Genomic DNA, 57671 nt, shown 5'->3' with positions numbered 1-57671 from the left:
AAACAGCGATACCAATGATTAGTGGCAGAGCGATTTGGAAACCAGGGATGTCGCTGTCCATTAGGAAGATGGAGCCGAGAACAAATGCAACGACGCCACCTAAGCCGAGTATGCCAAAGCTCGGGTTAAAGGCTTCAGTAATCATCAGAGCAATACCGAGCAGCAGTAACCCTAAACCAACGTAATTCACTGGCATCATTTGTAGAGCATACATAGCGAGTAATAGGCATATTCCACCGAGCACACCAGGCAAGCCAATGCCGGGGTTGTAAAACTCTAGAAGCAAGCCATAAATACCAATTAGCATCAGGATATAAGCCACGTTGGGGTTGGTGATCACCGCCAACATTTCTGCACGCCAGTCCGGGACGCGCTCCACCCAAGTTGGGTTATCTAACGCCAGCTTAAACGGTTTGCCGTTGAGTTTGACTTCGGTGCCATCAATCGTTGAAACCAAGTCTTCCGGTGAGTTGGCTATGAAGTCGATGACGTTGAGTTCTAATGCTTCGGTGGCATCCAAACTAGCCGCCATGCTGACCGCTTTTTCTGCCCACTCGGCATTTCTATCGTGCAATCGCGCTAAGCCTTTGATGTACGCTTTGGCATCATTAATGACTTTCTTTTCCATTGCGGTTTTGGCAGGGACTTCGTCCGAGGCTTTTTCTGTGGATTCCGGTTGTGAATCTGTTGAATCTTTACCTTCGTCTGAAGACGGCTGTTGTGGTGCGCCACCCAAGGCAACGGGAGTCGCGGCTCCTAAGTTAGTGGCTTCTGCCATCGCAGCGACATGACTGGCGAGCAGAATGTACGTGCCTGCGCTGGCTGCCCGAGAGCCTGACGGACCAACCCAAGTTGCAATGGGGACGGAAGAGGTGGTGATGGCGTGAATGATGTCCCTCATTGAGCTATCAAGTCCGCCCGGTGTGTCCATTTTTAGGATGACGAGGTCAACGCCGTTTTGTTGAGCTTCTTCAATCTCTCGCGACAGATAATCGCTCAGGGCAGGACCAATCGCACCTTTTACAGGCAATACCCAAACGGTGTTCGCTAGCGCTTGGCTGGCAAACAAGAGTAGGGGAAGAAGCCACAATCGTATCTGTTTCATACAGCCCTCCTTGTGTTACCACTGGGACTTATTGAAAACACCATTTAAAGTATAGATACGAGTGGATGAGAGGATGGATTTATCCTTTGCACCCAAATGTATAAGCAAATGTACAAAGGTGGGACGTTCGCTGTGTTACACACTTTCTCACGTAATCTGGGTTTCCATGCGTTGTGGTTCGTAATAAAACCAGTAAACTGCGAAGAATCAACGACACTCAGACAAGAAGATAAGTTGGAAATTATGATGTTAATTGCGATTCGATTGGTGAAGCTTGCCGTTATCTGTGCAGTGTTCTTCACTATCTACGATTTGATTGCGTTCGGTGAGGTGACTTGGATTAACCGTTTCTTCAATCTGTAATCCGAAATGAAAGGGGCATCGCGCCCCTTTTTGCTGTCTAATTTGTCAGTTCTGTCTGTGAAGGTGGTGTGTTCACCACGGACATCTGCTGACATCGATCTTGAGCTAGGAAAAGAAACTTGTCGTAACCGCTTCTTTCTAGTTCTTCGCTAGAGACAAGTTGTTTAACGATGTTATCGCACTTCTTGATTAGGATCTCGACTTGCAGTGCGTTCTTATTGGTTGGCCATGCACGAGTCAGCACCTTGATGATGTTGATACACACAGTACGCAGTAAAGGGCAGTGTGCTTGTAACTCAATCAAGGCATCAATGAGAGATTGATAATCTTGTTCTGCCGCGCGGATCTTTTTGTATTGTTCCTGCATCCACGCCTGTCGCTCAACATTGTCCGTTTCCAATGAGCGGCCAAGCGTAATTTTACTCGACAAAATGGTATCACTAGAATCGGTTTGTAAGTTCTCAAAACACCATGTGATTGCATGAGTAAACTCGGATTCAAAGTTCATTTCATGTAATAGCCACGCGAGATGAAACTGTGCGTAAAAATGCGCGAATGGTTTGCGGTGATATAAATCACTGAGCACTTTAAACGCTGCTACATATTGGTTCTCTTCAATCGCGATATGTGCCGCAATCAAATCCAATTCATTTTTTAATGCTTTATTTTTCGGCCCAGACATGACGGATTTGAACAAGTTCTTTGCTTGAGCCAATAAGTCTTCTCTTCCCTCGAGTTTGCGTGCGCAATAAAGAAGGATTCGAATCAGGTTTAACTTTGCGTAGGTATTGTTTCTGTAAGTATCTTTGTTGATTTCCATGTATACATGGTAATGCATTAGAGCAGAATGATAGTCATGCTCAGCTAAGCATAAATTTACGATGACAAGTTCGCGTTCCGAGTTTCCCTCAACCAAACTGCTTGCAAGCTCCAAATGTTTGATCGCAGTTGGCACCTCACGGTTAAGCATTGTGTAGTTTGCTGCACATTCGCGGACTTCAACGTTGTTCGGAGACTCCTCTAACAAAGCGAGTACTATTCTTTTTGCCTCGTCTGCTTCACCCAGCGCAACCATGGTATTTGCCAAACCAATCTTTGCCCAATTCACGTCTTTACGCTCAATCACTCGTTCGTAAACGTGTTTGGCTTCTTGGTGTAGTTTGAGGCGTGTTAGAAAGTCAGCACGAAACTTCTCAATAATGAAGAAATATTCGGGATTAAATGGTGTTAACTCATCGCAGGCCTCTAACCCTGAGCGAGCATCGTTTTTGAGTTCAGCCTCATAGAGTGCGCGCAAAGTGACTTTACGCTTTATTGCGGCTGAAATACGTTCTCTAAGCGTTATGGAATTAAAAGGTTTGAGCAGGTATTCGTCGGGTTTAAGCTCAATGATGGCACGCACGATAGTGGCAGAGCTCTCACCAGTAACAAGGATAAACACCGTGTCATGGTTCAGCAATTTGAGGTGTTTTAGCTCTTCGAAAAGCTGCTTGCCATTCATACCCCGACCGAAGTTGTAATCACAAATAATGAGATCGATGTGCTCTTTGTGCGCAATCGAAATTGCCCCTCTTGCTACGCGTGCTGTAAAGATACGTTTATCCGAAAAGCCAAGTTTAGTCAGCATGTTACGAAGAGTAAGGACGACAATAGGCGCATCGTCAACGATCAGGATATTGTATTCAGAGAAAGATTTACTGCTCATTTCTTTATGTAATCGTCTAATGGTTTAAACAAAGCTGCTGGTTCGTCAGCAGCAATGAACAAAGGCGTTATACAAGCTTCTTTAAGGCTTCAAGTGGTATCGCTTTAGAAGCGACAAATCCCTGATACAAGTCCACTCCTAATTGATTCAAGTAGTGCAAGGTATCTTCGTCTTCGACCCCTTCTGCAACCGATTTTAAGCCCAATGACTTCGCCAGTTGCAGGCTTGAAATGGTTAATTGTTGGCTCTTGAAATTGGACAAAGAATTGCTGATAAATTGTCGATCAATTTTGAGCTCGGTGTACGGTAAGACCGCCAACTGACTTAATGATGAATAACCCGTCCCAAAATCATCAATAGCTAAACCAACGCCACGTAAACGTAAATTAGCGAGGTTGGCCAACGAGATCACACCTGAGTCGTAAACTTCATCTTCCGTCAGTTCCAAGGTGATGCGTTCAGGGGCAACGCCATAGTCAGTACATAAAGCAAAAAAGCGTTCACTCATAGGTTCCCTGAGTGATTTCTGGTTCATGTTGACCGATAAATGAATCGCTTTACCCAAATGTGCGATATCACGTAGTGCTTCTTGAAGCACGAGCCAAAATAGACGATCGAGTTCGTTGCGTTGGTTTATTTGATCCAAAAATGCAACAGGGGCAAGCAAGCCATGCACCGGATGATGGCAGCGAACCAAGGCTTCTACACCAACCAGCGTGTTGTCGTCTGTGGTGTATTGAGGTTGGTAATAGTTTTCAAACCAACCGTTATTAAAAGCCTGCTCAATCTCTTCATTATTGAGTTGAATCTGAGGTCGCTTTACTTCCGATTGCTGCATCTGTTTTTGAAATGCAGTTACAATCTCGTGTAACTGTTCAAAAGAGATGGGTTTGGTCATGGCACGCACAAATACGTAATTGGCGGATAAACACATGTTGTAAGTGATCTCGACAATGTCTTTGCTCATCGCACTTAATATCACCACACCCTTTGGTTTGATTTCCTCAGACAATGTTGAGAGTAAGTTGATACCATTTAAGTCGGGCAGGTCAATATCGCAAATCATTAGGTCAATGTTTCCGCCAGCACACACTTCTGACACTTTTGAACCGCTATGGACTAGGCTCACTTGTCCGTCAACTAAGCGGTTTGCCAAAATCTTTAAATTTGTTGCTTGTAAAATGTCGTCTTCAACAATCAACACGTTCATTTATTGCTCTCACAAAGCGTTAGCCATTGTTTAGTGATGGCTACAATCGAATTCATTTCTTGCAGAAGGGCATGTTTCGCCTGTACCTCCTGCGGTGTGCCAATTAACGTTTCACACTGTTTGGCCAAGTTTTGTAGCGGGTTGAGATTTAATGCTGCCGCCGAGCCTTTAATACGATGCGCTACTGATTTTAAGCTTTCTTTGCCTGATTCAATCAGCTCGATGTCGCTAGATAGTGCATCACAAACCACTTGAGCCATTTCGATACTCTCTTCTTGGTTATAAGCACTTAGCCACGCGCTTCTTGCTTCTTCTGTGATTTCCAATGCCAAATATTGTTCACACAAGTCACGTAGGTCATCCAAGCTATAAGGTTTGAATAATACTTCTTCTATACCAAACTCTCTTGCTCGTTCCACGACATTCCTTGAGTTTTCCGCGGTACAAGCGATGACAGGGATATGTTTCAGCGAGTTGTTTTGTTTGAGTGTTTGAGTTAACTGATAGCCGTCCATTTCTGGCATATGGCAATCAGTGATGATCAAACTGACTGGCGTTTGTTGTGTATCATCGTGAATGGCACAAAGCTGTCGTAACGCTTCTGTACCGCTTTTCGCTACATCACAGGCAATCCCAAGTCGTTCAAACTGTCTTTTGAAAAGTAATCGGTTGATCACATCATCATCAACGACAAAAACTCGTCCCTTCCAGTCTTGTCCTGGCCGCTCTTCAAGGGCGTCGTAAACCATCGAACTCGTGTCCAGCTTTTGGTGAATCAAGTCGGGGTAGATGCTGCTGTAGTTTGAATCAGCTTTGATCTCGTGATGTCGCATTTCAAATTCATCCAAGGTGACTTGCCAACACTCTAGCCATTTCTGAATGTACGCATTTTCAGTGTAAACAGGGCCAAGTCCGGTTAATTCAAGTGCCTCGCTTTTCAGTGGTAGTTGGATATATACCGTTGTTCCAATTTCGGGTTGGCTCTCTACTTCGATATGTCCGGCCATTATCTTGACTAAGCTGTATACGATAGACATACCAAGCCCTGTTCCACCGAAGCGACGACTGACACTTTTGTCTCCTTGAACAAAAGGTTGGAAAAGAGAAGCCAACTGACTGTCATTCATTCCGCAGCCACTGTCGGAAACCGACAACTTCAACGCGTCTTGTTCAATATTTAAACTGACCGTGATGTGGCCCTGTTCAGTGAATTTGACTGCATTGCTTAGCAAGTTGTTCATAATTTGATTGACGCGCAACCAATCAAGCTCAACAAAAGCATACGGGCTTGGCGTCCATTTCACATGGAATGCTAGGTCTTTTTGTTCTACGACTTTTTCAAAGCTGCGCAACATTGGCCCAAGTTCTTGGTAACTGTTTCCGACTTGAATGTCTAACTGCAACTGGTCTGCATCGATTTTTGAAAAGTCCAAAATATCGTTCACATGCAACTTTAAACGCTCAGCCGATAGCATGGCGTTCCTAAGCAATTCTTTGCTTTCTCGTCGTTTTAACTCGGGTTCTAGGAGCTCCATTAAGCCCAACATTGCTGCAATTGGCGTTCTTAGCTCATGGCTTACGACGGCGAGGAAATGATCTCGTGCTTCAATCGCTTGCATTGCTTTGATGTTTGATTCTTTAAGCGCGCACTGTTTTTGTTTTAACTCAGTAATATCGTCAAATACCGTCATTTGATATTGCACCCCATCATACGGATGAATTAGGTGTTGGCGACGAACCCTGAAGTGCTGTTTCCCCAATTGAAAAACAGGCGTGCCTGACGCATCTGACAATGGGTATTCCTTGTCTTTTAACTGCTTCAAAAAGTAAGCGCGTTCAGGCTCCGCAATGCTGATGTCTGAATTACAACGATTAAGCATATTAAGGAACGGCTTATTCGCCAGTACCTGTTTATGGTCGTCGTCAGAAATCAAAATCATATTTGGGATATGGTCCAGAACCGAAGACAGCCATTGGTTTTGACGTTGTCGGATTTGGGTCTCATATTCCTTGCGGCGAATCTTTCGCGTGAGTTCGCCAGTTCTGACGATGTAAATGATCGCGGCAAGCAGCAAAACACATGTGCCAACCAGCGCCCAAATCGCTACGATTTCTTTGTCAAAACCGTAATTCACTGTCACCTTGTTATGGCGATCTTTCAATTGCTCCAACTCTGCGTCTGTGGTGATCTTTAAGACGGTATTTAAGACTCGACGCAGAAATTCTGAGTCTTTTCGTAACTCCATGCCTAGTTTTATCTTTAGTTGAATATCGATGGGCGGCGTTGCAGCTTTGAACTTGACCCCTTGTCCTTCATAAAAATGATTGTCGATTAAGTTTTGATTGACGAAGGCGTGCGAAACCTCACCATTTTCGAAGGCTTCCATTAGGTAATCGAAATCACGATACACAGATGAATACTCATAAGAGGAGTAATCTAAAAAGTGCGGATAAAAATTACCTGAGCGGTCCAAAATCGCAACAGCATCACGTGCGTACGAATTGAGTGACTCAATATAGCCGTATTGTAGAAAGCCCAAGGATCTTGTTGTGATAAAGCGCTTCTTGTCGGTTAACGCAATATTACGAGCAGGGAGTAAATCGACGATACGTTCCTCCAACATCAAATCCACATCACGACCGTTAGGTGGAACATACTCAAATTTAATCATGCTCTTTTGCTCCATTAACTTTAGCAAATCATGAACATAGCCTTTAATTTGACCTGTTTCCGGATCTAGATAAGAAAGGGGATAGACATTATCTTGGATCGTGTAACGAACCGTCTGATGACCTTGCTGCTGTTCTAGAATATCGAGCATTAATTCGTTGTGTAGAATATTGATATTGGCTTCGATATGAACCCGGCTGTGTTTAGACTCTTTGGAGTGTGAAATATACTTGGAAACGATCGACATCAACTGTTTAGACTGTTTCGCCGTAAAGATCGTAACTTGTCCGGGCGCCAAAGCGCTATCGTAAACCACTTTTCCGATCAGTTCGCCTTTAGGGTTTTTAAATCCATAAGAGTTTAAGGTCGATAAACCAACCACTGCAGCATCGGCTGCGCCAGTATTCAAAGATGTAGTCATCATCATGGTATTACGAACCGTATGAACGTGTTCGAATCCCAAAGCTTCGATTTGGTCGCAAGCGCTGGAGTCTTTTACACATACCCACTTTAATTCGTGTAGAGGTTTACTCTCTAGTTCGATGTCTCTGAGCCAAACCAAGCGAAGGGTTTGGAAAATCGGGGCAGAATACAAAAAGCGCTCGGCACGTTTTTTAGTTGCGACAAAGCCAACAGTGAGATCGATATCTCCTGCTTCTAGCGCATCGAACAAAGCATTAAGGGTTCGGTAGGGAACGTACTCGGCTTCCACATTCAAATCATGCGTCATGGTTTCTGCATATTCGATGTTGATGCCTTCTTTTGAATCAAGATCGCCCCAATAAGGCAGCCAATCGCCTTCTAAAACGCCGACTTTTATTCGTTGTTGAGTTTCGAGAAACTTCCTGTCTTCCAGAGTAAGGAAATCACTGCCTAATGCACTGAACGATAGGGTAAAAAGTAACATTGCAATCGATGCGATTTTTTTCACTATTTTTGTGTGTCCGATCACGAAATTCAAACCGAAAGGGGAACGGATAGTATAGGTTTTCACCAAATCCATCCAATCAAGGTTGTTTATCTTGTCGACAACGCACGCTTGATACTGCCTAACAGGTAAGTAAAGGTATTGGGGGTACAAACAATCAATGGGTTATGAGGGCAGGCTCAATATCCCTATCTCTAGTAATGGAAAAAAACGGAAAAGCAACTAAGTTCATATTAAGGGGCTGGGTAAGGATACTCTTAATATGTATAAAAGGCTTACCACTAAAGGGGTGTGTGGATGTTTATTAGCATTAATCAGCGCTTCATTTTATGCGGGCGGGACGTTAGCTAAACAAGACTTACAATTGGTGAAGCCGATTGAGGGAGAGCCGAGTATCGATATGGATTTTGCTCGTGTTGGTTGGCAGCTTTTTCGTGATCCAAAGCTCTCTTCTAATGGTCAAATCAGTTGTGAAACTTGTCATGATTTACAAACGAATGGCGCGGAACCTAGTGCGGTTTCAACTGGTGTAAACGGTTTAGGTATTCGCAATTCTATTACTGTATTTAATGCGTCTCTTAATTATCGCTTTTTATGGGACGGTACCGCTAATTCACTCATGGCGCAAATCGATGGGCCGGTATTAAACCCGCTAGAAATGGACTCGAATTGGAAGGACATTGAGCAATACGTGAAAAGTGATTCAACCTACAACGCATTGTTTAAACGGGCGGATGGGCGAGAGATTACCATACGAAACATCAAAGGAGCGATTGTTGAGTTCCTGAAAGCTTTACAAACTCCTAGCTCGCCTTTTGATTCTTATCTACTAGGTTATTCCCATGCCCTTGATGAGCAGGAGATTCGAGGATGGCAAACTTTCCAAGAAGTAGGATGTGTGCAATGCCACCAAGGTAAAAACGTCGGTGGTGCGATGATTCAACGGTTTACTTACTTCCAAACGCCAGATGTTGATTTAGACACAGGACGTCGTTTAAGGACGACAGATGGAGAAGACAAGTTCTATTTCCGTGTTGCGAGCTTGCGAAACGTCGGCCAAACCAGCCCTTATTTCCACAATGGCAAAGTCGACAAACTCTCCGATGCTATTCAGATTATGTCTCAAACTCAGTTAGGCGTGACCATGAGTGATGAAAAGGTGGCAGACATCGAAGCGTTTCTCATTGCATTAACCGCCCCAAGGCCTTCGATTTTGGAGGTGTTTGAAAATGAGTAAGTTCAGAATACTTAACGTACTACTTTTTGTGATCATTGCCGTCATGATGGTATTAGCGTACATGACTCATGTGAACTCCAAAAATACTCAAGTTCTACATGCTTCTTTGTCTGAGATTGGTCATCACTTAATTGAAGAGCGGGACACGGTCGTTAATCGTTACCAGACCAGCTCAAGGAAGGACTACGAGATTACGCAAAATCTCGTCGAGTTGGAACTTGCCGCGGAGCAATTGGGTGAAGATTTTGAACAATCTATTTGGTTTAATTTCACCTCAACAAAGAACAGAGTCAAAAATATCCTTGTTCAGTTTGATGGAAAAGTGCGTGAGGCCACCCAGACACTGGATATGTTGATAGGGGTTCAGGTCGCCAATCAATATGAACTGCTGGCGCTACACAACATTTATAAGGATCAATTCGGGGCGGATACTCAGGACGTTTGGCTTGAAGAACACTACTTTGACTTTCTTACTAATGCTGCGTTGCAAGGGGACAACCCAGAAAGTCAGAACATATCGTTATTTTTGAATCGTCTACGTCAAAGTGAACGTAAGATTGAGTTGCTGACCAACAAAATATTAGAAGGTCACTATTTTGAATTTGTTGAGTATTCCGAGCATCAACTGTTGGAATTTGTTCAGCGTGAAGCACGTTTGACGTGGTTTCTTGTCTTGCTCTCTATCGTCTTACTCGTGGCGGTGTTTGTGCTGCAAACTCAACACCGTGTGAATAAGCTCAAACATCTCAATGATGATTTAACGGAAGCGACAGATAAAGCGGAACGTGCAGCAAAAGCTAAATCACAATTCTTGGCAACCATGAGTCATGAGTTGAGAACGCCGATGAATGGTGTTTTAGGAATATCTCAGATCATCGCGAGCGAGACTCAAGAGCCTAAGACCAAAGAGCACGTTCAGGTCATTCTTGACTCTGGCCAGCACTTAATGACCATTCTGAATGATATTTTGGACTTTTCCAAAGTAGAAGAGAATAAGCTGGATTTGGAAGAGGCTCCTTTTAATCTGTCGCAAGTTTTAACACCAGTATGCAGTGCAATCCAGCCTCTAATTGAAGAAAAGAACATACAGCTGTTTATTGAAAATGAAGTGCCCGATCAGGTCGAATTTCAAGGTGACTGTGCCCGTATTCGCCAAATCTTATTTAATTTGGCGGGTAATGCGGTGAAGTTTACTCATGACGGACACGTATTGATTCGTTCAGAGCTGGATCAAGAAAGAAGGCGTCTGGTGCTCTCTGTGAACGATACGGGCATAGGTATTCCCGCAGACAAGCAAGATCGCATCTTCAACTCCTTCGAGCAAGCCGATACGTCTACCACTCGTAAGTTTGGTGGTACAGGCCTTGGTTTAGCGATTGTGAAAAAAATCACCGAACTTATGGGCGGTGAAGTCAAAATCAAGAGCGTTGAGGGAATAGGCACCCAATTCCTTGTTGATATTCCCATTCCCTGGGAAGAAAAGTCGGAATTCCAACCAGAGCAAGCGAAGGAGGAGTCGAAGGGAGAGAGCAAAAGCAACCTTCGTATATTGTTGGCGGAAGACAATCGGGTTAATGCGATTGTCGCAAAAGGCTTTTGTGAGAAGTTAGGGCATACGGTAGAAATCGCTGAAAACGGTTTAATAGCCACGAAGAAAGCACAAGAAAACCAGTATGACCTGATCTTGATGGACAATCATATGCCAGAAATGAATGGTATCGAAGCCACGCGTTTCATCCGAGAAAATCTAGGGGTGAGGACTTTACTGTTTGCTTACACCGCCGATGTATTTAGAGAGGCTCATGATAACTTTATTGAAGCCGGTGCTGACCATGTATTAACCAAGCCGTTGCAACGTGAGAGCTTTACGGATGCGTTGAAGCAGTTTTCTTCACGTTTACCTGTTCAAACAATTGGGGAGGCTGAACAATCCGAGAATGTCGTTCAACTGCATCGCGAGCCAATCGAAAAGCTGCGCTTAACAGAGGAAGAGCTTACCCACTCAGATACGATTGAGATCTTGAGAGAGGAGCCTGAAGCGCTGATGGATTTGTTGAAAAGCATCGTTTGCGATTTTGAAGCCGCCGTTGATGAGCTAATTGAGTTCTTTATGGTCGAAGATTTAGATTCACTTCATAGTACCTTACATACAACGAAAGGCATGGCATTGAACCTAGGGCTTGATACCTTGGCAAATCAAGCATTAGAAATTGAAACGCAGGTAAAGAATCGACAAACCCCTGAGATTGAACAGTTGCAAAAACTGATTAACCGGCTGCAGGTCAATGTTCATCAAGGTCAACGTTTGATTGAAAAATCGAGATCGCAAATCAATGATTCCAACCAGGTGATATGAATACTTTATGCACCCCTCATTTAGGTTGTGACTGAATCTATGAGTATGTTTTACTGAGGACTCTTGATTACAAGGAGCCGTTATGAGCCAGCACACCGCACGAATTAAATGGCAGCGCAATGTTGATGAAATCTTCAGTGACAACCAGTACAGCCGTGCCCATATATGGGAGTTTGATGGAGGATTACAAGTACCCGCGTCTCCCTCTCCTCATGTTGTCCCTTTACCGTTTTCGGTAGAAGAGAATGTTGATCCAGAAGAAGCTTTCATTGCCGCACTTTCGAGTTGCCACATGCTGGTCTTTCTTTCTGTAGCGGCAAAGCGTCGTTATGTGGTGGATGCTTATATCGATGAAGCGATGGGTGAGCTTGCTGTTGGCGAAAATGGCAAGGAATGGGTTTCCAAAGTGGTGCTTAAACCAAAAGTCGTATTTTTAGGTGAGAAACAACCAACACGCGAGCAGCTAGAAAAAATGCATCATATGGCACACGAGCATTGTTTTATTGCGAACTCGGTGAAAACGGAAGTGACGACTGAAATCATTTAAAACACTCAATGCCGCGATACTCTCTCGTCATTTCAGTTCAAAATGAAAGAGTGCCGAAATAGCTTTGCTTTTCGTCGCTTTTGATTTAGCTGAAAGCTCTAATAAACGGTATTTTATGCTCGATATGAGTGACTGGTTTCACATTTTAGCTCATTTGAAGCCGAGAACTGAACCAATGTTGTGCAGTGGCGCAAACTGTTTATTGTTAAATTAATGTTAATATTGAATGGTGTGTCATTGATTAATAGCGAGCATGGATGTGCAAACGCCTTTGAATCCCTTTATTCAAGCGAATGGATTACCTCAATTTGGTCATTTAGCATCGATTCCCGAATCACTTCAGTTGGGTTCGTTTCAATATCTTAATGAGATGGACCAGCCTGCATCGAATTGGCGAAAGCGATTCGACTATAAACAGTTCCAGTTCGTCTCGATCGTGACAGAGAAATACATCATTGGTGTGGCGATTGCCGATATTCGCTATTTGGCATCTGGCTTTTGCTATGTGTTTAACGCAGAAACCCATGAACTGGTGGAGCAGCAGTGGCTAAAGCCGCTCAACATGGGCTATCAAACACAGCCTTCAAGTTGGAACAGTCAAGCCTATCTCGCTAATGATGCCATTCAATTCAAGATTGAAAATGGACTCTGGCACATACAGCTTTCAACAGACCTTATTCAAGCTGACTTGAGGTTAAAACCTGAGTCAGAAAGCTTGCCTTTGATGCTCTGCACACCAACCGCGTATTCAGGTTGGACCTACACCCAAAAACACAACGTGCTCGCTGTCCAAGGTGAAATGAGTGTGAAAGGGCAACCACAAGATCTAACCAACGCAGTCGCTGGGTATGACTTCTCTGCTGGGTATATGCGGCGGGAAACCAGTTGGCGATGGGCGAGCATTAATCATCACAGTGAAGACAAACGGATAGGGCTGAACTTTGCTGCTGGAGTTAACGAAACCGGGTATTGTGAAAACGTGATTTGGATTGATGGTGAACGGCATTTGATGCCACCTGTACAATTCGATTTTTTTCGCATGCATCAAGAAGCGTCATGGCGAATTACGTCACAAGACCAGCGCGTCGACTTGATCTTCAAACCTAAAAATCAGCGCTCAGAGAAAAAGAATTTCTGGTTTTTGAAGAGTAACTTTCGTCAGTTTGTCGGCTACTTTTCTGGCTATTTGATTGATGGCAATGGCATTAAACACGAACTTGATGAGGTGATGGGACTCACCGAAGATCACTACGCGAAGTGGTAGGAAGAGACGATGGAATGGTCACGAATTACTGAACACCCTGATTTATTATTGATGCTGCTCGCACCGATCTTTCTCCTTTGCATTGCCGCAGAGTATTGGATTGGGCAGCGAGGGGGTAAGTTACATGAAAGCGCACGCTACTATTTGCCTGAAGTTGTATGTAACTTTGTCCTTGCAAGTCTGCACCAAGCTACTGATATTCTGACTGGGTTGCTGATCGCTAAGCTCTATCTTTGGTGGTTTGGTTGGCGGTTATTTGATATCGAAATGACGGTATCGACGTTTTTACTTTTAATGGTCTTGCAAGACTTTTTCTATTACTGGTTCCACCGAGCAAGTCATCGTATCCGTTGGATGTGGGCGGCACACGTGGTGCACCACAGTTCAGAGCGCATGAACTTCAGTACCGCATTTCGTCAAAGCCTGATGTACCCATTGGCCGGCATGTGGTTGTTTTGGGTGCCACTGGTCATTATTGGTTTTGATCCTAAGTGGGTAGTGTTTGTTGTTCTGCTTAATCTCGGTCTGCAATTCTTTGTTCATACCCAGTCGATTCGTTCTCTTGGTCCTTTAGAATGGGTCTTCAATACGCCATCTCATCACCGTGTTCATCATGGTGTGAATCGTCAATATATCGATAAAAATTACGCTGGCGTGCTGATCATCTGGGATCGCATGTTTGGTACATTCGAGCCAGAAGTTGAAACGGTTCGTTATGGCATCTCAAAACCTGTTAACAGCTTTAATCCTATTACCGTGACGTTTGCGGAATGGAAAGACATGTTCAAAGAAGTGACTCGTCCTAATTTATCTTGGCGTCAGCGTTGGCGGTGTTTGTTTGCGCCTCCGTCTGACACCCTGGAATAGCCGTTTCTTATGATTAACTAAACGCCATACTATTTATTCTTGACAGTGTTCGGTAATGTTGTTTTAATGCGTACGGTGTTTTGTAAGTTTTAAGGAACGGACGGTGACATTTAATCGAGTTTTCTCAATTGTAACGATGACCGCCGCTATGCTCGGCTCTGGGTACACATACGCAGCAACTGCTTTTAGTGCCGAACAGCTGTGTAAAGCAGGGTTAGCACTGGCGATAGATAAGCAGCCCCGCGGGATTAAAACGGCGGGAACGTCAGGTCATCGTATTTTGCTGGCTTTGAAAAATGGTAAAAATGATTGGGATTACCGCTGCACGGTAAATCGTCAAAATCGTACGTTAAAGATTGACGCTAAAGACTTGAAGCGAAATGACGAATACCTCGCTCAAGCAATACGTTATCGCGTCAATGAAGGGAAGCGATCGGTCGAAGTCACCATGAAGAAACGCGCTGGTGGCGGGCTGAAAAACGACACGTTCACGACACTTCAGTTGGATTAACCCCAAAGATATGGGGAACATTATAACGAAGACACGCCCCTGTATTTTGCAGGGGCTTTTTTATGCCTGCAGTTTTAGGTAGCAAATACAAGAGATCGATTACAGCCGCAGCATGATAGCAGTGAAGTACGAATTTAAAGGATAGTTTTGGAAATTTGAGAAAAAGACTAGCTTAAGGGAAAGCTTGGAGCGGGCAGCGGGAATCGAACCCGCATCATCAGCTTGGAAGGCTGAGGTAATAGCCATTATACGATGCCCGCGCATCGATAGGACAGTTCCAATATGCCACATTAACGACAAAAGAAAAGTCTTTTTTGATCAATTGGTTGCTCAATGCGTAAATAACTCTCAAATTGCCTATAAAGCGTTCGATTTGTTGCTTTTACAGTCGTGGCGGAGCGCTCTTCTTAAACTCAATCGGGCAGAATTTTCGTCTGTTCTCGCTTTCTATTGTTTCTCGAATTTGAACACTTGGCAATCATGGTCAAGACTAAATGTTGAAATGATTCAATTTTTTCCCAGTTGCAATAAATGAAGGCCGATAAATACGGCAAAATAGAGAGGAGAATGAGTATGTGGAAAGGTTTATTGGCGGCGTCTTTCGTGTTTATGATAACGGCCTGTACAACCGTGACGACCGACGTCGATAAACAAGCGGATTTTTCATCCTACAAAACGTTTGATTTTGGAGAACAATCAGAGGCTCCAACAAGCCTAGATGCTCGTCGTATTGAGCAAGGTCTTGCTTCTCAATTGGAAGCGAAAGGGCTATCACAAGTAAAAAATGGTGGTGACCTTTATGTGCACCACGACATCATCAAAGAATCGGAGCTCGTTTCTTCTGGTTCCTCTTTCAGTGTGGGTTACGGCTGGAACAGTTTTGGCGTTGTAACCTCAAGTCCTGAGCGTTACAAAGAAAAGAAGTATGGCAAGTTAGTGGTGGAGTTAGTCGATACCAAAGCGAATCAAGTGGTATGGAAAGGGGTATCAAGCCGTAAACTTACGGAGTCGATGAGCACTGAAAAACGTGAAGAATTGATTTCGGAAGAAGTGACAAAAATGTTTGAAAATTACCCGTATGGTAAAGATTAAGCGACTATTAAATAAAGGTTAAATGGACATCAAATTGCCCTAGCAAAGGTTTGCAAAACTCTCTTTTTATTATCGATTGAGAATTTAGATTGCAAATTGGCACGCATGGAGTTAAAACAGCGTATCGTTGTGGTTTAGGTGAATTCTGTGCGTGCTTATCTAGTCTGTGTGTTAGGGCTTTTTGTTGCGCTGATGGCTTTTGAATTGAGTCAGGAACAACCGTCACCAAAACTTTCCCATGCGATTGCTTTTACTTCTTCTCTTACCAAAGGCGAAGCCCATCTTGAGGAAGTCCCTTTCTCTCCAAGGCGCAAAGTCACGGCAAGTTTACTCAGCCGCAATGCATTGCGAGTTAATCATTCTAATTCGACCACAGATAATGATGAGCTCGATGTATTGCCCGCGCGTTGGTTAACGGTATCGACAGAGTCTACGAATCGTTTTCTTTCGGCCTTTGTTTCCCCAATCCTACGAACTATTTATCCTCGTTCAAAGTATCGAATTGGAGGTCGGCAAGAATCGAACCTGATTTACCGCTTCATGCATGCGAGGTAGTGCCTAATCGTCTGTTTTCGCAAATTCGTTATGATGTTTAGGAGTATTTATGTTTGATTCAATTGTTCAGGTGTTACTTGCGCTTTGGCACCAAGATTTCACGGCTTTAATGGCCCCAGGCAGTGCAGGGCTGATTTACTTTGTTGTTGCAGCACTTATTTTCTTAGAAAGTGGCTTTATTCCAGCCGCTCCATTTCCATGTGATAGCGTGGTGGTTTTGTCCGGCACGTTAGCTGCGGTAGGTGTGTTAGATCCTGTCGTCATTATGCTAGTGATTGTTGTGAGTGCGGCAATGGGCAGTTGGGCGGCCTACCTGCAAGGAAAGTGGTTAAATCGCTTGCCGAAAGTACAGGGGTGGGTGAATGCTGTGCCAGCGAAACGTTTGGAACAAGTTGACGTGCTCTTAGGCAAACACGGATTGATTGCACTGTTTTGTGCACGTTTTATTCCTGTAGTTCGCTCTTTACTTCCATTGATGATGGGGCTTCGCGTGAATCGCGTGAGTAAATTCCATTACTTTGCATGGCTGAGTGCCATCTTGTGGACGTTGTTACTATGTGGTTTGGGGTTGCTGTTGCCATTACTACCAGAAAAGCTCAACAAGATTGTGACGATGGGATTAATGGCTGCTCCTGTGATTACATTGACCATCGCTATCATGAGTTTTGTGTTGGTAAAAGTTCGCAAGGCTTGGAGCAAATCAAAAACAACTCCACAACTGCCATAATTGTTCTGGTAAGAAATTTGAAAAGCAAAAAAGGCGCTGTGATAGCGCCTTTTTCTGTATATACATTGCTTGCAACGAGCGCGAATCAGTAACCGATATTGTAAAGGTATTCGCCTGCTTCCTTACACTCGGTTTTGTAGAACTGTTCCATCTTCGTTTCATCCATGCCTTGTGCTTTGAACTCAGTCTCCGCAGAAGAAAGTTGGCTGAATGTATAGCCGCGCTCAGCCATGAGATAGTGTCTAAACATCGCTCTATGCTCTGGCACGGCATTACGAGCATTCGAAGCGTTCGCACATTCTAGAAGCGCTTCATTAGTCATTTGTTCTGGTTTTGATGTCTCACTTGCTGATGTTGTGAATGAAGCAAGTGCTAAAGCCATAGCGGCGGTGATTGCGAATCTTTTCATTGTAAGGATCTCGAGTTAATTCAATGGATAGATGAGATCATCCTTGGCTAACACTGACGCATTCCTTCTTTAAGTCAGTGAAGTCAAACGGCGAGCATAGATTCGCGGCCGTGTTTGAAAACGTACAACAAGTTTGCTTGTTTCCACCCTGATAGGTGAAAAGGAAGTTTGCCGTCTAAAGCATTGTCATCTGGGAGAGGCGTTGCTTTTAATGCGATAGCCAACAACGGCGGAGACAAAAACGCGACGAGTAAGTGGTAGTCAGGTTTGATGTTTAATGGCAACTCACCGTCATCGCCCGAATTTCTTCGACAAGGCAATAGCCCAAGAAAGTCACGTTTTAAAAAGCGAAAGTAACCGTCTTTCCCCCAGGAACTATCGCTATGCTTTTCAAGAAAAGGAGCTTTTAGCGATGCGTAATCTTGCTGACTGAGTTTAGCGAGTTTTTGTGATGTATTGAAATTCTGAGTCGAAACATCATGTGCGTGTGCGGCAACCATTTGCCCTGAGAATAGAGCAAGTGACAATAACAGCATAAGACGAAATAGATGACGCAAAACGAACCCTACAACCTCACCAAAACGAAACCTAATGGACCTAGTGCTACTGGTAAAGAGGACCGCACGAGGTCAATGATTGCGTATACTAACCAGATGCTGAGAAGATGAACAGTTTTTTATGACCAATAAAAAAGGGAGCGAATCCGCTCCCTTTCTTGAAGATAGATAAACAACGACTAAGCACTTGCGTAAATGACGCTGCCGCCTTTAATGGTATCGATGATTTTGCGTGAGAGTTTCTGTGGTAGGGCTGGACATCCCCAACTGCGGCCAAGGTACCCATTCTTTTGGATAAAAGAAGGGTTCGCATAGTCTGCGCCATGAACCACAATGTAGCGCTCACGTGCTTTATCGTTCACGCCTGATGTCAATCCGTCAAGACGAAGTGAGTAACCGTTAGAGCCATAATAAGTCGTGTCAGTTAAGAATGTACCCAAAGACGTCTTACGAGAGTTTACGACGTTCGAAAACTTGGTTGCTGTTTTCTTACCGCTGTTCACTCCATGAGAGACATAGGTGTTGAAGATCAGCTTCATTTTATCTAAGTCGACCACATAAAAGCGCTTTTCAGTAGATGGTTTACTGTAGTCGATAATAGTAAGAAGCGATTTCTTACGATCTGGGGTTTTCTTGTAAGCCAAAAATGCATCATTGAATAATTTGTAATCAATGACTCCGCTTAGATTGGCCTGCTTATAGGCTTTTTCAACCAGTTGTTGAGTGGCTTTGGTTTCTGTTTTTGTGCCAGAGTGATGAGCAAAGGCAAATGGCGAAACAGAGAGCGATGTCCATATCAATAATAAAAATAGCTTTTTCATTTGTACTAAATAAAACTCTTGGTGTAGCAAATTCAGCGATTGCGTCTTGCAATCGTTAATACAGCATGCACATCAATTTAATTCTATTCTCAACGTTTCCTATTATGCGTAGTGACACGTATTACCGAACCATTTTTGGTATTTGGTAGAGTTCCGCCAACTAACTCGCTGATATTAATCAACATTGAGAGGTTAATCGATGACTTTAAAAATCTTCAAGACAAATACTAGCCGATTTAGGTAATTAATAAAACTGTGTTTACCGTGATTTACTAAGCAGTGGTGCTAATAAAACGTCGTTTAATTATAAATGAAATAAAAATACCGTTTGAATTCAATGTATTTATTTCATACTTAGCATTGTGCAAAAATTTTTTAGACTGTGATCCTAGTCGTAACAAATCATTACCCAACTACAGACAATTGATAGATTAAGCGAATACTTAACTCCGCATATTCAACTATACGTGCAGCTAGGTTGTTGTATGTGGTCAATTTATTGAGTATTGCTGTTCACATCATCGGAATGATTTATGTTAGTTTGCTAAAAAACGGTTATCAAAGGACGATGAAGATGGAAGTTCATGAGTGTGTCTCATTTATCTTAGTTAAGGGCAAACAAGTGTTGCTGGAAACTAGAGCAAAGGATAAGGAATCTGACCCTGGGGCAATAGCGATACCCGGTGGCCATATGGAGTTAAACGAAACCCAACAACAAACATTGTTTAGAGAATTGCAAGAAGAACTCAACATCAAGCCACTTCAATTTGGTTATTTATGTTCTTTATATCACCCAACTACAGAACTGCAATTGATTCACTATTATGTGGTGACCAATTGGCAAGGTGATATTCAGAGCTTAGAAGCGGAATCTGTTAACTGGTATCCAATAATAAATGCACCAGTCTCGACGGAAGTCGATCGCGTCGCATTAAGTGAATATCTTCGATTAAATACAGAGCTAAGAACTGTGTTTAATAAATGAAGTTCCATAAATAATATTTGTGACGAGTAATAATGTTTTTGATTGAATTGTAAATATCGAAAATATTCGAATTATCTTGTGAACAAAATATAGTGGATAAATATTTTGCGAAAAATTGGTCAAAAATAAACTTTGCTTTCAGTTGGTTATGCTACCTTCTGCAAAGGTAAGTTGAAAAAGGGAAGTGTATGTCGAAGTGGTTAGATTGGGCAAAGCAGCTCCAGGCGATTGCTCAAGCAGGGGAAGCATACAGTAAAGATGCTTACGATCTAGAACGATTCAAAATGGTCGAAGACATCGCTCATCAGATGTTTGCTGACATCAGCGATAAGTCCGTTGCCGATATTCAAAACTTATTTATCCCTGAAGCGGGCTATCCAACACCCAAAGTCGACCTACGTGCTGGGGTGATAAAAGATGGCAAGATACTTCTCGTAAAAGAGCGCGAAGACGGAGGGTGGACATTACCTGGTGGTTGGGCTGATGTTTGTGAAACTCCAAGTAGTGGGGTGGTGCGCGAAGTGTTGGAGGAGTCTGGTTTTGTGGTTGCGAACCCGAAACTGATTGCGATTCGAGACAGAGCGATGCATGACTATCAGCCGCCTTATCCATTCCACATCTATAAGATGTTCTTTTTGTGTGAATACGTTTCTGGTGAACCTAAAGAGAACATTGAAGTTTCGGAAATCGATTTCTTCGCGCAGCATAAGATTCCACCACTTTCACAAAGCCGAGTTTTACCAAGAGATATTGAAATGGTCTTTGATGCTTTTTACAGTGAAGATTTTCAAGTACACGTCGATTGAGGAAGAAAATGAAAACGATAGGCCTAATTGGTGGTATGTCATGGGAGTCTACCGCGAACTATTACCAAATCATTAACCGTGAAGTGAAAGCGTGTCTAGGTGGGTTACATTCAGGAAAAGTCTGTTTGTACAGTGTCGATTTCGCCGAAATTGAGACACTTCAACATCAAGGTCGATGGGACGACACGGCTACGATTCTCTCGCAAGCAGCAAAATCGGTGGAAGCAGGCGGTGCGGACTTCATTCTGATTTGTACTAATACCATGCATAAAGTCGCGGACCAAATTCAGCAAGCTGTCAATGTACCGCTTGTTCATATTGCAGATGCGACCGCTGAGAATCTGGTGGCGGATGGCATTAAGAAGGTTGGTTTGCTTGGTACGCGTTTTACCATGGAGCAAGACTTTTATAAGCAGCGACTCATCGATAAATTTGGTGTTGATGTTGTCGTTCCAAGTTCAGATGACCAAACGATTGTTCATGAGGTTATCTATAACGAGCTGTGCAAAGGAGAAGTGCGTGAGGATTCTCGTCAACAGTATCTCACTATTATAGATAAGTTAGTTGAAGAGGGCGCTGAAGCGGTCATTCTTGGTTGTACTGAGATTGCGATGTTAGTTGAACCTCAACACACAGACGTTAAGCTTTACGATACAACAGAGATTCACGCTAAGGCCGCGGTAGAAGCTGCGCTGAATGAAGCGTAATTTTCTACAGAATTGATCGACAGGATTAAATTGCTCAGGGAAGAGTTATGAATTATCGATGCGGACAATGTCGCCAGTTTACGAGACAGAAGAACAGTGCTGATATTTGCGGTGCTTGGGGTCATCCAACGGATGCGAACTGTGCAGCTTGCGATTATTTTATGCCGACGATTCGGGTTAAAGATCGAGTTGTTTCTCCTTTAAAAAGTAAAAATGGCTAAGTCGTTCTCATTAATTGAGAATTTCTTAATCAATCAGTATTAGTTGATTGATGCAAACGATTGCCACCTTGGGAATGTATTGTATAATTTGCGTCGCGTCACATTTTGGTGGCGCGTATTACATTTCAGGATTCCCATGTTGAAGAAATCTCTTGCTCTAATGCTTGCTGCGTACTCACTTCCTTCCGTTGCAGGTTCGACCATCGGTATTGTCGGTGCGATGGATGTCGAAGTTGAAGCGCTATTGCCAAAAATCCAAAACCAACAAGTAAAGAAAATTGGTAGCCATCGCTTTTACACGGGAGAGTTAGAGGGCAAAACCGTTGTTGTGACGAAATCTGGCGTAGGTAAGGTCAATGCAGCAATGACTACCACACTTCTGATTGAGTCTTTCGGCGTTGACCAACTGATCTTCACGGGCATTGCTGGTGCTAGCGACCCTAAATTGGACCCGTTAGATGTCGTGGTCTCTACGCGTTTGGTTCAGCATGATGTCGATCTAACCGCATTCAATATGCCGAAAGGTCTACTGCCTGATTACGAAGAGCGTTACTTTTACGCAGATAAAACACTGCAAAAATACGCATTTGATGCAGCCGTTGATACGCTTGGCAAAGAGAGTGTTTACCGTGGCGTTATCGCATCTGGTGACCAGTTCATTGCAAGCAAAGTGAAAGTGACGGGTATCTACCAAGAATACAACGCCATGGCTGTGGAAATGGAAGGAGCAGCGTTAGGCCAAGTAGCAGATGCGTTCAAAGTACCTTACGTCGTTATCCGTACGATTTCAGACAAAGCGGATGGTTCGGCAGATGTTGTCTACTCGGATCTTAAAAAGGCAACTGCGGATAATTCTGCCAACATTACGCTAAACATGCTTAAGCGAATGTAGTGTTCTACTTCTTATCTAAAAACTAAAAAAGCAGCACTTGATGTGCTGCTTTTTTGTTGAGTTTTGCACGTCGTCATGTTGGCTTATGGAGTACTCATTCGACTAAGCGATATCTGATTGAGAAAATGGCTGGTCATTGGCGGATTTCCACCAGAGATTTAACTGCTCTTTATCCATTGGTTTACCGAACAGGTAGCCTTGCATAAAGTCGCACCGATAAGATGAAAGCCATTCGTGCATGACGTTGTGTTCGATGCCTTCTGCGGTGACTTTTTTATTCTGTGCATGGCAGAGCTCAATGATTGGCTTGATGACATGTCCATTATCGGTGTTCATTAATGTTAAAAGAAACTCTCGGTCAAACTTGATCTTTTGCACTGGGTATTGCACCAATTGTGTCAGTGATGTGTAGCCCGAACCGAAGTCGTCGATCGCGAGTTTGTATCCCAGTTGTGCCAACTCGTCGAGTAGGGCAGTACCTTGTTGGTCCGCAGCGAAGGTTTCGGTAATTTCCAACTCAATGCAATGTGCTGGCACGCCATTTAGTTTCGCTTTATCGTGAATAAACTCTGCCATAGAGAGCGAATTAAGTTCGGCAGACGACAAGTTGATGGATAGAATGATGTCTTTACCAAAAATGCTCTTAAGCTGGTGGTATTCTTCCATCGCGTTTGCGAAGACCCAACGGTCAATTTTCTCAAATAATCCGGTCTGTTCTGCTATCGGAATAAACTCTTTTGGCGGTATTGAACCAATGCCTTCCGCCTCCCAACGTAGTAAAACTTCTAAGCCTTCAATTTCGTTAGCATTGCTGTTCATGTAAGGTTGGAAGACTAAATGGAACTCGTCTTCAACGTTGTTTTTACGCAGTGCACGCTCAATTTGGCTGCGACGCTGCGCTTCAATATTCAGAGCGGCAGAATAGTACGCATACTGATTTTTACCTGCGCGCTTTGCTTGGTACATCGCGGCATCTGCACTAGAAAGCAATTTAGCGACATCGGCACCATCTCTTGGGTATTGGGCGATACCAACACTTGAGGTGACAGGAAATGAGTTTGTGGATGAGTGACTCAAATTGTGGATGGGTTTGAGTAGTTCGGTTGCAAACAAATCTGGGATGTTACTGTCTTTGTGGTTTGCACTAAGGAGAATCGCAAATTCGTCCCCAGACAAGCGAGCTCCAAAGCATGGGCTATTGTACTGTTGAGTGAACTTTTGACAGACTTTCTTGATGTGTTTGGAAAATACTTGTAGCAGTTTATCGCCTAACTCATGGCCGTATTTGTCATTTACGTATTTGAAGTTATCAAGGTCGATATAAATCACCCACAATTGTTCTGATGGTTCCGCCAGTTCGCGGGTCGCTAATTCGTGAAAACGGTGACGGTTTGCTAACTGAGTCAGGTGATCGGTTTCTGCTAATCGTTTTGTTTTGTGATAGATATTGTTTAGCTCTTCATACATATCGAAGAAGCGGGATGACAAACGTCCTATTTCGTCATCTGTATTCAGCTTCTCAATATTTTTGCGTTTGTTTGACTCAATTTCGCGTAACTGTCTATCGAGTCGAGAAACAGGACTTAGGACGTATCGGTAGAGAATCAGTACAATCAGAGTGATTGTACAGAAAGACGCAATGCCAAATGATAGCGCCAGTTCTAGCCATACTTTATCGACTTTGTTCCACATTAAGTACTCTGCAGGAGAGAGCACCGCATAAAAATGGGGTAGCAATTCGATGGTTTGTGCGAGTGGGATATCCAGAATAATCGGTTTGTTAGAAAAGGTGATGACGCTATGGGTATCGAACTCAATCTCGTGCTTGATGTTATTGAATGCTTCTAGAGAGACTGAAACCACAACGAAGAAAGCATTTTGTGGGTCAAAGCTTGGTGGGTGTTCGCCCGTTCGTTGATCAAACAGTTCGTATTGAAGCAGAATGCTCTGGCCGCTGGAGTTATAGATAAAGCCAGTGTGGCTAACCTCGCCATGCTGTGCGTAACTCGTTTCTACGTATTCAAGGATCTTGGGGTCGAAGCGACCACTGGATTCATAGAATTGGTTCTCAGTGTAATAAAGCAGTTCTTGATTGCCATCGAGGATCGCCATATTCGCATCGCCACTGTAGCCATGGCTTAATACATCAACGGTTTCATCGAGACGGTTGAATAGCTGTCGCTCACGATACGGATTGTCATGATTGACGAAGTAGTCTTGTAAAACTTCGCTTTTGCTTAATGTGTAGGCGTAGCTATTGAGGAATATGTTGGCCTGACGAAATTGCCCCGCGAGCTTTTCCATTTGCAGCTGAATGTAGCTGTCTTCTCGCTTAATCAGTGTGACTTTTTGAATGCTATATATGATGTAACTCGACACCAACGCGCTAATAAGAATGACTGGCGCGACAAGCAAAACAACTCTATTGCTTAGTTTCATTATGGTTCTTCAACTTCCGTTTGTGTCCCTACAAACGTTCCCTACTTAAAGGTTCCGAACGGATGACGATAGTATTTCTGTGTTTTTCAAATTGTAAGTGGGTGGTTTTCTAAAGTCAGACGACCTTCGTATATTTGTGATGCTGTGTGCGCTTTTTTACGAGATTGACCAGAATAAGTCTCAAACTTTAGACATATTTTCGTTATTTCAAACTGACTCAACACATTTTTGTTGTGAATGAGTTTGCTCTCGGAATTAACAGTTCAATGACTTTTCTCATATTTTTATAAGTCATCGAAACGTTTCGATAGGGAAGTGTGACCGCAATATCTTTTTCTTAATCAGTTAGCACTCAATTACGGATCATTCTCACACCTTATCGATCTGTGACTGGTCAATTCTTCTTGGCGTTTTATTATTGCATCGAAACGTTTCGATGAGTGTTTTGTCAATATGGAATTTAGTCCAAGAGAGACACTCACAGTTGTATGAACGTGTAACCGAAAGGTCGATGAGATGAAAAAAAGTACCCTAATTAACTCAGAAATTTCTTACTTGGTGGCGACGCTGGGTCATACCGACGAAATCACCATTTGTGACGCGGGCTTGCCAATTCCTGATCATGTACAGCGCATTGATTTAGCGTTGACGCACGGAGTCCCTGGCTTTCTAGATACCGTCCGAGTGATCTTATCTGAGTCCCAAATTGAGGGGGTCATCATTGCTGAAGAATTCGCAAAAGTTAGCCCAGTTCACCATGATGCACTTGTTACTGAGCTAACCAAAGAAAGTGAGCAAACAGGCAAACAAATTGCGATTAACTACGTGTCGCATGAAGATTTTAAAGCTCGCACGGAACAAAGCCGCGCTGTTGTGAGAACAGGCGAGTGCACACCTTACGCGAACGTGATTTTCCAAGCCGGCGTGGTGTTTTAAGCCACAACCAATTGAGGACAAATTATGACTCAAGCCATTCTACAACTGAGCGACATCGAGAAAGCCTTCCCGGGCGTTAAGGCGTTGGATAAAGCCAGCCTTAATGTATACCCGGGTCGAGTGATGGCGTTGATGGGCGAGAACGGGGCTGGCAAGTCAACTTTGATGAAAGTACTCACCGGTATTTACCATATGGATGCAGGAAGCATTCAATATCAAAGTAAGCCAGCGGCGTTTAAAGGTCCAAGAGACTCGCAAGAAGCCGGCATCAGTATCATTCACCAAGAATTGAACTTGATCCCGGAGCTAACGATTGCCGAAAACATCTATCTGGGGCGTGAATTTACCGGTTCTATGGGGCGTATTCAGTGGGGAAAGATGTATGAAGAAGCAGACAAGTTGCTTCAACGCCTTAACGTAATACACTCTTCAAAAACGCTGCTTGGTGATTTGAGCCTTGGTGAACAACAAATGGTGGAGATTGCGAAAGCGCTGTCTTTCGAATCCAAAGTCATCATCATGGATGAGCCAACGGATGCGTTAACCGACAAAGAGACGGAATCGCTGTTTAAAGTGATTAACGAACTTCGCGACCAAGGTTGCGGCATCGTTTACATCTCACACCGTCTTAAAGAAATTTTTGAAATTTGTGATGACATTACTGTGTTACGTGACGGTAAGTTCATCGGCGAATGCCAAGTTAAAGACACCAACGAAGATGGACTCATCGAAATGATGGTTGGTCGTAAGTTGGAAGAACAATATCCACGTATCGATGTGACGCATGGTGACGTTTGTCTTGAAGTGATTGGTTTGACGGGCTCGGGCGTTCACGACATTAGCTTCACTCTTCAACGTGGTGAAATCCTTGGCGTATCAGGCTTGATGGGTGCGGGGCGTACTGAACTGATGAAGGTGATTTACGGCGCGTTACCGAGTGAGCGTGGCGTTATCAACTTAGACAACAAGACTATTAACCCAGTAAGCCCACAAGATGGCTTGGCGAATGGCATTGCTTACATCTCTGAAGATCGTAAAGGCGATGGCTTGGTGCTGGGCTTATCCGTGAAGGAGAACATGTCTCTGTGTGCACTGGATAAACTCACCAAAGGTTTCCAAATCCAACATGGCGAAGAAGTGTTGGCGGTTGAAGACTTCATTAAGTTGTTCAATATCAAAACCCCAACACGAGACCAAATCATTGGTAACCTTTCTGGTGGTAATCAGCAGAAAGTGGCAATCGCAAAAGGGTTAATGACCAAACCTAAAGTTCTGATTCTGGATGAGCCAACTCGTGGTGTCGACGTGGGTGCGAAGAAAGAAATCTATCAGCTAATCAACAAATTTAAAGCCGAAGGCATGAGCATCATCTTGGTTTCTTCTGAGATGCCTGAAGTGCTGGGCATGAGTGACCGCATCATGGTGATGCACGAAGGTCGTATTACTGGCGAGTTCGATGCGAAAGACGCCGACCAAGAAACACTACTCGCTTGTGCCGTAGGCAGAAAGATCAATGAGGAAGCAGCATGAGTACTAAGACCATGAGCAAACCAACCGAAGCGAACAGCAAAAAGTTGTTCACCAAAGAATGGCTGATTGAGCAAAAGTCACTGATTGCACTGATTTTCTTGATTGTTGTTGTGTCATTCTTGAACCCGAACTTTTTTACGGTAGACAACATTCTTAATATTCTTCGTCAAACCTCAGTCAATGCGATCATCGCGGTAGGTATGACGTTGGTTATTCTGACCGCAGGCATAGACTTAAGTGTTGGTTCTGTACTCGCGCTGTGTGGTGCGTTTGCCGCGAGCATGATTGCGTTAGAAGTGCCGGTGCTTATTGCGGTTCCGACAGCGCTGTTTGCTGGTGCGGCACTGGGTGCGATCAGCGGTATCATCATTGCCAAGGGTAAGGTTCAAGCCTTTATCGCAACACTGGTTACTATGACGTTACTACGCGGTGTAACCATGGTTTACACAGACGGTCGTCCTATCTCAACGGGCTTTACCGACACAGCAGATGCATTTGCATGGTTTGGTACAGGCTACGCACTTGGTATCCCAGTTCCTGTTTGGTTGATGGTGATTGTCTTTGCTGCGGCTTGGTACCTATTGAACCACACTCGCTTTGGTCGCTACGTGTACGCACTTGGTGGCAACGAATCAGCTACACGCCTTTCTGGTATCAACGTTGACCGTGTGAAAATTGGTGTATACGCCATCTGCGGTATGTTGGCAGCGCTTGCTGGCATCATCGTGACGTCTCGCTTGTCTTCGGCGCAGCCAACAGCAGGTATGGGTTATGAGCTAGATGCAATCGCAGCGGTTGTTCTTGGCGGCACCAGCTTGATGGGCGGTAAAGGTCGCATCATGGGAACTTTGATTGGTGCTCTGATCATCGGCTTCCTAAACAACGCGCTGAACCTACTCGATGTTTCTTCTTACTACCAAATGATTGCGAAAGCAGTGGTTATCTTGCTAGCAGTACTGGTAGACAACAAAAACAAGTAATTGATATTTAAAATAAAGAGCTCCACTAAATCCTGAATACAAATCGAGCCAGAGGACGTGTGCTGGCTCACCCTACACAAAGGACTAGAACGATGAAAAAACTCGCAACTCTTATCTCTGCTGCACTTCTTTCTTCAACCGTATCGGTAGCGGCGCACGCTCAAGATACAATGGCGATTGTAGTTTCTACACTGAATAACCCGTTCTTCGTAACGATGAAAGACGGTGCAGAAGCGAAAGCGAAAGAACTGGGATATGACTTGATTGTACTGGACTCGCAAAATGACCCGAGTAAAGAACTGTCAAACATCGAAGACCTGACGATTCGCGGCGTAAAAGCAATTCTGATTAACCCAACAGATTCAGACGCTGTGTCAAACGCGATTCGTATGGCGAACCGTTCTAAGATCCCTGTGTTGACACTAGACCGTGGAGCAAGCCGTGGTGACGTAGTGAGCCACATCGCTTCTGACAACGTAGTTGGCGGCGAAATGGCTGGTCACTACATCATGGAAAAAGTAGGTGAGAAAGCGAAAGTTATCCAACTAGAGGGTATTGCAGGTACGTCTGCGGCGCGTGAGCGTGGTGAAGGCTTCATGACAGCAGTGAAGGGCAGCAACATGGAGCTACTAGCAAGCCAACCTGCTGATTTTGACCGTACTAAAGGTCTGAACGTAATGGAAAACTTGCTTGCAGCGAATCCAGATGTTCAAGCAGTATTTGCTCAGAACGATGAGATGGCACTGGGTGCGCTTCGCGCAGTTCAGGCATCAGGTAAAGACGTAATGATCGTTGGCTTCGACGGTACTGATGATGGTATCGCTGCTGTAAACCGTGGCAAGCTAGCTGCGACGATCGCACAACAACCAGATCTTATTGGTGCGTTGGGTGTAGAAACTGCAGCGAAAGTATTGAAAGGCGAGAAGGTTGAGGAGTACATTCCTGTTCCGCTTAAAGTCGTGACTAAGTAAGTTTAGCTCCCGACTCAGTGATTCTTCTTTGTTGAAGATAACGGAATGACCCAATGAGTGTGTTGGGTCATTCCAAACAACGAAAGCGGTACGTTAGAAAATCAAATCTAGTTGAATCGTAATACGCTTACGTTTTTTCAAAGAGCGTAAACCTATTACTCCTGTTCAAATATAAAGGGTTCAATCAGAACCGAGGATAACCGTATGAATAAGTTAGTGGTGTTAGGTAGTGTAAACGCTGACCATGTTCTTCAAGTGCCTTCTTTCCCTCGCCCAGGCGAGACGCTACATGGTCGCAACTATCAAGTTATCCCAGGTGGCAAAGGTGCCAACCAAGCTGTTGCGGCAGCTCGATTAAACGCAGACATCGGTTTTATTGCGTGTGTGGGTGATGATTCGTTCGGCATCAACATTCGTGAGAACTTCAAAATGGATGGCATCGACATCACTGGTGTGAAGATGCAGCCAAACTGTCCAACGGGCATTGCCATGATTCAAGTGGCGGACAGTGGCGAGAACAGCATTTGTATCTCAGCAGAAGCCAACGCAAAGCTGACTGCAGAGGCGATTGAGCCCGATCTAGAGCGCATTCGTCAGGCTGATTACTTGTTGATGCAACTAGAAACGCCAATGTGCGGCATCGAGAAAGCAGCGCGAATCGCGAAAGATGCCAAGACCAACGTGATTCTTAACCCTGCACCAGCTCGCGAGCTGTCAGATGAATTACTGTCTTGCATTGATGTGATTACACCAAACGAAACGGAAGCGGAAGTGCTAACAGGCGTGACGGTAGCAGACGATGACAGTGCACAAGAAGCGGCGAACATCCTGCATTCGAAAGGCATTGAAATCGTCATGATCACGCTGGGTGCGAAAGGGGTGTGGTTGAGTCAAAACGGTCGTGGTGAAATCATTCCTGGCTTCCGCGTAGAAGTAACAGATACCACTGCGGCGGGCGATACGTTTAATGGGGCATTAGTCACTGGTTTATTGGAAGACTTACCTTTAGAATCAGCGATTAAGTTTGCCCACGCAGCAGCCGCGATCTCAGTAACTCGCTTTGGCGCGCAAACCTCCATTCCAACCCGTGAAGAGGTTGAGGAGTTTCTGGCTCAACACCAATAATCAAGGAGTAGTAACATGGCAACGATGAAAGACATCGCAAAACTGGCAGGGGTTTCCACTTCAACTGTGAGCCATGTTATTAACAAAACTCGTTTTGTCAGTGAAGAAATCTCGGAACGAGTCAACAACGCTGCCAAAGAGCTCAATTACTACGCGCCGTCTGCTTTGGCGCGTAGCCTCAAAGTGAACCGTACCAAAACCATTGGTATGCTAGTGACCACCTCAACCAACCCATTTTTCGGTGAAGTCGTAAAAGGTGTTGAGCGCAGTTGCTACCATAAAGGCTATAGCCTGATCCTGTGTAACACAGAAGGTGATAACGAGCGCATGCGTGAATCTATCAATACGTTATTGCAAAAGCGTGTTGATGGTTTGATTTTGATGTGTTCATCGTTAGAAGGGGAGCGCATTGACGTATTCGAGCGTTACCCGGATATTCCGGTTGTAGTGATGGACTGGGGCCCTATGCTGTTCACCAGCGATAAGATCCAAGACAACTCACTTCGTGGTGGTTATCTTGCAGCTAAATACCTTATCGACTGCGGCCACCAAGAGATTGGTTGTATTACAGGTCCACTAATCAAGCATCAAGCGCAAATGCGTTATGAAGGCTATAAGCGAGCAATGATTGAAGCTGAGCTTGAGTTCAATGCAAACTGGATTGTTGAATCTGACTTTGAATGTGAAGGTGGTTATCAAGCCTTCAAGAAAATGGCGGAACGTGGTCCGTTACCAAGCTCGATTTTTGTCTCCAACGACATGATGGCAATGGGCGCAATTAACGCGGCTAACGAGCTAGGCATTAAAATTCCAGAGCAGTTATCCATTATTGGCTACGATGACATCCATATCGCCAAATTCATGTCTCCATCTTTGACAACAATTCACCAACCGAAATACCGTCTAGGGCAAGCTGCAGTCGAAACCTTATTGCGAAAACTGGATGATAAATCTGATGAAGCTCAGGTTGTACAGCTTGAACCTACATTGGTTGAGCGTAACAGTGTGAAGTGTCTCTCCGAATAAAGAAGTTATTCGTACTCAATTAGTTATTTATCTAAACTTATAATGGTTAGCTTTCTGAATGGATTTAGAAAGTAAATGCCTTCTTTTTACATAATAAGCCCATCAAAGTGTGATTTTTTGCGCGTAAAGTGAAAGACATCGTGTAGAAATTCACAGGAAAGCTTATTATTAGAAGAGTCTATAAATAGATTTATAAATTATTGTGGTGAATGGAATTTTTTTATGTTTGTTAAGAGATACGCACAGTATTCAACTAAGAGACCTTGGTTTCATCGTATCAATGTAATGTTGGTATTGTTCGTATTTGTAGTCAGTGTTTATGAACTGCTCGCAAACGAAGAATTCGTCTATTTGTCGGGCATCGCTTTTACGTTCATTGCAACTGCATTTTTTGCCTCTGCGTCCTCTTTCAAAAAGCGCTATTTAGGGCATGAGTCGTAAACGCTTTAAGGTGACAAGTGCCATCAAAGCACTTTAAAACAATTATTGATCTGATTTATGATCGGATACATCAAAGGGAGGACAAATGTCCTCCTTTTTGTTTGCTGCGAGGCAATAAGATGAGCGCATCCCAAGCACAATAATAAAGGACACCTTCATGGACCTATTTGCCCTGTTAGACATCAACAACACCCTTGTTAATATTCCCATTGGTGGTGGCTATGCAATGAGCTGGATCGAAGCGTTTGGTACGGTTTTCGGTCTGCTTTGTATTTGGTTTGCGAGCCAAGAAAAAACCATTAACTACTTGTTCGGTCTGCTGAACGTAACACTTTTTGCCGTTATCTTTTTCCAGATTCAGCTTTACGGATTGCTTCTGCTTCAACTTTTCTTCTTCTGCGCCAACATCTATGGCTGGTATGCATGGACAAGACCAAATGCACAAGGTGAGACACTTGAGGTTCGTTGGTTAAGCAAACAGAAGCTGATCGCGACAGGTTCAGTAAGCATTGTTGCGATTGCGATGTTAACGATTTACATCGACCCATTCTTCTTTGCGTTGGCTAACATTGCCGTTGATACGCTAAATGTGTTCGGTGCAGGTTTGTCTGAGCCTGTCTTAGAGCCAGATGCTTTCCCATTCTGGGATGCAACCATGACCGTGCTTTCTATCGTGGCGCAAATCTTGATGACACGTAAGTACGTTGAGAACTGGATTCTTTGGGTCGTAATCAACATCATCAGCGTTGGTATTTACGCGACACAAGGTGTGTACGCAATGTCGGTTCAATACGCAATTCTCATGTTCATCGCAGCAAACGGTACAAGAGAGTGGGCACGTAGCGCAAAACGCAACGGTGAGAAGACCCTAACTCAAGCGACAGCTCAAGGTTAAGCCAATGATGAAACAACCTCATATTGGCGTAGACAGCACTCAAATAGCACCTCGAGTGATCGTGTGTGGTGAGCCAGATCGAGCAAACCGTATTGCCGCGTTATTTGATAACGCAGAACTGGTCTCTGAAAACCGTGAGTATCGAGTGTTTACGGGGACATACCGAGGTCAGCGCGTATCAGTGTGTAGTACGGGTATCGGCGCTCCATCGATGATCATTGCGGTGGAAGAGCTAAAACAGTGTGGTGTGACAGATGTGATTCGAGTGGGATCGGCTGGCGCGATGCAATCTGGCATTCAACTTGGTGGGTTGATTGTGGCTGAAGGCGCAGTGAGAGACGAAGGTGGCTCGAAAGCGTACGTTCGCTCTTCTTATCCGGCTTACGCAAGCTTTTCGTTACTGAAAGCGCTGGACAGCTATTTAGCCGAAAATGAGGCGTGCTATCATTTAGGCGTGGTTCGTTCTCATGACAGCTTCTATACCGACGACGAAGAAACGATCTGCGAGTACTGGAACAAGAAAGGCATTCTCGGTGCGGATATGGAAACCTCAGCTCTGTTTACCGTCGGTAGGCTGCGTGGTTTGAATGTAGCCTCCATTCTGAACAATGTGGTTTTGTATCAGCAGGATGTGAAAGAAGGTGTAGGGCAGTACGTAGATGAAGCGCAAGTGATGATGGAAGGGGAGCGTTTAGCGTCTTACGCTGCTCTTGAAGCCTTAATTGCACAGGGTTAACCAGATCACAGCTTAGTTAATTTATTAAGCGGCACCTTGGTGTCGCTTTTTTATTGGCTGTCATCAAACGATTCTAGCGAGTACAATCTATTTGAGATTGTTGTCATTAAAGAGAAACTCACGTGAAAATAAGCCCTTATCCGACTGGACGTTTCAAAAGCTATCTAGAACAGAAAAGTGCCGAGTTTCGTGACTTAATCTATCAATGCCAAATCGGCAGTCGATACTTTGACTCTGGTGAAGAGATCCTTCGCCAAGGTGAACAACTTCAATATCTCTATGTTGTGCCAGTCGGTCGAGTTTCGATGAGCATCATTGCAGCTAATGGACGTCGTTTCCAACTGGGTGAAGCCAATTGCGATTATCATATCTATGGTGAAATGGAGTACTTCACACAAACGCCTTGCCAATGGAATGTGGTAGCTGATGAACACATGCAGGTGGATATCATCTGTATCCAAAAACTGACTGAGGCGCTGCATCAGCAACCTGACATGATGTTCTTCTTTGCCTCTGCTTTGGCGGAGGACTATCAGGATTCAATGGACATCTATACCAATCGCTTGTTACACCCAATTACTTACAACATCGCTTATGATTTGTTAGTACAAAAACAGACTAATACATTGTTGGGTGGATTTGGCAAAGTAAACCAAGAAGCCGAAAGATTTGGCACTTCCGGGCGTGTTTATCGCCGAGCGGTGAAAGATTTAATGGACAAGGGTTTGATCAGAAAGGGCGAACAGGGGCTAGAGATTGTTGATGAACTTGCACTAAAAGCGTTTCTTGATGCCTATGAATAGCCCGCAACGATTCCATTCTAAAAATAAAAGCTGCGGGCTATCTGGTTTATCTGTCATTCAATCAGAACAATGTGTGTTTACTCTGATTTAAAAACACAATTTTTAGCAAAATCAGACGCTTCGTTAGCAGTCCATTCGCCTTTTGGCTTTTCTTTCATGTCGTTACACCACGCTTCACTGCCCACCTCTGTACAAGCCATCAGTTGCGCTGCGACAAAAACCATTAATGCTAACTTCTTCATTTTCTAATCCTTTTTGATAAGACTTGTTTTGAAGTATAAGCACTCGATCACGAGATAAACATGAAAATTATTATTTTGAGCTTACCGTCTCAAATCCGATATAGATACACTTTAATTTGTTGATTTATTAAGCCAATTTAGAAGTGTAACGAATGTAAAGTTATTAAATAATCGGTTGAATGCCTATGTGAGTAACGATATATTGCGAATGCGCATGATAACGGATCTCATTTAAGGTTTAAAATAATGGAAAAACTCGTCAGTGCGGCTCTTGTTTCGCTGCTCACAATCTCACCTGCTTTTGCTGCAACCGTCAACATCGATCACTACATGGGAACGACAGAAGTCGAACAATCACCAAAGCGTGTGGTTGTGATTGGCTTTGGCCCTCTTGATATGCTCGATAGCTTTAATATCGATCCTGTTGCAGTCTCGAATGCCTCGCATCTTCCTAAATACTTATCGAAATACAATAAAGACAATTACACCTCTGCTGGTAGTTTGTTTGAACCAGATTTCGAAACGATCTATATGCAAAAACCAGATTTGATTTTGGTTGGTCCTCGTGGTTCATCGAAATACGATGATTTAAGTGAAATTGCCCCAACAGTCGTTTTTGCATCAGGAGAGAAAGAAGATTACTGGCAGGGCACAAAAGCACAATGGCGTAATCTTGGTAAGATCTTCAACATAGAGGATAAGGTTGAGCAAAAAATCGAAAACTTGGATGCACAGTTCAAGGCGATTCGCGAATACAACCAAACCAATAATAATGATGCGCTCACGATTTTGAGTATCGGAGACAACATCAGTGCATTCGGTGCGAAGTCTCGTTTTGGCGCGATTTACACAGATTTTGGCTTTACTGAAACAGTGAAGAACCTCAAAACAGGAACGCACGGTGACGTCATTTCTTACGAGTTTATCCGCGAAGCTAACCCGAAAAATATTCTAGTCATTGATAGAAACTCACTTCATGCAAAGTCTGACAATGACCTCGCTAAAGCGTTGGATAACGATTTGGTTAAAGCAACTTCGGCTTACAAGAACAAGAAAATAACCTTCCTAGATGTTGATGCATGGTACTTAGCAATGTCTGGCGTAACAGCAACGGAAAAGATGGTGAGTGAAATCAAACACACGATCGATCTGTAAAAAAGCTAGCTGAGGTTAACTTTGAAAAAGTTGTTGCTTGTTCTTATTGTTCTAAGCGTCGCATCGTTGTTTGTTGGGGTGGCAAATATGACACCCCAACAGTTGTTTTCGGGCGATGCAAAAGCAATAGAACTCTTCTTTACTAGCCGAATTCCGCGTCTATTTGCCATTCTTCTTGCCGGAGCAGGGCTGAGCATCGCTGGATTAGTGATGCAGCAAATTAGCCAAAACCGATTCGCCGCGCCTTCAACAACGGGCACGATTGAGTGTGCCATGCTCGGTTACGTAATGAGTGTGGTGTTTTTTGGTAATGGCGAACAGCTTTGGCTTGTCTTTGCTGTCTCTATTCTGGGGACCTTGATGTTCGTCCAGTTCATTCAACGCATCCAATTCAAAAGTGTCGTGTTTGTACCGCTCGTCGGCATCATCTTTGGTAACGTTGTTGACGCCGTTACTACTTTCATTGCCTACAAATACGATGCACTACAAAGTCTTTCAGCGTGGAGCGTAGCGAATTTTGCCAACATTTTGCGTGGTGATTTTGAGCTGCTTTACATTGCCGTGCCTGTGGCGCTTTTAAGCTACCTGTTTGCCGCGCGTATCTCTGCTGTTGGCATTGGTAAAGACTTTGCAGTAAACCTTGGTCTTAACTACCAACAAGTGGTGACGTTAGGTGTACTTTTGGTATCGGTAATGTCTGCCAGTGTTGTGATGATCGTTGGTCAACTGCCGTTTCTTGGGCTTATCGTTCCAAACTTAGTCAGTTACTTCTATGGCGACAATCTTAAACGCAATATCCCGCTTACTGCCATGTATGGGGCAATACTCGTTTTGGCGTGTGACTTGGTTAGCCGATTGATCATCTTCCCTCATGAAATGCCGATTTCAATCGTGATCAGTATCTTGGGTGGAGTGGTGTTTATCGCGATGTTGTTGCGAGGTAAGCAAAGTGCGTGATTCCAAGAAACTGTTCTTATTGGCAGCCGTCGCGCTGCTTTTTGCGTTTCTGTTTATTGGTATTGGCTTAACAGCAGATAACTACCAATACTTTTTGTCGCGACGTGTGCCTAAAGTATTAGCCATGGTATTAGCGGGTATTGCGATTGCTCAATCTTCATTGGTGTTCCAAACCATTACCCACAACCGGATTCTTACTCCAAGTATCATGGGATTTGATGCGTTGTATGTGTTGACGCAAGTGCTGATTGTTTTGTTGTTTGGTGGTTTAAGCGCACTCGTTCTGAATGTTTACATCAACTTTTCGATTGCTGTATTGGTGATGGTAGGCTTTTCGATGTTGCTGTTTGGGTTTTATTTTTCAAAAGGTGGGCGCAATCTCATCACTTTGTTGTTGGTGGGGCTGATCTTTGGGCAGTTGTTTAGCAATATTGCAGTGTTCTTCTCCCTTCTGATGGACCCAAATACGTTTGCGTTTGTGCAATCTAAACTGTACGCCAGCTTCAACAATGTGAAGGTGAACTTGGTGTATCTCAGCTCGCCAATATTACTCATCGCTTGCTGGTTGCTGTATCGCATGCATCGCACTTTAGATGTTTTTTGGCTAGACCAAGACAACGCTAAGAGTCTAGGGGTTGAAGTCCCTAAAGTGACGCGCAATGTCTTTATTCTCTCTGCGGTTCTCATTGCCATTTCGACGGCTTTAGTCGGGCCAATCATGTTCTTTGGTTTATTGGTGACGAACTTGAGCCGTGAAATGTTCCACTCTTACCAGCATCGTACCTTGTTAGTCGGTTGTTCATTGATGGCAATTTGTGCCTTGTTGTCGGGGCAGTGGATTATAGAAAACCTATTTTCATTTGAAACGACGCTGAGCGTGGTGATTAACTTTATTGGTGGTATCTACTTCTTGTATCTACTGCTGAAAAACAAAGTCGTATAAACATGATAGTTATAGATAAATTAACCAAAGCATTTGGTTCTAACAAAGTGGTTGATGGTGCGGATACCCAATTTGAGAAAGGGAAGGTGACATCGATTATTGGTCCAAACGGAGCAGGAAAGAGTACCTTGCTGTCCATGGCGTCACGATTGACCGAGCGAGATGGCGGTAGTGTCATGATTGACTGCAAAGAGATTGCGGAATGGGACACCAAAGAGCTCGCAAAAAAGCTGGCGGTGTTACGCCAAGCAAACACGATTACGATGCGCTTTACCGTAAAAGAATTGGTCTCGTTTGGGCGATTCCCTTATTCAAAAGGCAACTTGTCCAAAGATGACCATGCGATCATCGACCAAGCAATTGACTACTTAGACCTAAAAGAAATTCAAGATAAGTTCTTAGATGAATTGAGTGGTGGTCAACGACAGTTGGCGTTTATTGCGATGGTGATAGCACAAGATACGGATTACGTTTTCCTTGATGAGCCATTGAATAATCTTGATATCAAGCACTCGCTACAGATCATGAAAGTCGTTCAGCGCCTTGCTCACGATATGAATAAAGCCATGGTTGTGGTGATTCATGATATTAACTTTGCGGCTTGTTACTCCGACGAGATCCTTGCGTTGAAGAAGGGCAAAGTGGTTGCCACTGGCAAAGTGGAGGAGGTGATTCAGGCATCCACGTTGGAAGATATCTACGAGACACCTTTTAATATCATTGAGCTTAATGGCAAGCGTATGTGCACTTACCATTAAAGCTATATCCATTAAATTAAAACGAAATAGAAAGGTTGGCGAGCTTACTTGGTGAGCTCGTCAATGATTGGACATCGGCTCTCGGCATCGCCTGGGCAAGATGAAACCCAACCTTCTAATTGCTTTTTAATCTCCAACAAGTGAGCGATCTTTTGCTCAACTTCATGAAGCTTATCCATCGTACGCGCTTTCACTTCGCTGCTCTTGCGATTTGGGTTGTGCGCCAGTTGAACGAACTCTTTGCATTCTTGCAGTGAGAATCCTGCGTTTTTCGCTCGAGAAACAAGGTTGAGCTCTTGGATGTGTTTGTCAGAATATTCGCGATAGCCTGAATCGCTGCGAGCCGGTGACGAGATGATGCCTTTGTCTTCGTACATACGAATCGACTTAGAAGACAACCCTGTTAATTTCGCAACTGCACCAATATTCATGATGACCTCTGTATTTCAGAAAACCTTTCTCGCGAGTATAACGCCAAGTGTTTATCTTCCCAAAGGGCTTTGAGAGCAAACCTATTTTGTGGCGTTTATACCCAAGTAACCTCGAGATGCTAGGTTCAGCGAGAATGACTTGGTTTGTAGACGCGGCGGCGATTTAAAGATCTAGTCATTCTAAATCAAGAATCGGCAACAAAGTATACAAGCCAAGGCAGCTCGCCCTTTGGGAGCGTGTCATTGACCCGATTGCTGCGTCAAACAACTTGGAAAGAGCTAGCTATTACACTGCGTTGTTTTCCTTACTCTCGAATCAATGACAACGCTCTGAATCCTGCATCTTGAAGTCACTTGGGTATATATGGATACCATTAATGGCTGTTTACGACCTCGTGTGGCGGAACACCAAACACTTTCTTGAAGGCATTGGTAAAGTTTGATGGGTGGTGGTAACCCGCCTCGTATGCCGCTTCTGTGATAGTCACTAATCCGCGCTCCAAATGCTGGCGAGCGATCTCTAAGCGGCGGTGACGGATGTAACCGTTGATGGTCATATTAAAAGATTGTTTAAAGCGACGCTGCAGATTAGAAACGCTCATCGAGAACTGTTCTGCTAAGCGCTCTAAGGTTAAATCTTCTTCGAGGTGCGTCTCGATATAACTGACTACATCCTCGATTCGAGCATCGCCAGAACGCTTTTTCTCTTCGCACTCTGCGCAGTAGTCGTCTGGCATTTGCCCAATCGAGTGGGAGAGCACTTGGTAGATCAAACTCTCTACCCCGATACGATCTTTCATGTTTGTCGGAGATTCATGTTGAGTGAGAGCTCGTGTCAAATCAATTAACGTCTCATTAAGCTCCAGCGTGTAAAAGGCTTGGTGAGTTTCAATAAAGCGCTTGTGACCGCAATGTCCCGCCATTCTCGATTCCAACCAAGGTGGCTTAATAAGAATATTAATCTTATTCATTCGGTTGTTTTGAATCAGCGAGCGGCGGAAGTTTGCAGGCTTAGCTAGGTTAACAACCACGCCTTGTGGGCCTTTGCTTGCGTCAAAGTCAAATTGGAGGTCATCGTAACCAAAAGAGAGTTTTCCCTCCAAAAGAATGGTAATCAGTAGTGCAGAATGTGCGGTTGAAACGATATTCGAATCGACTAATTCAATGCAACGTCCGCCATGAACAAAGATTTGGTCGTTGTATTGGTAGGAGAGGAATTGACCTTCCGCGAGTTGGGTTTGATTACTTTGACCTTGGGTTACAATGATCTGTTTTTCAGTCTGATCAAGCTTTTTGGTTAGAGCCACTTTGGCAATTTTAGTTCTTTTTTTGGTCTCTTCCGCCATTTGACGTTTCCTCATAACACCTATGCGATTTCGCATAAGTGATTCGTCTTTGTATTTATCAATAGCGACCCTATCATACGTGAGAATTATTATCATTTATATTTAGGAAGACGTTTATGGAAAGCCCAGTTAGCTCATCAATTAAGCTTTCAAGCCTATGCCTAGCTGTCGGGGTGGCGCTTGCTCATCCCGCTTTAGCCCAAGATCAAGATTCTCACTTCGAAGAGGTAGTGGTATGGGGTACGAAGGTATCCAGTAACACCGAATCAATGTTTGCCGACGACATGTCGCTCAAACAAGCTGACCACATGTCTGATTTGCTTCGTGATATTCCCGGCGTCGACGTGGGTGGTACACATTCTGTCAATCAACGTATCACCATTCGTGGTCTTGGTGAAACCGATCTTGATATCCGTTTAGACGGCGCCTCTCAGCATGCCAACATGTTCCACCATATTGGGAACCTTACACTCAACCCAGACATTCTAAAGTCAGCAGATATCCAAGTGGGTAATAACTCAGTTACTCAAAGCGGTCTTGGTGGTTCAGTGTACTTTGAGACTAAAGATGCTCGTGATCTGCTGCGTTACGATGAAAACTTTGGTGCTCGCGTTTACGGCGGTTATGCGTCTAACGACAACCAACAAGGTTCCCTAACACTTTATGGATTACTGTCTGAAAACGTGGACGCGATGGTCTATGGTCACTACGTAACACGTGATGACTTTAAAGATGGTGATGGCAATAAAACCTTTGGTGCGGAAGGAGATGTTTACAACATCTTAGGTAAGCTCGGCTATGAGTTTGGTGATATCCACCGACTAGAAATCTCATACGATATGTATCGTGACAGTGGTGATTACAACCCACGCCCTGATATGTCTGGTAACGCTAATAATGGCTTGTCTAGTGAGCTTCTGATTCCAACCGATTATGATCGTGACACGGTCACATTAAATTATGAGCTTCGTGGTGAGCAACACCAAGGGGACGTCACGTTATATAACACTGAAACCGAAATCGTCCGTGATGAATCTGTCATGGCGCCGCGTTGGCCAGCAAACCGTTTATCGAAAAATACCGCGAAAAACCAGAACTTTGGCTTAAGTGCAAAATTCCAATCGTTGCTCACTATGGGGAACTTTGATCATCGCGCGACTTACGGCCTTGATTACATGGATAAAACTTCTGAAAGTTACTATGGCAGTAGCAAGTTCATGGATGAATCTGCGGTTTCTACAGCTTTGTTCGTCGAAGACCAATTCTTTATCTCGGATGCGCTTTCGATCACGGCCGGCCTACGATTTGACGACTACCAACGCAAAGCAGAAACAGCTAACAACGATTACGACAAAGTGACATGGGCACTAGCGGCAGAGTGGGCAGTAACACAAGACTGGACACTGTTTGCAAGTTCTCGTTCGCTCTTTAAAGGTCCAGAACTGATGGAAACCTTTATTGCTTACCAAGATGTGGCTTACCTACAAGATGGTTTGAAACCAGAAACGGGACTCAATACCCAAGGTGGTGTTCGTTTCAATAAGACGGTAAATGAACACACATTTGGCGCAAACCTAACCGTGTTCCAAACCGATATTGATGACTACATTGCAGAAGCGTATCAAGGAGCGACTCAAACATACCTTATTTACAATGAAGGTGATGTCGAGATCAAAGGTTTTGAAGCAAGCGCTTTCTACGGTTACGAAAGCTTCGGCAGCAAACTGTCTTACTCTAAGTCGGATACAAAGAACAAAGATACGGGCGGCCCAGTAGCGGGAGGCAATGGCCGTAGTATTGACATGGGGGACAGCATCGCTTTAACGCTAGATTACCAATCTGATTCGTTAGAAACCATCTTTGGTTGGAACTCAATGTTTGTGCTTGAGGAAGACAATGTGTTTGACGGCCAACCGAAGAAAGACAGTTACGATGTTCACAACTTGTACGCACAATGGGTGCCTTCTAACGTTGACGGGCTATCGGTCACCTTTGGTATTGATAACGTATTTGATGAGCTTTACACGTCTCACGCCTCTCGCTCGGGCACAGCAAGGGGGATTACGTTAGACGATTACGAACCAGGGCGTAACTACAAGTTGTCTGCCGCTTATCAATTCTAACTCTAAGGGCAATAACAACAACCTTAGATGTTTGGCTCTCGTACGAGAGCCTTTTTTATGAAAGGGACGAGGGACTGAAATTGATCAAAGAAACCACTGTAATTGAAAGCGAGCATGCGGCGAAATATCTCGTGACTTTGTGTCGCCACTTCGCACGTAAAGTGCCGGCGACTTGGAATGATGAAAAAGGTTTGGTGACATTTCCTGTTGGAAATACGGAGTTCAAGTTAGAGGGGGAGCGTTTACTGATAACTTGTGAGGCGGACTCTGAAGAGTCATTAGAAAAAGTGAAGGGCGTTGTGTCGGTTCATGTAGAAATGTTTTCGCGTCGTGAAACTCTAGAGTTGAACTGGATACGATAACGAAAGTGCACGAGCGGATCAAAAGAAACAAACGAAAAAGCCCGTAAGCGTAACACTTACGGGCTTTCTAAAATCATTTCTACTAGGCTTCTTCAGGCGCTAGGCTTTTTTTTTCCTGCTGCATTTTAGCAAGGAAGTACACGTTAACACATGCAATAAAACCATTTGTTAGCACAACAGGCCACGCATCAATCATTAGACCGTATGCAGTGAACAGTGCACAGCCGATGAAGTTTAGGATACGTAGTTTAACGATGTCTTTCATAGTCAGCGAAATAGCAACCATGATTGATGCCGCGTAACCTAAAATCTCAACCATATTCATCTCCATTATTTGACCCTCTTAAATCTGCCGAATGTTTTCGGTACCTATTCTTCTCATCTTGAGATTAGCGAGGAAGCTCCATGCCTCGAATGGTCTTGTTTGTTCTGATGGGTGAACTATAGCAATGGAAAAATCGTGATGAAAGCCTCAAATCAAGGTTAAGAGAAGGTTAGCGATTACGCAAACGTTTAGGAAAGAAATTGTTGATAATTTTACTTATTATGTTGATTGATAATAACGATTCAAATGATAGACAAAACAAAGTTGAAGCAATGACAACAATGACATAATATTGAAAATGAGAATCATTATTAATTAAAGAATTGAGTTATGCCTGTTGCTATTAGTTTTCTGTATTCGCTTGCTTTGATGATGCGTACCAAACCTCATTCGTGGGGCGTGGTTATTCATATTATGACGCACGTTGTCATGTTGCTTGTGATTCCTTCTGACTATGCAATCCAATACTTGATGGTCATGTTCTTCTCTTCTCCCTTACTGATCAGGCTCGCCAAGCGTTCTTCTAGTTTTGACATTTTGTTCGCTTTTCTACCGCTTTTGATTGGCACCGGCGGCCTTGTTCTCAGTCATTAAGCTGATTCAATTTCTAGTTTTCATGCAAACTAACTAAACTTTGATTAATAAGCTATTATTTTCATATGCTTGGTTGGGGTTTTACCTTAGTTAAGGTGTCACATAATTGTGACTATATCCTGATTTCGTTTCGACTGATTAACGAAAGTGCAAAATATGATTGTTTATTGACTCAATAGTTAGTTAAATCAGCGTATGAGAAAATGTGAATCACATTCCGATAAACTAAAATAATTTATAAAGGTCTAACGTAAAGACGTTAACCATTTAGCGGGGGTCAGATGAGTACACAAGCTGTGCCGCAAGCCGTCATTGTAGACGCTGTCGAAGGGGATGTTTACGCTTTAGACCTTGAGGGGAAGGTCAGAGCGGTTAACGTTGGAGATACACTGGTTCCGGGTGATGTCATTATCACTGAAAACGGCGCTTCGATTGAAGTGTTAGCGGAAGGTTCTCTCTATTTAGTGGACGAAAATTGTGTGGCGTGCATTCCAGCGCCGACACCTGAAGCCGTACCGACGGAAGCGGTCGTTCAAGCGCCTGTTGACGGACAAGTCAATGTTGACCCAACGGCAGCGGCAAACGCTGAGTTTGGTGCAGAAGACGTGGCTGCGATTCAACAAGCCATTTTGGAAGGTGCCGACCCTACCGCCATTTTAGAAGCAACCGCTGCAGGCCCTGGCGGAGGTGGTGGTTCCGGTTCTGCGAATGCGGGCTTTGTTACCATTGAGTACAACAATCCTGAAGTACTCGCATCAACATTCTTCGAGACATCGGCTCCAAGCGGTGATACCGAAACCGACGATGATATTGATGGCCTCGACATCACCATTTTTGCTGACGGCGGTCAGTCTCTTTCTTCTCAAGTAACAGAAGGCTCAATTTCTCTATCAAGCTACCCGCAAACCATTTCGTCTAGTGTGCTGGTTGAAGCAGGGGATCTCGCACTTGATACTACTTCATTTGTACCCGAAACGTCTTCTTTAGAGTCTTTGTTAAGTGAGCTTAACAGTGATATTACCTCTGGTGGTCAGCCAGTGGCGTTCGTTTATGACGAAGCGCAAAATGCCATTGTCGGTACTCAAGAAGGTAACGAAGTGCTTCGTATCGAGATCGAAGCGACATCTTTAGGCCGTGATTTAGAGTTAGAGGTCGTTACCACGATTAGCCAGGGTATTGACCATGTCGCGTCTGTTGCTGATGGCCAAGTATCGATCTCCGGTGATCAAATCAATATCGCTTTTGATATTACTGGCGCAGATATTGGTGGCAACAGCATTCAAGCGCCTATCGATTTTACGACAACCGTTATTGATGGCGATGATCCTGCGCCGCAAAACGTTACTTTTGAAAACGTTGAATCTTCTTCTACACCAATCACTGGCACCTTTGTTGATATAGGTAGTGATCAATTGGCAACGGTCACGTTTAATCAAGAAGGACTTAGTCAATTCGATGGCCTATTGAGTGATAATCAGGCGACAGAAGCGGTACTCTCTGAAGATGGCAGTACTATAACCCTGTCCATTGCGGGCTCGAATGAAACCGTCTTAACCATCAGTTTGAATACTGATGGTACCTACCAATTTGAGCAATTTAAGCCGTTAGAACAAACAAACGGTGAAGATACGATTGAGCTCTCTTTGCCAACCACAATCGTCGACTTTGACCAAGATACGGCAAGCAACACCTTTACGATGACCATCCTTGATGGCGATAATCCAGTGATTGAAAACGTGACGGGATTGTCTTTAGACGAGGCGGGGGTTGACCAAGGTTCACAGGAAGGCGCGGTAGTAATAAGTGGTACTGGGTCGATCACGACAGCGGTCGGAAGTGACATCATTGATCACTATGAGTTGGAACCTACAGAGTTTAATGTTAGTGGAGAACTCCAATCTCAAGGGCAGGTTGTTCAACTGGAACTTGCGTCCGAGAGTAACGGCGTGTGCACTTACGAAGGCTTCATTGAGCTGGATGGCGTGCGTATCACCGTATTTGATGTGGCGATTGATGCGCCTACATTGGGCGAATACCAATTCAACTTGTATGAACAACTCGATCATACGGGTGCTAACGATGACTCGCTTACTTTCTCACTGCCAGTTTACGCGGTAGATGCAGATGGCGACCGTTCCTCGATTACCGAAGGTTCGAACACACCAGAAGCGGCGCAAATTGTCATTCAAGTTCAAGATGACGTTCCTACGATTGATGGCGTTGAGGCACTAGCCGTCGATGAAGATGATCTATCAAGCATCGGCTCCGATCAAAGCGATTCTGTGCTCGCGCAAGGCAGCTTCACGACGACTCAGGGCTCAGACCGTGTTGTAAGTTATCAATTAGAGAGCAGCACTGATCCACTCAATGGGTTGGAATCACAGGGTCGATCTATCTCTCTGACGGAAACAACCAACTCAGATGGCAGCTTTACCTATTCTGCAACGGCAGAAGGGGACGCTATCTTCACCTTACAAGTGAACCCTGACGGTTCTTATTCATTTACCCTTGAAGGTTCAATCGATCATGCTGTGGGTAGCGATAGCTTAACGCTAGACTTCACTATTGTCGCAACGGACTTTGACGGTGACACCAGTTCACTTGTTCTACCGGTAACCATTACTGATGATGTGCCAACCATTAACGACGTTGTTGCTCTTACCGTAGATGAAGATGACTTAAGTTCGGTAGGCTCTGACCAATCACAGCCAACGTTGGTTGAAGGTCAGTTCACGACAACTCAGGGTTCTGATGGTGTCGTACAGTATCAGTTGGATGTGAACGCTGATCCTTTAAATGGCCTGCAATCTCAAGGGCAAACCGTCTCCATTGCCGAAACGCAAAATGCAGACGGCAGCTATACCTACAGCGCAACGGCAAATGGCAGCGCAGTCTTCACGTTAATTTTGAATACCGACGGCTCGTACAGTTTTGAGCTGCAAGGTCCAATCGACCATGCGGCAAATAGCGACAGCTTAACCCTTGATTTTAGCGTTATTGCTACCGATTTCGATGGTGACACAAGCCAAATCGTACTGCCCGTTACCATCGTGGATGATAAGCCGACCATTACCGATGTCGATGCGATTACCGTTGATGAAGATGATTTAGGCACGATTGGCTCAGATCAGACTGACCCGATTTCAATCGATGGCAACTTCACCACCACACAAGGCTCTGATCGAGTGGTGAGCTATCAGCTCGATGCTTCCGCAACACCAGTGGCTGGACTCACATCACAAGGCGTGGCAGTCACGCTGACTGAAACCGCAAATGGTGATGGCAGCTTTACTTACGAGGCAACAGCGGGCTCTGAAGCGGTCTTTACGCTGACAGTGAACACTGATGGCTCTTATAACTTCACGCTTGAAGGTCCAATAGATCACGCAGTAGATAGCGATGAGTTGACACTCACCTTCCCAATCATCGCGACCGACTTTGATGGCGACACCACAAATGCCACGATCCCTGTGACGATTGTGGACGATAAGCCAGTGATTACTGACGTAGATGCCATTACGGTTGACGAAGATGATCTAGCTTCAATTGGCTCAGACCAAAGTAATCCAATTTCTATTGATGGTAACTTTACTACCACACAAGGCTCTGACCGAGTAGTGAGCTACCAACTTAATGCTTCTGCAACACCGGTTGACGGTTTAATGTCGCAAGGCGTGGCTGTCACACTGACAGAAAACGCAAATGGTGATGGTAGTTTCACTTATGAAGCTACTGCGGGTGGCAACCCAGTATTTACTCTGACAGTAGATACTGATGGCTCTTACAACTTCACGCTTGAAGGGCCAATTGATCACGCGGTTGATAGTGACGAGCTGACACTCAACTTCCCAATTATCGCGACAGACTTTGATGGCGACACTGTCATTGAAACTATTCCAGTCACGATTGTTGATGATGTACCGACCATCACAGCGGTGGATGCGTTAAGTGTCGATGAAGATGACCTTACCGGCGTGGGTTCAGACCCAGGCGGTGCTTTGTTCGTTGAAGGTGCGTTTACCACTACCCAAGGCTCTGACCGAGTGGTGAGCTATCAACTAGATTCAACCGTTGATCCTGTCGCGGGGCTGACCTCTCAGGGTGAGGCGATTACCTTGGTGGAAACCGCCAATGGTGACGGCAGCTTTACCTATGTGGCCACCGCAGACGGCAATCCTGTTTTCACGTTAAACGTAGCAACAGATGGTACGTACGACTTTACGCTGCAAGGCCCGATTGACCATGCCGCCAACAGCGATAGCCTGACGATTGATTTCCCAATTATTGCCACCGATTTTGATGGTGATACGACTTCGGCAACCATTCCAGTCACCATTACGGATGATGCACCAATCATCGATAATGTTGTGCCTCTGGCTGTAGACGAAGATGATTTATCAGGTATCGGCTCAGACCAAACTAACGCTGTTTATGTTGAAGGCGCGTTCACGACCACTCAAGGTTCAGACCGTGTGGTGAGCTACCAACTTGATTCAACGGCTGATCCTGTTTCGGGGCTAACCTCCCAAGGCGAGCCAGTTACTCTGGTAGAGACTGCGAATGCCGATGGCAGCTTCACTTACGTGGCTACCGCGGATGGCAATCCTGTCTTCACCATGAATGTGAATGCTGACGGTACATACAACTTCCGTCTAGAAGGCCCAGTTGATCACGCGTTAAACAGCGATGAGCTAGTACTGAACTTCCCAATCATTGCTACAGACTTTGATGGCGATACGACAACCGCGACCATTCCAGTTACGATTACTGATGACGTTCCAACCATCGACAACGTTGTCCCACTGACAGTAGACGAAGATGATCTCGCCTCAATAGGTTCAGACCAAAACGATGATGCGTTTATGTCGGGTTCTTTCACCACAACTGAAGGCTCAGACAGCGTTGTTAAATACCAGCTTGATGCAACGGCAGATCCAGTAGCAGGGTTGACCTCTCACGGTGAGCCTGTCGTGCTTGCTGAAGCTGCTAACGGCGATGGCAGCTTTACTTACACTGCCACAGCAGATGGCAATGCCGTGTTTGAATTGGTGGTGAAGCCAGACGGCAGCTACACCTTTACTCTGCAGGGCCCACTAGACCATGCGGTGAACAGCGACAGCCTACAAATCGACTTCCCGATTATCGCGACAGATTTTGATGGCGATACCTCAACAGAAACATTGCCTGTCACCATCGTTGACGATAAACCAACCATCACTGACGTAGACACAATCCGTGTGGATGAAGATGACTTAGCGACGATTGGCTCTGACGGCTCAGAACCAATTTCAATCGATGGCAACTTTACTACAACGCAAGGCTCTGATGGGGTAGTGAGCTACCAATTAGATGCTGCTGCAACGCCAGTTAATGGTCTAACATCACAAGGTGTGGCCGTGACGCTGACGGAAACTGCAAACGGCGACGGTAGCTACACTTATGAGGCGACAGCAGGAACTGAAGCCGTATTTACACTGACCGTTAATACGGATGGCTCATACAACTTCACGCTTCAAGGGCCAATCGACCATGCGACAGACAGTGATGAGTTGACACTGAACTTCCCAATCATCGCGACGGATTTTGATGGTGATACCACCACAGAAACGATCCCAGTCACCATCGTGGATGATAAGCCGACCATTACTGATGTCGATGCGATTACCGTTGATGAAGATGACTTAAGCACGATTGGCTCAGATCAGACTGACCCGATTTCAATCGATGGCAACTTCACCACCACACAAGGCTCTGATCGAGTGGTGAGCTATCAGCTCGATGCTTCCGCAACACCAGTGGCTGGACTCACATCACAAGGCGTGGCAGTCACGCTGACTGAAACCGCAAATGGTGATGGCAGCTTTACTTACGAGGCAACAGCGGGCTCTGAAGCGGTCTTTATGCTGACAGTGAACACTGATGGCTCTTATAACTTCACGCTTGAAGGGCCAATCGACCACGCAGTAGATAGCGATGAGTTGACACTCAACTTCCCAATCATCGCGACCGACTTTGATGGCGACACCACAAATGCCACTATCCCTGTGACGATCGTGGACGATAAGCCAGTGATTACTGACGTCGACGCCATTACGGTTGATGAAGATGACCTAGCGTCAATTGGCTCAGACCAAAGCAATCCAATTTCTATTGATGGTAACTTCACCACCACACAAGGTTCAGACCGAGTGGTGAGCTACCAACTCGATGGCACATCAACACCGGTTGACGGTTTAACATCGCAGGGTGTAGCGGTAACGCTAACAGAAACCGCAAACGGTGATGGCAGCTTTACCTACGAAGCAACAGCGGGGTCTGAAGCGGTCTTTACGCTGACTGTAAATACTGATGGTTCTTACAACTTCACGCTTGAAGGGCCAATTGATCACGCGGTTGATAGTGACGAGCTGACACTCAACTTCCCAATTATCGCAACCGACTTTGATGGCGACACTGTCACTGAAACTATTCCAGTCACGATTGTTGATGATGTACCGACCATCACAGCGGTGGATGCGTTGAGTGTCGATGAAGATGACCTTGCCGGTGTGGGTTCAGACCCAGGCGGCGACCTGTTCGTTGAAGGCGCGTTTACCACCACTCAAGGCTCTGACCGAGTGGTGAGCTATCAACTGGACTCAACGGCTGATCCTGTTGCGGGGCTGACCTCTCAAGGTGAGGCTATTACCCTCGTGGAAACCGCGAATGGCGACGGCAGCTTTACTTATGTTGCGACCGCAGACGGCAATCCCGTCTTCACGTTGAATGTAGCAACAGATGGTACGTACGACTTTACGCTGCAAGGCCCAATTGACCATGCCGCCAACAGCGATAGCCTGACGATTGATTTCCCAATTATTGCCACCGATTTTGATGGTGATACGACTTCGGCAACCATTCCAGTCACCATTACGGATGATGCACCAATCATCGATAATGTTGTGCCTATGGCTGTAGACGAAGATGATTTATCAGGTATTGGCTCAGACCAAGCTGACGCTGTTTATGTTGAAGGCGCGTTCACCACTACTCAAGGTTCAGACCGTGTGGTGAGCTACCAACTTGATTCAACTGCTGATCCTGTTTCGGGGCTAACCTCCCAAGGCGAGCCAGTTACTCTGGTAGAGACTGCGAATGCTGATGGCAGCTTTACTTACGTGGCTACCGCGGATGGCAATCCTGTCTTCACCATGAATGTGAATGCAGACGGCACATACAACTTCCGTCTAGAAGGTCCGGTTGATCATGCGTTAAACAGCGATGAATTAGTTCTGAACTTCCCAATCATTGCAACCGACTTTGATGGCGACACGACAACCGCGACCATTCCAGTCACGATTACTGATGACGTTCCAACCATTGACAACGTTGTTCCACTCACGGTGGACGAAGATGACCTCGGCTCAATTGGATCAGACCAAAACGATGATGCGTTCATGTCGGGTTCTTTCAGCACAACTGAAGGCTCGGACAGCGTTGTTAAATACCAGCTTGATGCAACGGCAGACCCAGTAGCAGGATTAACCTCTCACGGTGAGCCTGTCGTGCTTGCTGGGACAGCGAATGTTGATGGCAGTTTTACTTACACTGCCACAGCAGATGGCAATGCCGTATTTGAATTGGTGGTGAAGCCAGACGGTAGTTACACCTTTACTCTGCAGGGCCCACTAGACCATGCGGTGAATAGCGACAGCCTACAAATCGACTTCCCGATTATCGCAACAGATTTTGATGGCGATACCTCAACAGAAACATTGCCTGTCACCATCGTTGACGATAAACCAACCATCACCGACGTAGACGCGATCCGTGTGGATGAAGATGACTTAGCGACGATTGGCTCTGACGGCTCAGATCCAATTTCAATCGATGGCAACTTTACTACAACGCAAGGCTCTGATGGGGTAGTAAGCTACCAATTAGATACTGCTGCAACGCCAGTTGACGGTCTAACATCACAAGGTGTGGCCGTCACGCTGACTGAAACCGAAAACGGCGACGGTAGCTACACTTATGAAGCGACAGCAGGAACTGAAGCCGTATTTACACTGACCGTTAATACGGATGGCTCATACAACTTCACGCTTCAAGGGCCAATCGACCATGCGACAGACAGTGATGAGTTGACACTGAACTTCCCAATCATCGCGACGGATTTTGATGGTGATACCACCACAGAAACGATCCCAGTCACCATCGTGGATGATAAGCCGACCATTACTGACGTCGACGCCATTACCGTTGATGAAGATGACTTAAGCACGATTGGCTCAGATCAGACTGACCCGATTTCAATCGATGGCAACTTCACCACCACACAAGGCTCTGACCGAGTAGTGAGCTATCAGCTCGATGCTTCTGCAACACCAGTGGCTGGACTCACATCACAAGGCGTGGCAGTCACGCTGATTGAAACCGCAAACGCTGATGGCAGCTTTACTTACGAGGCGACAGCGGGTACTGAAGCGATCTTTACGCTAACAGTGAATACCGATGGCTCTTACAACTTCACGCTAGAAGGGCCAATTGATCATGCTGTTGATAGTGATGAGTTAACGCTTAACTTCCCAATCATTGCAACAGACTTTGATGGCGATACCTCTGCTGAGACAATTCCTGTCAAGATCGTTGATGACAAGCCGACACTTGGTGGCATCGAAGCCACAAGTGTGCAAACGGTTGATGAGGACGATATCCCAACAATCGGATCTGATGGTACGCAGTCGAACAGCATTGCGGGTAACTTCATCGCGACTGATGGCTCTGATGGTATTGTGGAGTACAGCGTTTCTGACCTAACGACGCCAGTACAAGGCCTGACCTCTGGCGGTCAATCACTGGTTATGGTTGAAGTATCAAACGCAGGTGGCGTCTCAGTCTACGAAGCTCGTATTGATGGCACTACGACACCAGTATTCCGTGTGACCCTTGATGCCTCCGATGATAGCTACACGTTCGATTTGCTTGCTCCTCTCGATCATCCAAATGCAGATGGCCAAAATGAACTAATCATCACTTTGCCGATAAACGCGACTGATTTTGATGGAGACGTGTCGAACAACATCACCTTACCAATTACGGTTGTGGATGATGTTCCGACCATTGATGGTTTACTAGCAGGCAGCGAACAAGCCGTTGATGAAGATGACCTACCAGCAGGTACAGATGCTGCAAGTGCAGAAGATACTGTTATTTCAGGTACTTTTGATATCACCGAAGGTGCTGACCAAGTTGCTTCTATTCAGCTGAGTGACCTGACCACGCCTGTTGCGTCACTGACTTCAGATGGTGACGCTATCACCTTAGTTCTGTCTTCTAGCTCAAACGGCGTGAACGTATACCAAGGTGTCGCTGGCAATCCTGCTGAAGTGGTGTTCGAACTAACGTTGGATGCAACGAACAACACCTACGAGTTCGATTTACAGAAGCCGCTTGATCATCCAGATGGTAATCAGCAAAACGAGATTGTTATTAACCTCCCTGTGACGGCGACAGATAATGATGGTGATACTTCACCAGCCTTCACATTGCCAATTACCGTTGTGGACGATGTTCCAGTTGTTACCAATATTGAAAGTCTGCGTGTCGACGAAGATGACTTACCTCTTGGTTCTGATGGTACGAAAGAGCCATTAACGGTATCAGGTGAATTCGAAGTCACTAGCGCAGATGGTATTGATGCTTTCGAATTGGATCTAAGCTCAAATCCTATCCCGAATCTGAAATCGGGTGGAGAAGAGGTAACGCTTTCTCAAGACGCTAGTGCCTCAACTGCTGACGCACTTGTTTACGTGGGGCAAACTCCGGGCGGAGTGACGGTCTTCACGTTGACACTTCATCAAGATGGTAAATACGACTTTGAGTTATCTGGTCAGTTAGATCACGCGGTTAACTCTGATGAGATTTTGTTGAATCTACCTGTGAAGATTACAGATGGCGACAACGATACCATCACTGCGACCTTGCCAGTGACGATCGTAGATGACAAACCAACCATTGATGCTATTAGCTCTGGTAGTACCTTGTCTGTGGATGAGGATGATATTCCAAGCCAAGGTTCGGACGACACGCCAGAATCCAATATCATTGGCGGCAACTTTGACGTTACTGATGGTGCCGACTCTATCGTTAGCTTCCAGTTGGATAGCTTAACGTCGCCTGTTTCTGGACTTACCTCAGGTGGTCAACCGCTTGAGTTGGTTGAGTTTTCAAATTCAAATGGTGTGATTGAGTACCGAGCTTATGTACAAGGTACGACGGACACCGTCTTTAAACTGACGCTAAATGGTTCAGCAGACAGTTATGAATTTGAACTGTTGGGTGCACTTGATCATCCTGCGGGTAACGATGAAAACTCGTTAGTCATCAACTTCCCTGTCAACGCGACCGATTTTGACGGCGATGTGTCCAATAACATCACCTTGCCGATCACCGTGGTGGACGATGTTCCAGCGATTGTGAAAGTGACAGACTCTAGCCAACAAACCGTTGATGAAGATGACCTTGCTGGTGGCTCAGACACGACAAGTAGCGATTCAACGGTATTGACTGGTGGATTTGAAGTCGTTGATGGTGCAGATGAGATTGTCAGCTACCAAGTTTCTGACCTCAATGCCGTTGTGTCTGGCTTAACTTCGAACGGCAACAGCATCGAGTTGAATGTGGTGAGCTCGGTTGGTGGTGTAACCAGTTACGAAGCGGTCATTACTGGCACATCAACTAAGATCTTCACGTTGTCTCTTGATGCGAATAACGACAGTTACCAATTTGAACTATTGGGACCAATCGACCATGACGCTGTTCAAGGTGAAAACAACCTTGTCATTGATATTCCAATTACAGTGACAGATTTTGATGGTGATACGTCATCATCACTGAACCTTCCAATCACCATTGTTGATGACATTCCTGAAATTACATCAGCAGATGCGTTGGCTGTTGACGAGGATGATCTCGCTAATGGCTCTCAGGCAACCAACAAAGACAGCCTAGAAGCAACAGGTAATTTCGATACGGTGGAAGGGGCAGATACTGTTGTCTCTTACCAGTTGGATCTTACTTCTAACCCGATCCCAGGAGTCACTTCAGGTGGTCTCGCGGTGACGTTAGTTCAAACCGCGGTAAGCAACAACAACTTTACTTATCAAGGTCAAACACCGGATGGTAACTCAGTGTTCACGCTAGTTTTGAACGCTGACGGCTCTTACAAGTTTACGCTTGAGGGTGCACTAGACCACTCAACCCAAGGCGAAGATACACTCATACTCGATCTTCCAGTCTTCGCGACCGATGTCGATGGCGATACGGCCGGTATTAACTTACCAGTGACGATTACCGATGATGTTCCAACCCTGCACGATGCGTCTATTTCACGTATTGAGGGACAAGGAAACCGTACGGTTCGCTTATTCCGAGACCCTGTAGAAGGTGATGATGATCTTGGTGCTGACGGTGCACAAGTGACTTCATTCTCGGCTGATGATTCAGGCATTTACTTCAAGCAAAACGGTGTTGACTCGGACTCTGTTGATTTGAACGGCAGCAACCAAGTTGTGTTCGTTCACAAGGTTCTTGACGGAGTGGATACCGAAATCGGTCGTTTGATTGTACGAACTGACGGCCGCGTGTCTTTCCGTCCGAATGACGATCTTGATCATACAGAAACTGACTCTATTGATTTCACCATCAACGTTGTTGCAACCGATGGTGACGGTGATACTAGTGATGCAGATGTTGATATCTCAATCACCGACCGTAACGCGCAGATTAATACGTCAACCATCACCGCGTTCGAGGACCAAGGTCGTGGTGGTGTTGTCGCAGGTGTGGATTCTGCAAATACCCAAGATAACCTATCAACCTTGGATGTGACGCCAGCGAAAGTCGATTTGGTTATCGATTTGCATGATATCGATCGTAACGAGAGCCTAGGTGACATCACTATTCGAGATGCCAATACTCACAACGGTACGTTCTACTATCGAGACGGTAGCGGCAACTACATTGAATTAACGCCTGTCGGCAATACGGTTGTTCTTGATGCATCAAATGTCGAACAATCATTCAATGGTGAGCTTGTCTCGCTAGATAACTTGTACTTTGTACCAGATCGCCATTCCTCAACTGATGCTTCTGGTATCGATCCTCGTATCCGTGTGGAAATTCTTAACAATGGTACGCCAGATCACACGATTAATGGTCGCTTGGATATTGAAGTTGATGCGGTTGCAGATATTGCAACGTGGAACGCGAGCAGCACCTTCGATTATACCGTTGATGAAGATGGCAACAATGTTGAGTTAGACATTGAGGCGAACACGCAAGATATCAGCAACCCAGAGTCCATCGTATACGAACTTGTCTTTACCGAGGGTGGAGACAATGCGACGTTGGTTTACTCAGATGGTACACCTATTCCAGAAGCGGGTGGCAAATACCTTGTTGACGCAAGCCGTATCAATGAGGTTGAAGTCGATCCTTCAGAGCACTTCTCGGGTCAAATCAAGCTCGATGTCACTGCCATCACAACCGAAGGAACGAATCCGTTAACCGGTAAAGAAACAGCGCGTTCTGATACAGAAGAAATTGTTATAGACGTGAATCCTATTGCGGATGAAGGTAGCTTCACGGTTCACCGAATTAATATCTTCGAGGACAATGCTCGCACTCAAGACACCGTAGATCCAGTGACTGATCATGACCCACTGCAACTGAGCGAAGTGATTAAGATGACACCTTCTGCGGATATAGATGGGTCAGAAGAGCTGTTTGTACGCATAGACAATTTCTCCATTGATGGTGTGACGTTAGTTTGGCTTGATACCGCAAATCCAAGCCAAATCAATACAGTTACAGACAGTGGCGGTAATGTTCTTTACTACGAAATTCCAGAATCAAGCCTTGCTAATGTTGAAGTGCTTCCTCCGTTACACAGTAACGAAGACTTCACGTTTGACGTAGAGGGTATTGTGAAAGACAACGCCTCTCTATCAACGGGCACCGCTCAAGATATTCGTTCTTTGGGTACGCAATCGGTGATTGTCGCGGTGAAAGGTGTTGCTGATATTCCAGATGTCATACTAATAAATCAAAGTAATAGTTGGTCCATATTTGATGATGGTACGACGTCAGGCATTGAGACGACGATTCCTGAAGATGGCGCCGCATTACTGAACTTCTCTGTTGTGTCAGGTGAAGTGAAGGACAGACCTTTCGATACTTCCGAATCTCTTACCGTTGTACTTTCAAATATTCCCGATGGTGTTCAGCTTGTTGATTCTGATGGTGGTAACGTTGATCTAACCTTTGTTGGCTATGATGGCAACGGCGAACCAATTTATGAAGCTAACATTACTGGTTTGAACTTCAACTCAGGGATCCAAATTATCCCTGAAAGTTCGTCAACTGAGAATATCCACATCACCGGTACAATCATCGTCACGGAAAATGATGGCCATACTCGTCTTGTCGAGCGAGAGATTCGTGTAAAAGTTGAACCTATTATTGATGCACAAGATAACTATGCTGTGAGCTCAGAGGGTGATGAAGATACCCGTATCAATATTGATTGGGAGCCAACGCTAATTCAAAGTCCTGATGCTGATGAGTTTTACGCGGAGCTGACTATAAGTGGCTTCCCTGTAGGAAGTACTGTCTACGTAGGTGGTGTTGCTCAAACGATAACAGGCGGCAGTATCACGTTGACCCCTGCGGCTAGCGAGTCAGAGCAAGACTTCTCAGCGCGAGTGACTCAAGATGGTTACATCCAAGTTCAACTCGAGCAAGATTCGAGCACTGATTTTAGCTTGAGTACCCAAGTGACAGTGAAAGAAATTGACGCTGAATATGTCGATGTGAGTAATCCGGGTGAGGGTATTGCTTCAGCTGTTATTAACGGTACGGTAAATGTGACTGTTAACCCAATTGTTGAAGCAGAAGATTTAACAGGGCCGATTGTCGATCAAACTCGTCTTCTCGTTGAAGATGCCGGAGGTACAACGACCGATGTCGTGAGCTC

At 44.8% G+C, this 57671-nt stretch carries 44 protein-coding genes and 1 tRNA gene (2 of these 45 cut by a window edge); 32 read left to right on the top strand and 13 right to left on the bottom strand.

Going from position 1 to position 57671, the window contains the following annotated elements:
• A protein-coding gene (locus tag ITG12_RS21270; protein WP_248875022.1) for a nodulation protein NfeD crosses the window boundary here: on the bottom strand, window positions 1-1105 show its 5' portion. 263 nt of this gene lie to the left of the window's left edge; the window shows 1105 of its 1368 coding nt (coding positions 1-1105); its start codon is at window positions 1103-1105; its stop codon lies beyond the left edge, outside the window.
• A gap of 96 nt (window positions 1106-1201) precedes the next feature.
• Here ITG12_RS21270 and ITG12_RS21265 point away from each other — a divergent pair, with 96 nt between their 5' ends.
• The gene (locus ITG12_RS21265; RefSeq protein WP_104046617.1) at window positions 1202-1468 is read left to right on the top strand and encodes a hypothetical protein; all 267 of its coding nucleotides are present in this window, start codon (window positions 1202-1204) and stop codon (window positions 1466-1468) included.
• Between the two features lie 37 nt (window positions 1469-1505).
• On the opposite strand, the gene ITG12_RS21260 is transcribed toward ITG12_RS21265, so the two are convergent.
• From ITG12_RS21260 to ITG12_RS21250, 3 genes are all read right to left on the bottom strand, one after another.
• Window positions 1506-3173 (bottom strand): response regulator, encoded by a 1668-nt coding sequence (locus tag ITG12_RS21260; protein WP_248875020.1) that lies wholly within the window; start codon window positions 3171-3173, stop codon window positions 1506-1508.
• 67 nt (window positions 3174-3240) lie between these two features.
• Window positions 3241-4383, bottom strand: coding sequence for an EAL domain-containing response regulator (locus tag ITG12_RS21255; protein ID WP_038868024.1), 1143 nt, complete (start codon window positions 4381-4383; stop codon window positions 3241-3243).
• The gene (locus tag ITG12_RS21250; RefSeq protein ID WP_038868117.1) at window positions 4380-7985 is read right to left on the bottom strand and encodes a transporter substrate-binding domain-containing protein; all 3606 of its coding nucleotides are present in this window, start codon (window positions 7983-7985) and stop codon (window positions 4380-4382) included. The genes ITG12_RS21255 and ITG12_RS21250 overlap by 4 nt, the downstream gene beginning before the upstream one ends.
• Window positions 7986-8244: 259 nt before the next feature.
• On the opposite strand from ITG12_RS21250, the gene ITG12_RS21245 reads away from it, so the two are divergent.
• The 6 genes from ITG12_RS21245 (at window position 8245) to ITG12_RS21220 (ending at window position 14764) form a co-directional block, all read left to right on the top strand.
• A complete protein-coding gene (locus tag ITG12_RS21245) occupies window positions 8245-9219 on the top strand; it encodes a cytochrome c peroxidase (RefSeq protein ID WP_248875018.1) in 975 nt (324 codons plus the stop codon).
• The gene (locus ITG12_RS21240; RefSeq protein ID WP_038880744.1) at window positions 9212-11575 is read left to right on the top strand and encodes an ATP-binding protein; all 2364 of its coding nucleotides are present in this window, start codon (window positions 9212-9214) and stop codon (window positions 11573-11575) included. The genes ITG12_RS21245 and ITG12_RS21240 overlap by 8 nt, the downstream gene beginning before the upstream one ends.
• 82 nt (window positions 11576-11657) lie before the next feature.
• Window positions 11658-12122 carry an OsmC family protein gene (locus tag ITG12_RS21235; RefSeq protein ID WP_038880740.1) on the top strand — a complete coding sequence of 155 codons (465 nt, stop codon included), beginning with the start codon at window positions 11658-11660 and terminating at the stop codon, window positions 12120-12122.
• A gap of 253 nt (window positions 12123-12375) precedes the next feature.
• Window positions 12376-13386, top strand: a complete 1011-nt coding sequence (locus ITG12_RS21230; RefSeq protein WP_038880737.1) for a DUF2804 domain-containing protein — start codon at window positions 12376-12378, stop codon at window positions 13384-13386.
• A gap of 9 nt (window positions 13387-13395) precedes the next feature.
• The gene (locus ITG12_RS21225; protein ID WP_038880735.1) at window positions 13396-14253 is read left to right on the top strand and encodes a sterol desaturase family protein; all 858 of its coding nucleotides are present in this window, start codon (window positions 13396-13398) and stop codon (window positions 14251-14253) included.
• Window positions 14254-14356: 103 nt separating this feature from the next.
• On the top strand, window positions 14357-14764 hold the full coding sequence (locus tag ITG12_RS21220) for a hypothetical protein (protein WP_038880733.1): 408 nt from the start codon (window positions 14357-14359) through the stop codon (window positions 14762-14764).
• 185 nt (window positions 14765-14949) lie between these two features.
• On the opposite strand, the gene ITG12_RS21215 is transcribed toward ITG12_RS21220, so the two are convergent.
• Window positions 14950-15024, bottom strand: a tRNA-Gly gene (locus ITG12_RS21215).
• 313 nt (window positions 15025-15337) lie between these two features.
• On the opposite strand from ITG12_RS21215, the gene ITG12_RS21210 reads away from it, so the two are divergent.
• The 3 genes from ITG12_RS21210 (at window position 15338) to ITG12_RS21200 (ending at window position 17138) form a co-directional block, all read left to right on the top strand.
• The gene (locus tag ITG12_RS21210) at window positions 15338-15856 is read left to right on the top strand and encodes a DUF4136 domain-containing protein (RefSeq protein ID WP_038868008.1); all 519 of its coding nucleotides are present in this window, start codon (window positions 15338-15340) and stop codon (window positions 15854-15856) included.
• Between the two features lie 147 nt (window positions 15857-16003).
• Entirely contained in the window at window positions 16004-16411 is a 408-nt protein-coding gene (locus tag ITG12_RS21205; protein ID WP_080774292.1) for a hypothetical protein, read from the top strand.
• Window positions 16412-16460: 49 nt separating this feature from the next.
• Window positions 16461-17138 carry a DedA family protein gene (locus tag ITG12_RS21200; protein ID WP_038868006.1) on the top strand — a complete coding sequence of 226 codons (678 nt, stop codon included), beginning with the start codon at window positions 16461-16463 and terminating at the stop codon, window positions 17136-17138.
• Window positions 17139-17223: 85 nt separating this feature from the next.
• On the opposite strand, the gene ITG12_RS21195 is transcribed toward ITG12_RS21200, so the two are convergent.
• From ITG12_RS21195 to ITG12_RS21185, 3 genes are all read right to left on the bottom strand, one after another.
• Window positions 17224-17547: a hypothetical protein gene (locus tag ITG12_RS21195; RefSeq protein ID WP_038880731.1), complete on the bottom strand. Its 324-nt coding sequence runs from the start codon at window positions 17545-17547 to the stop codon at window positions 17224-17226.
• An 83-nt stretch (window positions 17548-17630) separates the two neighbouring features.
• Window positions 17631-18047, bottom strand: a complete 417-nt coding sequence (locus ITG12_RS21190; protein ID WP_042600453.1) for a hypothetical protein — start codon at window positions 18045-18047, stop codon at window positions 17631-17633.
• Window positions 18048-18283: 236 nt separating this feature from the next.
• A complete protein-coding gene (locus ITG12_RS21185) occupies window positions 18284-18925 on the bottom strand; it encodes a murein L,D-transpeptidase catalytic domain family protein (protein WP_038868002.1) in 642 nt (213 codons plus the stop codon).
• A gap of 574 nt (window positions 18926-19499) precedes the next feature.
• Here ITG12_RS21185 and ITG12_RS21180 point away from each other — a divergent pair.
• The 4 genes from ITG12_RS21180 (at window position 19500) to ITG12_RS21165 (ending at window position 22536) form a co-directional block, all read left to right on the top strand.
• A complete protein-coding gene (locus ITG12_RS21180) occupies window positions 19500-19910 on the top strand; it encodes an NUDIX domain-containing protein (RefSeq protein WP_248875016.1) in 411 nt (136 codons plus the stop codon).
• Between the two features lie 188 nt (window positions 19911-20098).
• Complete coding sequence (locus tag ITG12_RS21175) at window positions 20099-20716, top strand: NUDIX hydrolase (protein WP_038867999.1); 618 nt, start codon at window positions 20099-20101, stop codon at window positions 20714-20716.
• Between the two features lie 8 nt (window positions 20717-20724).
• Window positions 20725-21423 carry an aspartate/glutamate racemase family protein gene (locus ITG12_RS21170; protein ID WP_038867997.1) on the top strand — a complete coding sequence of 233 codons (699 nt, stop codon included), beginning with the start codon at window positions 20725-20727 and terminating at the stop codon, window positions 21421-21423.
• 357 nt (window positions 21424-21780) lie between these two features.
• Window positions 21781-22536 carry a 5'-methylthioadenosine/adenosylhomocysteine nucleosidase gene (locus ITG12_RS21165; protein WP_009704133.1) on the top strand — a complete coding sequence of 252 codons (756 nt, stop codon included), beginning with the start codon at window positions 21781-21783 and terminating at the stop codon, window positions 22534-22536.
• Between the two features lie 102 nt (window positions 22537-22638).
• Here the strand turns inward: ITG12_RS21165 and ITG12_RS21160 are convergent, their stop codons facing one another.
• Window positions 22639-24975, bottom strand: coding sequence for an EAL domain-containing protein (locus ITG12_RS21160; RefSeq protein WP_237303784.1), 2337 nt, complete (start codon window positions 24973-24975; stop codon window positions 22639-22641).
• A 516-nt stretch (window positions 24976-25491) separates the two neighbouring features.
• Here ITG12_RS21160 and rbsD point away from each other — a divergent pair.
• The 10 genes from rbsD to ITG12_RS21110 all read left to right on the top strand — a co-directional run bounded on the left by rbsD (window position 25492) and on the right by ITG12_RS21110 (window position 34418).
• Window positions 25492-25911 carry a D-ribose pyranase gene (gene rbsD, locus ITG12_RS21155; protein ID WP_042606017.1) on the top strand — a complete coding sequence of 140 codons (420 nt, stop codon included), beginning with the start codon at window positions 25492-25494 and terminating at the stop codon, window positions 25909-25911.
• A 24-nt stretch (window positions 25912-25935) separates the two neighbouring features.
• Window positions 25936-27441, top strand: a complete 1506-nt coding sequence (gene rbsA / locus ITG12_RS21150) for a ribose ABC transporter ATP-binding protein RbsA (RefSeq protein ID WP_248875014.1) — start codon at window positions 25936-25938, stop codon at window positions 27439-27441.
• On the top strand, window positions 27438-28421 hold the full coding sequence (gene rbsC, locus ITG12_RS21145) for a ribose ABC transporter permease (RefSeq protein ID WP_005435746.1): 984 nt from the start codon (window positions 27438-27440) through the stop codon (window positions 28419-28421). The genes rbsA and rbsC overlap by 4 nt, the downstream gene beginning before the upstream one ends.
• Before the next feature lie 92 nt (window positions 28422-28513).
• On the top strand, window positions 28514-29392 hold the full coding sequence (rbsB, locus tag ITG12_RS21140; protein ID WP_009704137.1) for a ribose ABC transporter substrate-binding protein RbsB: 879 nt from the start codon (window positions 28514-28516) through the stop codon (window positions 29390-29392).
• A gap of 204 nt (window positions 29393-29596) precedes the next feature.
• Window positions 29597-30517, top strand: coding sequence for a ribokinase (rbsK, locus tag ITG12_RS21135; protein ID WP_248875012.1), 921 nt, complete (start codon window positions 29597-29599; stop codon window positions 30515-30517).
• 15 nt (window positions 30518-30532) lie between these two features.
• A complete protein-coding gene (locus tag ITG12_RS21130) occupies window positions 30533-31543 on the top strand; it encodes a substrate-binding domain-containing protein (protein WP_005435752.1) in 1011 nt (336 codons plus the stop codon).
• A gap of 222 nt (window positions 31544-31765) precedes the next feature.
• Entirely contained in the window at window positions 31766-31984 is a 219-nt protein-coding gene (locus ITG12_RS21125) for a hypothetical protein (protein WP_038867986.1), read from the top strand.
• A gap of 157 nt (window positions 31985-32141) precedes the next feature.
• Window positions 32142-32879: a nicotinamide riboside transporter PnuC gene (gene pnuC, locus ITG12_RS21120; protein ID WP_005435753.1), complete on the top strand. Its 738-nt coding sequence runs from the start codon at window positions 32142-32144 to the stop codon at window positions 32877-32879.
• A gap of 4 nt (window positions 32880-32883) precedes the next feature.
• Entirely contained in the window at window positions 32884-33615 is a 732-nt protein-coding gene (locus tag ITG12_RS21115) for a nucleoside phosphorylase (RefSeq protein ID WP_038867983.1), read from the top strand.
• Between the two features lie 122 nt (window positions 33616-33737).
• Complete coding sequence (locus ITG12_RS21110) at window positions 33738-34418, top strand: Crp/Fnr family transcriptional regulator (protein ID WP_248875010.1); 681 nt, start codon at window positions 33738-33740, stop codon at window positions 34416-34418.
• 77 nt (window positions 34419-34495) lie between these two features.
• Here ITG12_RS21110 and ITG12_RS21105 read toward each other — a convergent pair whose 3' ends face one another.
• Window positions 34496-34660, bottom strand: a complete 165-nt coding sequence (locus tag ITG12_RS21105; protein WP_078609721.1) for a DUF3012 domain-containing protein — start codon at window positions 34658-34660, stop codon at window positions 34496-34498.
• A gap of 246 nt (window positions 34661-34906) precedes the next feature.
• On the opposite strand from ITG12_RS21105, the gene ITG12_RS21100 reads away from it, so the two are divergent.
• The 4 genes from ITG12_RS21100 to vctC are packed head-to-tail and all read left to right on the top strand — an operon-like array spanning window position 34907 to window position 38473.
• Window positions 34907-35815: a siderophore ABC transporter substrate-binding protein gene (locus ITG12_RS21100; RefSeq protein ID WP_248875008.1), complete on the top strand. Its 909-nt coding sequence runs from the start codon at window positions 34907-34909 to the stop codon at window positions 35813-35815.
• A 21-nt stretch (window positions 35816-35836) separates the two neighbouring features.
• A complete protein-coding gene (gene vctD, locus ITG12_RS21095) occupies window positions 35837-36772 on the top strand; it encodes an iron chelate uptake ABC transporter permease subunit VctD (protein ID WP_038867975.1) in 936 nt (311 codons plus the stop codon).
• Window positions 36765-37715: an iron chelate uptake ABC transporter permease subunit VctG gene (gene vctG / locus ITG12_RS21090; RefSeq protein ID WP_248875006.1), complete on the top strand. Its 951-nt coding sequence runs from the start codon at window positions 36765-36767 to the stop codon at window positions 37713-37715. The genes vctD and vctG overlap by 8 nt, the downstream gene beginning before the upstream one ends.
• Before the next feature lie 2 nt (window positions 37716-37717).
• Window positions 37718-38473 carry an iron chelate ABC transporter ATP-binding protein VctC gene (gene vctC / locus ITG12_RS21085; RefSeq protein ID WP_038867972.1) on the top strand — a complete coding sequence of 252 codons (756 nt, stop codon included), beginning with the start codon at window positions 37718-37720 and terminating at the stop codon, window positions 38471-38473.
• A 44-nt stretch (window positions 38474-38517) separates the two neighbouring features.
• Here the strand turns inward: vctC and cueR are convergent, their stop codons facing one another.
• The gene (gene cueR, locus ITG12_RS21080) at window positions 38518-38904 is read right to left on the bottom strand and encodes a Cu(I)-responsive transcriptional regulator (protein ID WP_005437780.1); all 387 of its coding nucleotides are present in this window, start codon (window positions 38902-38904) and stop codon (window positions 38518-38520) included.
• Window positions 38905-39278: 374 nt separating this feature from the next.
• Window positions 39279-40250, bottom strand: coding sequence for an AraC family transcriptional regulator (locus tag ITG12_RS21075; RefSeq protein ID WP_248875004.1), 972 nt, complete (start codon window positions 40248-40250; stop codon window positions 39279-39281).
• A gap of 116 nt (window positions 40251-40366) precedes the next feature.
• On the opposite strand from ITG12_RS21075, the gene ITG12_RS21070 reads away from it, so the two are divergent.
• Together ITG12_RS21070 and ITG12_RS21065 are read left to right on the top strand one after the other, a co-directional pair.
• Window positions 40367-42373 carry a TonB-dependent siderophore receptor gene (locus ITG12_RS21070; RefSeq protein ID WP_248875002.1) on the top strand — a complete coding sequence of 669 codons (2007 nt, stop codon included), beginning with the start codon at window positions 40367-40369 and terminating at the stop codon, window positions 42371-42373.
• A gap of 80 nt (window positions 42374-42453) precedes the next feature.
• On the top strand, window positions 42454-42735 hold the full coding sequence (locus tag ITG12_RS21065; RefSeq protein ID WP_038867965.1) for a DUF2218 domain-containing protein: 282 nt from the start codon (window positions 42454-42456) through the stop codon (window positions 42733-42735).
• An 82-nt stretch (window positions 42736-42817) separates the two neighbouring features.
• Here the strand turns inward: ITG12_RS21065 and ITG12_RS21060 are convergent, their stop codons facing one another.
• Window positions 42818-43066, bottom strand: coding sequence for a YgjV family protein (locus tag ITG12_RS21060; protein WP_038867963.1), 249 nt, complete (start codon window positions 43064-43066; stop codon window positions 42818-42820).
• Window positions 43067-43390: 324 nt separating this feature from the next.
• On the opposite strand from ITG12_RS21060, the gene ITG12_RS21055 reads away from it, so the two are divergent.
• Entirely contained in the window at window positions 43391-43654 is a 264-nt protein-coding gene (locus ITG12_RS21055; RefSeq protein ID WP_038867962.1) for a hypothetical protein, read from the top strand.
• A gap of 281 nt (window positions 43655-43935) precedes the next feature.
• Window positions 43936-57671, top strand: the 5' portion of a protein-coding gene (locus tag ITG12_RS21050) for a retention module-containing protein (protein ID WP_248874999.1). Its footprint extends 4894 nt past the window's final position; only the first 13736 of its 18630 coding nucleotides appear in the window; the start codon lies at window positions 43936-43938; its stop codon lies off the right edge, out of view.

The sequence above is a fragment of the Vibrio sp. ED002 genome (assembly GCF_023277445.1).
GTDB lineage: Bacteria > Pseudomonadota > Gammaproteobacteria > Enterobacterales > Vibrionaceae > Vibrio > Vibrio jasicida.
Note: the sequence above shows the minus strand (reverse complement) of the source record. Positions and strands in the feature narration are given on the sequence as shown.

What these genes read in the sequence shown, in the direction of transcription:
- ITG12_RS21265 (WP_104046617.1), top strand. Translation starts at nt 1,202, where the DNA reads ATGTATAAGCAAATGTACAAAGGTGGGACGTTCGCTGTGTTACACACT.
- ITG12_RS21260 (WP_248875020.1), bottom strand. Translation starts at nt 3,173, where the DNA reads ATGAGCAGTAAATCTTTCTCTGAATACAATATCCTGATCGTTGACGAT.
- ITG12_RS21255 (WP_038868024.1), bottom strand. Translation starts at nt 4,383, where the DNA reads ATGAACGTGTTGATTGTTGAAGACGACATTTTACAAGCAACAAATTTA.
- ITG12_RS21245 (WP_248875018.1), top strand. Translation starts at nt 8,245, where the DNA reads ATGTATAAAAGGCTTACCACTAAAGGGGTGTGTGGATGTTTATTAGCA.
- ITG12_RS21240 (WP_038880744.1), top strand. Translation starts at nt 9,212, where the DNA reads ATGAGTAAGTTCAGAATACTTAACGTACTACTTTTTGTGATCATTGCC.
- ITG12_RS21235 (WP_038880740.1), top strand. Translation starts at nt 11,658, where the DNA reads ATGAGCCAGCACACCGCACGAATTAAATGGCAGCGCAATGTTGATGAA.
- ITG12_RS21230 (WP_038880737.1), top strand. Translation starts at nt 12,376, where the DNA reads ATGGATGTGCAAACGCCTTTGAATCCCTTTATTCAAGCGAATGGATTA.
- ITG12_RS21225 (WP_038880735.1), top strand. Translation starts at nt 13,396, where the DNA reads ATGGAATGGTCACGAATTACTGAACACCCTGATTTATTATTGATGCTG.
- ITG12_RS21210 (WP_038868008.1), top strand. Translation starts at nt 15,338, where the DNA reads ATGTGGAAAGGTTTATTGGCGGCGTCTTTCGTGTTTATGATAACGGCC.
- ITG12_RS21200 (WP_038868006.1), top strand. Translation starts at nt 16,461, where the DNA reads ATGTTTGATTCAATTGTTCAGGTGTTACTTGCGCTTTGGCACCAAGAT.
- ITG12_RS21195 (WP_038880731.1), bottom strand. Translation starts at nt 17,547, where the DNA reads ATGAAAAGATTCGCAATCACCGCCGCTATGGCTTTAGCACTTGCTTCA.
- ITG12_RS21190 (WP_042600453.1), bottom strand. Translation starts at nt 18,047, where the DNA reads ATGGTTGCCGCACACGCACATGATGTTTCGACTCAGAATTTCAATACA.
- ITG12_RS21185 (WP_038868002.1), bottom strand. Translation starts at nt 18,925, where the DNA reads ATGAAAAAGCTATTTTTATTATTGATATGGACATCGCTCTCTGTTTCG.
- ITG12_RS21180 (WP_248875016.1), top strand. Translation starts at nt 19,500, where the DNA reads ATGGAAGTTCATGAGTGTGTCTCATTTATCTTAGTTAAGGGCAAACAA.
- ITG12_RS21175 (WP_038867999.1), top strand. Translation starts at nt 20,099, where the DNA reads ATGTCGAAGTGGTTAGATTGGGCAAAGCAGCTCCAGGCGATTGCTCAA.
- ITG12_RS21170 (WP_038867997.1), top strand. Translation starts at nt 20,725, where the DNA reads ATGAAAACGATAGGCCTAATTGGTGGTATGTCATGGGAGTCTACCGCG.
- ITG12_RS21165 (WP_009704133.1), top strand. Translation starts at nt 21,781, where the DNA reads ATGTTGAAGAAATCTCTTGCTCTAATGCTTGCTGCGTACTCACTTCCT.
- ITG12_RS21160 (WP_237303784.1), bottom strand. Translation starts at nt 24,975, where the DNA reads ATGAAACTAAGCAATAGAGTTGTTTTGCTTGTCGCGCCAGTCATTCTT.
- rbsD (WP_042606017.1), top strand. Translation starts at nt 25,492, where the DNA reads ATGAAAAAAAGTACCCTAATTAACTCAGAAATTTCTTACTTGGTGGCG.
- rbsA (WP_248875014.1), top strand. Translation starts at nt 25,936, where the DNA reads ATGACTCAAGCCATTCTACAACTGAGCGACATCGAGAAAGCCTTCCCG.
- rbsC (WP_005435746.1), top strand. Translation starts at nt 27,438, where the DNA reads ATGAGTACTAAGACCATGAGCAAACCAACCGAAGCGAACAGCAAAAAG.
- rbsB (WP_009704137.1), top strand. Translation starts at nt 28,514, where the DNA reads ATGAAAAAACTCGCAACTCTTATCTCTGCTGCACTTCTTTCTTCAACC.
- rbsK (WP_248875012.1), top strand. Translation starts at nt 29,597, where the DNA reads ATGAATAAGTTAGTGGTGTTAGGTAGTGTAAACGCTGACCATGTTCTT.
- ITG12_RS21130 (WP_005435752.1), top strand. Translation starts at nt 30,533, where the DNA reads ATGGCAACGATGAAAGACATCGCAAAACTGGCAGGGGTTTCCACTTCA.
- ITG12_RS21125 (WP_038867986.1), top strand. Translation starts at nt 31,766, where the DNA reads ATGTTTGTTAAGAGATACGCACAGTATTCAACTAAGAGACCTTGGTTT.
- pnuC (WP_005435753.1), top strand. Translation starts at nt 32,142, where the DNA reads ATGGACCTATTTGCCCTGTTAGACATCAACAACACCCTTGTTAATATT.
- ITG12_RS21115 (WP_038867983.1), top strand. Translation starts at nt 32,884, where the DNA reads ATGATGAAACAACCTCATATTGGCGTAGACAGCACTCAAATAGCACCT.
- ITG12_RS21105 (WP_078609721.1), bottom strand. Translation starts at nt 34,660, where the DNA reads ATGAAGAAGTTAGCATTAATGGTTTTTGTCGCAGCGCAACTGATGGCT.
- ITG12_RS21100 (WP_248875008.1), top strand. Translation starts at nt 34,907, where the DNA reads ATGGAAAAACTCGTCAGTGCGGCTCTTGTTTCGCTGCTCACAATCTCA.
- vctC (WP_038867972.1), top strand. Translation starts at nt 37,718, where the DNA reads ATGATAGTTATAGATAAATTAACCAAAGCATTTGGTTCTAACAAAGTG.
- cueR (WP_005437780.1), bottom strand. Translation starts at nt 38,904, where the DNA reads ATGAATATTGGTGCAGTTGCGAAATTAACAGGGTTGTCTTCTAAGTCG.
- ITG12_RS21075 (WP_248875004.1), bottom strand. Translation starts at nt 40,250, where the DNA reads ATGGCGGAAGAGACCAAAAAAAGAACTAAAATTGCCAAAGTGGCTCTA.
- ITG12_RS21070 (WP_248875002.1), top strand. Translation starts at nt 40,367, where the DNA reads ATGGAAAGCCCAGTTAGCTCATCAATTAAGCTTTCAAGCCTATGCCTA.
- ITG12_RS21060 (WP_038867963.1), bottom strand. Translation starts at nt 43,066, where the DNA reads ATGGAGATGAATATGGTTGAGATTTTAGGTTACGCGGCATCAATCATG.
- ITG12_RS21055 (WP_038867962.1), top strand. Translation starts at nt 43,391, where the DNA reads ATGCCTGTTGCTATTAGTTTTCTGTATTCGCTTGCTTTGATGATGCGT.